Annotated in this window: 52 protein-coding genes and 1 pseudogene (1 of these 53 cut by a window edge); 23 read left to right on the forward strand and 30 right to left on the reverse strand. The window is 72.1% G+C overall.

What is annotated here, in order from left to right:
* Positions 1 to 19: 19 nt before the first annotated feature.
* Positions 20 to 226, reverse strand: coding sequence for a DUF397 domain-containing protein (locus ACFY93_RS21215; RefSeq protein ID WP_391361221.1), 207 nt, complete (start codon positions 224 to 226; stop codon positions 20 to 22).
* Positions 210 to 1,049: a Scr1 family TA system antitoxin-like transcriptional regulator gene (locus tag ACFY93_RS21220; RefSeq protein ID WP_391361223.1), complete on the reverse strand. Its 840-nt coding sequence runs from the start codon at positions 1,047 to 1,049 to the stop codon at positions 210 to 212. The genes ACFY93_RS21215 and ACFY93_RS21220 overlap by 17 nt, the downstream gene beginning before the upstream one ends.
* A gap of 77 nt (positions 1,050 to 1,126) precedes the next feature.
* Between ACFY93_RS21220 and ACFY93_RS21225 the strand changes: the two genes are divergently transcribed.
* Complete coding sequence (locus ACFY93_RS21225) at positions 1,127 to 1,486, forward strand: hypothetical protein (protein WP_391361226.1); 360 nt, start codon at positions 1,127 to 1,129, stop codon at positions 1,484 to 1,486.
* Between the two features lie 12 nt (positions 1,487 to 1,498).
* Here ACFY93_RS21225 and ACFY93_RS21230 read toward each other — a convergent pair whose 3' ends face one another.
* From ACFY93_RS21230 to ACFY93_RS21245, 4 genes are all read right to left on the reverse strand, one after another.
* Entirely contained in the window at positions 1,499 to 2,086 is a 588-nt protein-coding gene (locus tag ACFY93_RS21230; RefSeq protein WP_391361227.1) for a hypothetical protein, read from the reverse strand.
* Positions 2,083 to 3,582, reverse strand: coding sequence for a PTS transporter subunit EIIC (locus tag ACFY93_RS21235; protein WP_391361229.1), 1,500 nt, complete (start codon positions 3,580 to 3,582; stop codon positions 2,083 to 2,085). Before ACFY93_RS21235 ends, ACFY93_RS21230 begins: the two co-directional genes overlap by 4 nt.
* 228 nt (positions 3,583 to 3,810) lie before the next feature.
* Positions 3,811 to 4,827 carry an N-acetylmuramic acid 6-phosphate etherase gene (gene murQ / locus ACFY93_RS21240; protein WP_391361232.1) on the reverse strand — a complete coding sequence of 339 codons (1,017 nt, stop codon included), beginning with the start codon at positions 4,825 to 4,827 and terminating at the stop codon, positions 3,811 to 3,813.
* A 170-nt stretch (positions 4,828 to 4,997) separates the two neighbouring features.
* On the reverse strand, positions 4,998 to 5,924 hold the full coding sequence (locus ACFY93_RS21245; RefSeq protein ID WP_391361234.1) for an SIS domain-containing protein: 927 nt from the start codon (positions 5,922 to 5,924) through the stop codon (positions 4,998 to 5,000).
* A 134-nt stretch (positions 5,925 to 6,058) separates the two neighbouring features.
* Here ACFY93_RS21245 and ACFY93_RS21250 point away from each other — a divergent pair, with 134 nt between their 5' ends.
* Both ACFY93_RS21250 and ACFY93_RS21255 read left to right on the forward strand, forming a co-directional pair.
* Positions 6,059 to 6,469, forward strand: coding sequence for a hypothetical protein (locus tag ACFY93_RS21250; protein ID WP_391361237.1), 411 nt, complete (start codon positions 6,059 to 6,061; stop codon positions 6,467 to 6,469).
* Entirely contained in the window at positions 6,466 to 6,732 is a 267-nt protein-coding gene (locus tag ACFY93_RS21255; protein ID WP_391361239.1) for a DUF4031 domain-containing protein, read from the forward strand. Before ACFY93_RS21250 ends, ACFY93_RS21255 begins: the two co-directional genes overlap by 4 nt.
* 42 nt (positions 6,733 to 6,774) lie before the next feature.
* Here ACFY93_RS21255 and ACFY93_RS21260 read toward each other — a convergent pair whose 3' ends face one another.
* Complete coding sequence (locus tag ACFY93_RS21260; RefSeq protein WP_391361241.1) at positions 6,775 to 7,869, reverse strand: GNAT family N-acetyltransferase; 1,095 nt, start codon at positions 7,867 to 7,869, stop codon at positions 6,775 to 6,777.
* Positions 7,870 to 7,910: 41 nt separating this feature from the next.
* Complete coding sequence (locus ACFY93_RS21265) at positions 7,911 to 8,576, reverse strand: hypothetical protein (protein WP_391361243.1); 666 nt, start codon at positions 8,574 to 8,576, stop codon at positions 7,911 to 7,913.
* A 206-nt stretch (positions 8,577 to 8,782) separates the two neighbouring features.
* Here ACFY93_RS21265 and ACFY93_RS21270 point away from each other — a divergent pair, with 206 nt between their 5' ends.
* Both ACFY93_RS21270 and ACFY93_RS21275 read left to right on the forward strand, forming a co-directional pair.
* Positions 8,783 to 9,457, forward strand: coding sequence for a maleylpyruvate isomerase family mycothiol-dependent enzyme (locus ACFY93_RS21270; RefSeq protein WP_391361245.1), 675 nt, complete (start codon positions 8,783 to 8,785; stop codon positions 9,455 to 9,457).
* 194 nt (positions 9,458 to 9,651) lie between these two features.
* The gene (locus ACFY93_RS21275; protein WP_391361247.1) at positions 9,652 to 10,350 is read left to right on the forward strand and encodes a copper homeostasis protein CutC; all 699 of its coding nucleotides are present in this window, start codon (positions 9,652 to 9,654) and stop codon (positions 10,348 to 10,350) included.
* 82 nt (positions 10,351 to 10,432) lie between these two features.
* Here the strand turns inward: ACFY93_RS21275 and ACFY93_RS21280 are convergent, their stop codons facing one another.
* Positions 10,433 to 12,541 carry a HelD family protein gene (locus ACFY93_RS21280; RefSeq protein ID WP_391361250.1) on the reverse strand — a complete coding sequence of 703 codons (2,109 nt, stop codon included), beginning with the start codon at positions 12,539 to 12,541 and terminating at the stop codon, positions 10,433 to 10,435.
* Between the two features lie 331 nt (positions 12,542 to 12,872).
* Here ACFY93_RS21280 and ACFY93_RS21285 point away from each other — a divergent pair, with 331 nt between their 5' ends.
* On the forward strand, positions 12,873 to 13,067 hold the full coding sequence (locus ACFY93_RS21285) for a hypothetical protein (protein WP_391361253.1): 195 nt from the start codon (positions 12,873 to 12,875) through the stop codon (positions 13,065 to 13,067).
* Between the two features lie 61 nt (positions 13,068 to 13,128).
* Here ACFY93_RS21285 and ACFY93_RS21290 read toward each other — a convergent pair whose 3' ends face one another.
* Both ACFY93_RS21290 and ACFY93_RS21295 read right to left on the reverse strand, forming a co-directional pair.
* On the reverse strand, positions 13,129 to 14,775 hold the full coding sequence (locus tag ACFY93_RS21290; protein ID WP_391361256.1) for a DNA repair helicase XPB: 1,647 nt from the start codon (positions 14,773 to 14,775) through the stop codon (positions 13,129 to 13,131).
* Between the two features lie 187 nt (positions 14,776 to 14,962).
* Positions 14,963 to 17,695 (reverse strand): helicase-associated domain-containing protein, encoded by a 2,733-nt coding sequence (locus tag ACFY93_RS21295; protein WP_391361259.1) that lies wholly within the window; start codon positions 17,693 to 17,695, stop codon positions 14,963 to 14,965.
* A 147-nt stretch (positions 17,696 to 17,842) separates the two neighbouring features.
* Here ACFY93_RS21295 and ACFY93_RS21300 point away from each other — a divergent pair, with 147 nt between their 5' ends.
* Positions 17,843 to 18,904: a hypothetical protein gene (locus ACFY93_RS21300; protein WP_391361261.1), complete on the forward strand. Its 1,062-nt coding sequence runs from the start codon at positions 17,843 to 17,845 to the stop codon at positions 18,902 to 18,904.
* 69 nt (positions 18,905 to 18,973) lie between these two features.
* Positions 18,974 to 19,627, forward strand: a complete 654-nt coding sequence (locus ACFY93_RS21305) for a haloacid dehalogenase-like hydrolase (RefSeq protein WP_391361264.1) — start codon at positions 18,974 to 18,976, stop codon at positions 19,625 to 19,627.
* A 158-nt stretch (positions 19,628 to 19,785) separates the two neighbouring features.
* Here ACFY93_RS21305 and ACFY93_RS21310 read toward each other — a convergent pair whose 3' ends face one another.
* Positions 19,786 to 20,037, reverse strand: coding sequence for a hypothetical protein (locus tag ACFY93_RS21310; RefSeq protein WP_391361266.1), 252 nt, complete (start codon positions 20,035 to 20,037; stop codon positions 19,786 to 19,788).
* Between the two features lie 182 nt (positions 20,038 to 20,219).
* Between ACFY93_RS21310 and ACFY93_RS21315 the strand changes: the two genes are divergently transcribed.
* Positions 20,220 to 20,603 carry a cold shock domain-containing protein gene (locus tag ACFY93_RS21315; RefSeq protein WP_391361269.1) on the forward strand — a complete coding sequence of 128 codons (384 nt, stop codon included), beginning with the start codon at positions 20,220 to 20,222 and terminating at the stop codon, positions 20,601 to 20,603.
* A 74-nt stretch (positions 20,604 to 20,677) separates the two neighbouring features.
* On the opposite strand, the gene ACFY93_RS21320 is transcribed toward ACFY93_RS21315, so the two are convergent.
* From ACFY93_RS21320 to ACFY93_RS21335, 4 genes are all read right to left on the reverse strand, one after another.
* The gene (locus ACFY93_RS21320; protein ID WP_391361272.1) at positions 20,678 to 21,583 is read right to left on the reverse strand and encodes an MqnA/MqnD/SBP family protein; all 906 of its coding nucleotides are present in this window, start codon (positions 21,581 to 21,583) and stop codon (positions 20,678 to 20,680) included.
* Positions 21,573 to 22,445 (reverse strand): futalosine hydrolase, encoded by an 873-nt coding sequence (locus ACFY93_RS21325; protein ID WP_391361275.1) that lies wholly within the window; start codon positions 22,443 to 22,445, stop codon positions 21,573 to 21,575. Before ACFY93_RS21325 ends, ACFY93_RS21320 begins: the two co-directional genes overlap by 11 nt.
* On the reverse strand, positions 22,415 to 22,912 hold the full coding sequence (locus tag ACFY93_RS21330; protein ID WP_391361277.1) for a DUF2771 domain-containing protein: 498 nt from the start codon (positions 22,910 to 22,912) through the stop codon (positions 22,415 to 22,417). Before ACFY93_RS21330 ends, ACFY93_RS21325 begins: the two co-directional genes overlap by 31 nt.
* 175 nt (positions 22,913 to 23,087) lie before the next feature.
* Positions 23,088 to 24,560 (reverse strand): MFS transporter, encoded by a 1,473-nt coding sequence (locus ACFY93_RS21335; RefSeq protein WP_391361280.1) that lies wholly within the window; start codon positions 24,558 to 24,560, stop codon positions 23,088 to 23,090.
* A 407-nt stretch (positions 24,561 to 24,967) separates the two neighbouring features.
* On the opposite strand from ACFY93_RS21335, the gene ACFY93_RS21340 reads away from it, so the two are divergent.
* The 3 genes from ACFY93_RS21340 to ACFY93_RS21350 all read left to right on the forward strand — a co-directional run bounded on the left by ACFY93_RS21340 (position 24,968) and on the right by ACFY93_RS21350 (position 30,597).
* Positions 24,968 to 25,894 (forward strand): DUF3027 domain-containing protein, encoded by a 927-nt coding sequence (locus ACFY93_RS21340; RefSeq protein ID WP_391361282.1) that lies wholly within the window; start codon positions 24,968 to 24,970, stop codon positions 25,892 to 25,894.
* A gap of 261 nt (positions 25,895 to 26,155) precedes the next feature.
* On the forward strand, positions 26,156 to 29,479 hold the full coding sequence (locus ACFY93_RS21345) for a sacsin N-terminal ATP-binding-like domain-containing protein (protein ID WP_391361284.1): 3,324 nt from the start codon (positions 26,156 to 26,158) through the stop codon (positions 29,477 to 29,479).
* Positions 29,480 to 29,664: 185 nt separating this feature from the next.
* Positions 29,665 to 30,597: a hypothetical protein gene (locus ACFY93_RS21350; RefSeq protein WP_391361286.1), complete on the forward strand. Its 933-nt coding sequence runs from the start codon at positions 29,665 to 29,667 to the stop codon at positions 30,595 to 30,597.
* Between the two features lie 11 nt (positions 30,598 to 30,608).
* On the opposite strand, the gene ACFY93_RS21355 is transcribed toward ACFY93_RS21350, so the two are convergent.
* Together ACFY93_RS21355 and ACFY93_RS21360 are read right to left on the reverse strand one after the other, a co-directional pair.
* The gene (locus ACFY93_RS21355; RefSeq protein ID WP_391361289.1) at positions 30,609 to 33,164 is read right to left on the reverse strand and encodes an HAD-IC family P-type ATPase; all 2,556 of its coding nucleotides are present in this window, start codon (positions 33,162 to 33,164) and stop codon (positions 30,609 to 30,611) included.
* Between the two features lie 323 nt (positions 33,165 to 33,487).
* Positions 33,488 to 33,745 (reverse strand): annotated as a pseudogene (locus ACFY93_RS21360) (DUF2530 domain-containing protein); the annotation flags it as partial.
* 363 nt (positions 33,746 to 34,108) lie between these two features.
* Here ACFY93_RS21360 and ACFY93_RS21365 point away from each other — a divergent pair.
* On the forward strand, positions 34,109 to 35,557 hold the full coding sequence (locus ACFY93_RS21365; RefSeq protein ID WP_391361292.1) for a solute carrier family 23 protein: 1,449 nt from the start codon (positions 34,109 to 34,111) through the stop codon (positions 35,555 to 35,557).
* A gap of 206 nt (positions 35,558 to 35,763) precedes the next feature.
* On the opposite strand, the gene ACFY93_RS21370 is transcribed toward ACFY93_RS21365, so the two are convergent.
* Positions 35,764 to 35,958 (reverse strand): ribbon-helix-helix protein, CopG family, encoded by a 195-nt coding sequence (locus tag ACFY93_RS21370; RefSeq protein WP_391361294.1) that lies wholly within the window; start codon positions 35,956 to 35,958, stop codon positions 35,764 to 35,766.
* A gap of 163 nt (positions 35,959 to 36,121) precedes the next feature.
* Between ACFY93_RS21370 and ACFY93_RS21375 the strand changes: the two genes are divergently transcribed.
* From ACFY93_RS21375 to thpR, 3 genes are all read left to right on the forward strand, one after another.
* On the forward strand, positions 36,122 to 36,559 hold the full coding sequence (locus tag ACFY93_RS21375; protein ID WP_391361297.1) for a MarR family transcriptional regulator: 438 nt from the start codon (positions 36,122 to 36,124) through the stop codon (positions 36,557 to 36,559).
* Positions 36,560 to 36,731: 172 nt separating this feature from the next.
* Positions 36,732 to 38,078, forward strand: a complete 1,347-nt coding sequence (locus tag ACFY93_RS21380) for an MFS transporter (protein ID WP_391361298.1) — start codon at positions 36,732 to 36,734, stop codon at positions 38,076 to 38,078.
* Between the two features lie 44 nt (positions 38,079 to 38,122).
* On the forward strand, positions 38,123 to 38,692 hold the full coding sequence (gene thpR, locus ACFY93_RS21385; protein ID WP_391361300.1) for an RNA 2',3'-cyclic phosphodiesterase: 570 nt from the start codon (positions 38,123 to 38,125) through the stop codon (positions 38,690 to 38,692).
* A 177-nt stretch (positions 38,693 to 38,869) separates the two neighbouring features.
* Here the strand turns inward: thpR and ACFY93_RS21390 are convergent, their stop codons facing one another.
* The 4 genes from ACFY93_RS21390 to ACFY93_RS21405 form a co-directional block, all read right to left on the reverse strand.
* On the reverse strand, positions 38,870 to 39,859 hold the full coding sequence (locus tag ACFY93_RS21390) for an aldo/keto reductase (protein WP_391361302.1): 990 nt from the start codon (positions 39,857 to 39,859) through the stop codon (positions 38,870 to 38,872).
* 92 nt (positions 39,860 to 39,951) lie between these two features.
* The gene (locus ACFY93_RS21395; RefSeq protein ID WP_391361305.1) at positions 39,952 to 40,542 is read right to left on the reverse strand and encodes a Uma2 family endonuclease; all 591 of its coding nucleotides are present in this window, start codon (positions 40,540 to 40,542) and stop codon (positions 39,952 to 39,954) included.
* A 147-nt stretch (positions 40,543 to 40,689) separates the two neighbouring features.
* Positions 40,690 to 41,250 (reverse strand): GNAT family N-acetyltransferase, encoded by a 561-nt coding sequence (locus tag ACFY93_RS21400; protein WP_391361307.1) that lies wholly within the window; start codon positions 41,248 to 41,250, stop codon positions 40,690 to 40,692.
* On the reverse strand, positions 41,247 to 42,575 hold the full coding sequence (locus tag ACFY93_RS21405; protein ID WP_391361310.1) for a Tat pathway signal protein: 1,329 nt from the start codon (positions 42,573 to 42,575) through the stop codon (positions 41,247 to 41,249). The genes ACFY93_RS21400 and ACFY93_RS21405 overlap by 4 nt, the downstream gene beginning before the upstream one ends.
* Before the next feature lie 162 nt (positions 42,576 to 42,737).
* Here ACFY93_RS21405 and ACFY93_RS21410 point away from each other — a divergent pair, with 162 nt between their 5' ends.
* From ACFY93_RS21410 to ACFY93_RS21435, 6 genes are all read left to right on the forward strand, one after another.
* A complete protein-coding gene (locus ACFY93_RS21410; RefSeq protein ID WP_391361312.1) occupies positions 42,738 to 43,151 on the forward strand; it encodes an ATP-binding protein in 414 nt (137 codons plus the stop codon).
* A 331-nt stretch (positions 43,152 to 43,482) separates the two neighbouring features.
* Positions 43,483 to 44,508, forward strand: a complete 1,026-nt coding sequence (locus ACFY93_RS21415; protein WP_391361314.1) for a radical SAM protein — start codon at positions 43,483 to 43,485, stop codon at positions 44,506 to 44,508.
* Positions 44,505 to 45,164: a thymidylate kinase gene (locus ACFY93_RS21420; protein WP_391361316.1), complete on the forward strand. Its 660-nt coding sequence runs from the start codon at positions 44,505 to 44,507 to the stop codon at positions 45,162 to 45,164. Before ACFY93_RS21415 ends, ACFY93_RS21420 begins: the two co-directional genes overlap by 4 nt.
* Positions 45,142 to 45,648, forward strand: coding sequence for a hypothetical protein (locus ACFY93_RS21425; protein WP_391361318.1), 507 nt, complete (start codon positions 45,142 to 45,144; stop codon positions 45,646 to 45,648). Before ACFY93_RS21420 ends, ACFY93_RS21425 begins: the two co-directional genes overlap by 23 nt.
* Positions 45,645 to 46,442: an STM4013/SEN3800 family hydrolase gene (locus ACFY93_RS21430; protein WP_391361321.1), complete on the forward strand. Its 798-nt coding sequence runs from the start codon at positions 45,645 to 45,647 to the stop codon at positions 46,440 to 46,442. The genes ACFY93_RS21425 and ACFY93_RS21430 overlap by 4 nt, the downstream gene beginning before the upstream one ends.
* An 18-nt stretch (positions 46,443 to 46,460) precedes the next feature.
* Positions 46,461 to 46,892 (forward strand): NUDIX domain-containing protein, encoded by a 432-nt coding sequence (locus ACFY93_RS21435; protein ID WP_391361324.1) that lies wholly within the window; start codon positions 46,461 to 46,463, stop codon positions 46,890 to 46,892.
* Between the two features lie 81 nt (positions 46,893 to 46,973).
* On the opposite strand, the gene ACFY93_RS21440 is transcribed toward ACFY93_RS21435, so the two are convergent.
* From ACFY93_RS21440 to ACFY93_RS21450, 3 genes are all read right to left on the reverse strand, one after another.
* Complete coding sequence (locus tag ACFY93_RS21440) at positions 46,974 to 47,699, reverse strand: PaeR7I family type II restriction endonuclease (RefSeq protein ID WP_391361327.1); 726 nt, start codon at positions 47,697 to 47,699, stop codon at positions 46,974 to 46,976.
* Between the two features lie 12 nt (positions 47,700 to 47,711).
* Positions 47,712 to 49,388 carry an Eco57I restriction-modification methylase domain-containing protein gene (locus ACFY93_RS21445; protein ID WP_391361330.1) on the reverse strand — a complete coding sequence of 559 codons (1,677 nt, stop codon included), beginning with the start codon at positions 49,386 to 49,388 and terminating at the stop codon, positions 47,712 to 47,714.
* A 270-nt stretch (positions 49,389 to 49,658) separates the two neighbouring features.
* Positions 49,659 to 50,333: a GDSL-type esterase/lipase family protein gene (locus ACFY93_RS21450; protein WP_391361332.1), complete on the reverse strand. Its 675-nt coding sequence runs from the start codon at positions 50,331 to 50,333 to the stop codon at positions 49,659 to 49,661.
* Positions 50,334 to 50,421: 88 nt separating this feature from the next.
* Between ACFY93_RS21450 and ACFY93_RS21455 the strand changes: the two genes are divergently transcribed.
* The gene (locus ACFY93_RS21455) at positions 50,422 to 51,399 is read left to right on the forward strand and encodes a WD40 repeat domain-containing protein (RefSeq protein WP_391361334.1); all 978 of its coding nucleotides are present in this window, start codon (positions 50,422 to 50,424) and stop codon (positions 51,397 to 51,399) included.
* A 404-nt stretch (positions 51,400 to 51,803) separates the two neighbouring features.
* Here the strand turns inward: ACFY93_RS21455 and serC are convergent, their stop codons facing one another.
* From serC to ACFY93_RS21475, 4 genes are all read right to left on the reverse strand, one after another.
* Positions 51,804 to 52,922 carry a phosphoserine transaminase gene (gene serC, locus ACFY93_RS21460; protein ID WP_391361336.1) on the reverse strand — a complete coding sequence of 373 codons (1,119 nt, stop codon included), beginning with the start codon at positions 52,920 to 52,922 and terminating at the stop codon, positions 51,804 to 51,806.
* Between the two features lie 237 nt (positions 52,923 to 53,159).
* Positions 53,160 to 54,494 (reverse strand): cytochrome P450, encoded by a 1,335-nt coding sequence (locus tag ACFY93_RS21465; RefSeq protein WP_391361338.1) that lies wholly within the window; start codon positions 54,492 to 54,494, stop codon positions 53,160 to 53,162.
* Positions 54,495 to 54,561: 67 nt separating this feature from the next.
* Positions 54,562 to 55,770, reverse strand: coding sequence for a cytochrome P450 (locus ACFY93_RS21470; RefSeq protein ID WP_391361341.1), 1,209 nt, complete (start codon positions 55,768 to 55,770; stop codon positions 54,562 to 54,564).
* Positions 55,767 to 55,892 carry the 3' portion of an ATP/GTP-binding protein gene (locus ACFY93_RS21475; RefSeq protein ID WP_391361344.1) on the reverse strand. The gene runs 537 nt beyond the window's last position, so the window shows 126 of its 663 coding nt (coding positions 538–663); its start codon lies off the right edge, out of view; its stop codon occupies positions 55,767 to 55,769. Before ACFY93_RS21475 ends, ACFY93_RS21470 begins: the two co-directional genes overlap by 4 nt.

Below are 55,892 nucleotides of genomic sequence, written 5' to 3' on the forward strand. Positions count from 1 at the left end.
TGCGCCGCCCTCCGTCATGTCAGGCGCGCTTGAGGCTGTCGACGAACGCCGTCCACGCCCCGGCCCGGAACGCGAGCTTCGGGCCGAGGGGGTCCTTGGAATCACGGACGGGGACGTGGGTGGGGTGACCGGGGGCGACTTCGAGGCAGTTGCCGCCCTCGCCGCCGCTGTAGCTGGACTTGTGCCAATGGGTGGCGCTCAGGCCGTACTCAGGGCTGATCTTCATGGGCGTAATCCTCCGCCACTGATTCGATCAGGGCCAGGGACTCTTGCGGCGCAAGTGCGGCGGCCCTGAGCAGATCGTAGGTGAGTTGGTGGCGGGTGACTGTGGCGGGATCGTCCTCGAGCCTCCCCATGCTGGGACCCTCGATGAAGGCGAGGGGTGGGGCGTCCTCGAAGTCCAGCAGCGTCAGGGCACCGGTCATGGACGCGTGGGCTTCGGCGTTGAAGGGCAGCACCTGGACGATGATGCGGTGTTGCCGGGCAAGCGCTGCCACACGCCGCAGAGCCTCGGCCATCACATGTGCCCCGCCCACCTTGCGGCGCACCACCGCCTCGTCCAGAACCGCCCACAACAGTGGGGTTGTTGGATCAGCGAGGAGGTGTGCCCGCTCCAGTCGGGCGGCGACCAGTTCGTCGATCACGGCTTCTGCCGCCGTCGGCTGGTAGGCGCGGAAGACGGCCCTCGCGTACCCCTCCGTCTGCAGCAGTCCGGGGATCAACAGGGCCGCGTACTCCCGGATCGCCGTGGCCACCGCCTCCGCCTCCGCCGCCTCCGCGAAGTGGTCCGGGTACCTGGACTTGGCGAGGGCCTTGCAGTTGCGCTCGAAGAAGCCGTTCGTGCCGAGGATGTCGTCTATCTGGCGGGCGTACTCCAGGTGCATCCGCCGTGTCCCGGCCTCCAGTTGGCCGATGAACGAGCCGCTGACGAAGAGCGGCTGGCCCAACTCCTCCTGACTGAGGCCCACTCGCTCGCGCGCGTGACGCAACTCCGCGCCCATCATGGCGCGCGGCGAGGAGGACGGGTCGAGATCCTTGGGTCCTGGCATGGCAACTCCCTGTAAGCACAAGCGGGGTTGTTGGAACGCCGTCTCTTCCCAGGCTAGACGGGTGAAGGACACGCTGTGTGGGAAAACCGATACTCACAGTGGAGGAGTTGGGGCACGTGGAGATGACGTCGAGTGAGCGGGTGCCGTCGACGGAGGAGGCCGTGGCGCGGCTGCGGGAGGCGCTGGCGGGCGTCGGCGTCGTGCTGCCGTCGCTGCGGGTCGACCCGGTCACGGGCGCGAGCGACGAGCCGTACGCCCTGGTGGCCCTGGGGCGCTGCAACGTGCGCACGGCGGCGCGGCTCGCGGCGGTGCTCCGGGCCACCGATGCCGGCCGGGAGCGGGCGGACGGTCCGCCCGAGCCTCCGGCCGGCGCCTCGTCCGCCGAGGCGCTGCGGGCCCGGGTCCGCGAGGTCAACCGCCAGGGACGGCTGCCGTGAACGCCGGCCGGCTCAGATGTTGCCCATCGGCTCGATGTCGGTCTTCACCGGGGTGCCCCAGATGCGCAGGACCTCGTAGTCGGTGAACTCGTGGACCAGGCGGTAGGCCATGCCGGGGCGGGGCGTCCTGCGCTCGGCGGCCAGGTAGCGCTCGGCCTCGTGGCGGTCGCGGCGCGGGGTGCCGCAGAGCTGCCACTCCTGGCCGTTCCACACCTCGGGCAGCCAGCGCTGCTGGGCCTGCGGCCGGTCCCCGCGCACTCCGTAGCGTGACTTCGTGCGCTCCGGGGCCTCGTCGGGGGCGGCGTGCCGCCCCTGCGGGAAGGCGCCGTTGACCTCCGAGCGGCGGGCCGTGCGGCGCCGGGTCTCGCAGAGCAGGCACCGGTCGACGGCGCCCTCGTCCACCGGACCGTTGGGATGCTCGGCGCACCGCGTCGTCGGTTTCGCGCCGGACACGCTCTCGTCCAGCAGGTCGAGGGCGCGCTTGAGGTCGGCCTTGTACTCGTGGAGCTTCGCGTCGGGCGTGTCCGCCGTCAGCTCCTCGCCGTGCTCGCCGAGCACCCGCAGGGCGCGGCCGAGGGCGGTCAGCTGTGCGTGGTTCACGGGGTGCGGTCTCCTTCCTGGCCAACGGTCTCCCGTACGGGCTCTCCCATTGGAGAGTCGCACACACCACCGACAGTACTGACCGTCTCCGCCGCCGCGCCAAGGCCGAAGAGGTACGTCGCCGCGAAGCCGACCACGTATCCGGTGAGCAGGCCGCCCGCGTAGATCGCGGCGGTGACGGCGAGGTTCTGGTCGCCCTTGAGCAGGGGGAACAGGGCCCAGCCCGAGGGGCCGATCGCCGTGGAGCCGATCTTGTCGCCGAGCATCGAGAAGAAGCCGATGAAGGCCCCGCCCGCCGCGCCGCCCGCGCAGGCGGTGACGAACGGGCGGCCCAGCGGCAGTGAGACGCCGTAGATCAGCGGTTCCCCCACGCCCAGCAGCCCCGCCGGAAGCGCCGACCTGATCGTCGTACGGATGGAGTCGTCGTGGCGCAGCCGCACGTACACCGCGAGCGCCGCGCCGACCTGGCCCGCGCCCGCCATCGCCAGGATCGGCAGCAGGACCGTGTAGCCCTGCTGTTCGATGAGCGTGGTGTGGATGGGGATCAGCGCCTGGTGCAGCCCGAGCATCACCAGCGGCAGGAACAGGCCGCCCAGGACCAGGCCCGCGAAGGCGCCCGTCGTGGACAGCAGCCAGTTCGCCGCCGTGCCGATGGCGGTGGAGACCTCACCGGCCGCGTACATCAGGCCGTAGAGCGTCACCAGGCCGGACAGCAGGACCGTGAGCGTCGGGGTGACCAGGACGTCGAGGGTCTCGGGGACCCAGGTCCTGCACCACTTCTCGACGTACACGGCGAGCAGCGCGGCCCCCAGGGCGCCGAGGACGCCGCCCTGGCCCGGGGCGAGCGTCGTCCCGAAGACCGTCACCTTGGCGACGCCCGCGTAGACGACGATCGCCGCGACCGCTCCGCCGAGGACCGGGGTGCCGCCGAACTCCTTGGCCGTGTTGAAGCCGACGAACACCGCGATCAGGGCCATGAAGCCGGACGCGATCGCCGTCAGGGCCGGGGTGAGGGAGGGCAGCCACCCGAGGTTGATCAGCAGGCCGCCCAGGCCCGCGATGATGCCGCAGCCGATGAGGGCGGGGATGAGCGGGACGAAGATGTTCGCGACGCGGCGCAGGAGCAGCTTGAAGGGGGTCGCGTTGCGTTCCTTGCGGGCGGCGCGGAGCGCGGAGCCGTGGGCGGCGAGCGCGGCGGCGGGGGTGGGCGCGGAGGGGGTGGCGGCTTCCGGGGGCGCGGCGGCCAGCAGGGCCTCGAACTCCGGGGTCACGCGGGCGACCGTGCCCGGGCCGAGGACGATCTGGTACGTGTCGTCCTCGACCACGCCCAGTACGGCGGGCAGGGCGCGGATCGCGTCGTCCCGGACGAGGCTCCGGTCCCTCAGGCCGAGCCGGAGGCGGGTCATGCAGTGGGCGACGGAGGTGACGTTGGCGGCGCCGCCGACCAGGGGGAGGAGGGCGGCGGCGGTGGCGGCGTGGGGGGAGGGGGTGCTCATGGCGCTGATCCTGGGGGGAGGGGGTGTGTGGGGTGGTGCCGTGTGCGGGTGGTGCCGTGGGTGGGCTGCTCGTCCGGCGTTTGCGGTGCCGTGAGGGTGGGGCCGCTCGCCGGCGCCGGGCGGGTGCCGCCGCTGTGCCCACCCTCCCCCAAGCTCTCGGCTTCGCTCGAGCAGGGGGACCCCCATCGCCCTTGGCGGCACGTATGCCCACAGCGGCGGCGCGGCGCGTCAGCCCGCTGCCGTCAGCGCTGCGCGGAGGTGGCCGTCCGAGGTGGTGAGAAGGGCGGTGGCGGTGGCCGCGTCGACCTGGGCGAGGATCGTGAGGATGGCCGGTTTCACCTCGCCGTCGGTGGCGGTGAGCGCGGCCTCGATCTCGTCGTCCGAGGCGCCCGTGGCGAGGGCGACGATGCGCCGGGAGCGGGCCCGCAGCTTCGCGTTCGAGGCGCGGACGTCGACCATCAGGTTCCCGTACGTCTTGCCGAGGCGGATCATCGTGATCGTCGAGAGCATGTTCAGGACCAGCTTCTGCGCCGTACCGGCCTTCAGGCGGGTCGAGCCGGTGAGCAGCTCGGGGCCGACGACGACCTCGATCCCGTGGTCCGCCGCGGCCGCCAGCGCGCTGCCCGCGTTGCAGGACAGACCGACCGTGAGCGCCCCGCAGGTACGGGCGTGCTCGACCGCGCCGACCGCGTACGGGGTGCGGCCGGACGCCGAGACGCCGACCACCGTGTCGTCGGCGGTCAGCTTCAGCGCGTCGAGGTCCTGTGCGGCCAGCTCCTCGGAGTCCTCGGCGCCCTCGACCGAGGTGACCATCGCGCCGGGGCCGCCCGCGATGAGGCCGACGACCTCGGAGGGGTCCGTGTTGAACGTGGGCGGGCACTCGGACGCGTCCAGCACTCCGAGCCGGCCCGCCGTGCCCGCGCCCGCGTAGACCAGCCGGCCGCCGCGGGCCATCCGGTCGGCGATGGCGTCGATGGCGGCGGCGATCCGCGGGAGCTGCCCGGCGACGGCGGCCGGGACGGTCGCGTCCTCGCCGTTCATGATCCGCGCGATCTCCTCCGTGGGCAGCCGGTCGATCTCGGAGAGCTCCGGGCGGAACGCCTCGGTGGTGAGGGTCTCCAACTGGTCGCGCAGATCACGGTGGGCGGGAGCGGGTGCGGAGGTGTACGCGGGAGTGTCGCCTTCGGGGGCGTCGGCGCCGGAGGCGGGCGTGCCGGAGGCGGACGCGTCGGCGGTGGAGGTCATGTCGGGCGGCTCTTTCCGGTGTGCGGATGCGGGGGGTTGGGAGACGTACGGGGTGTGCGGGGTGTGCGGGGCGCTCGCACGGCGCGGGCGCCCCGGGGGTGCGGGCGCACGCGCGCGGGGCGTGGACGGCGCGCGCGCCCCTCCGGCGCCGGTCCGGCACCGGAGGCCGGCTAACGCTGGTGGCCGCCGCGCGGGGTGTGCCGGTGCGCCAGCGCCTCGTACGAGGCGGAGAGCGCGGGCGCCGCCGTCTCGTAGGTCCGCTGGGCGACCCCCACGAACAGGCAGTCCACGACCAGCAGCTGGCTCGTACGGGACGACATCGCCGCCGGGCGCAGCTCGCTCTCGCGGGCCGTCGAGGTGGTGAGGATGTGGTCCGCGTACTGCGTGACGGGGCCGCCGGGCCTGCCGGTGATGGCGACGGTCGTCGCGCCGCGCTCGAAGGCGACCCGCAGCGGTTCGATGACGTCGCCCGTGGAGCCGGAGTGCGTGATGGCGATCGCCACGTCCTTGGCGCGCAGCTGCACCGCGTTCGTGACGGCGAGGTGCGGATCGCTGGGCGCGTGGGCTATCAGCCCGATCCGCAGGAGCTTCTGGGCGAGGTCCTGGGCGACCAGGCCGGAGGCGCCGATCCCGTAGATGTCGATACGGCGGGCCGCCGCGAGCGCGGTGACGGCGGCGCCGAGCTGGACCGTGTCGAGCCCCGCCGCGGTGTCGGCGAGGGTCTGCTGCTCGTCGTAGGCGAGTTTCGCGACGACGTCGGCGATGGGATCGTCGACCGCGATGTCCGCGGTGACGGCGGGCGCCCGGCCCGACTGCTGCTGGGCCGCGAGGCCCGCGAGGGCGAGGCGCAGGTCGCGGTAGCCGGGGTAGCCGAGGAGGCGGGCGGTCCTGACCACGGTCGCCTCGCTGGTGCCGGTGAGTTCGGCGAGGCCGGTGACCGTGAGCGCCGCGCAGCCGGCCGGGTCCCTCGCGACGGCTTCGGCGACCCGCTGCATGGAACGGGTCATCGACGGGGCCAGCGTCCGCACCTTGGCCGCGAGCGCGGCGGGGGCGGGCGGGGTCGCGCCCACGAAAATTTCCTTCAGGTCTTGGGTCACCTCTGAAAGATATTTTCGGAGCGCGGCCATGGTCAAGGGTCCCGCGCCCGGCCCGGGTCCGTCGTCGGCCGCCCGCCCGGGCCGGGTCCGTCGTCTGCCGCACGCCTCCCGCACCCTTCGCGCACAATGGGTGCATGGACCCCATCAGCCCTCTGGAACAGGCCCTGCACGCGGCCCGCGCGCTCGTCATCGCCGATCTGGTCGCGGGAGAGGTCGCCGAGGCGGACGTCGTCTCCCTCGTCGAGGAGTCGGTGGCGCAGCGCCGCTGGTGGGTCGAGCAGTGGCCGGAGGGTGTCGGATTCGTCGCCGGACTCGTCGCCCAGGACGTGCAGGACGCCCTCCTCGACCGGCACGGGCGGTGGCCGCTGTGCCCCGTCTGCGGCTCCGGCGACCCGCACGCCCTCGACGTGGAACCCGAGCTGGGACCGGACCCGCACTGGGCGTGCCACAAGGCCGGGGTGAAGGTCGCCTCCGTCGGATCGCTGGGCACGGCGACCGGCGGCTCAGAGCCCGGCTCCGGTTACGGGAGGACGTCCTCGTCATGACCGTCTACATCGACCCGCCGACCTGGCCGGGACACGGCCGCATGTGGTCCCACCTGGTCAGTGACGTCTCGTACGACGAACTGCACGACTTCGCCCGCCGGTTGGGCGTCCCCGCGCGCGCGTTCGAGCGGGACCACTACGACATACCGTCGCACCGGTACGCCGACGCGGTGGCCGCCGGCGCCGTGGAGGTCACCAGCCGCGAGGTGGTGCTGCTGCTCCAGGGCGCGGGACTGCGCCGGGCCAAGCAGTGGGAGCGGTAGGGAGGTCGCGGTTCCGCGGTTCTCCCGGCCGGCCGGACGGTCTCACCGGGTCGCGCGCAGCTCGTACCCGTACTGCTCCCCGTCCCGGTCCCGGGTCGACTCCTCACAGTCCACCCGCGTGAACCCGGCCCGGGTGACGACGCCCTGGGACGCGGTGTTGGTCCGGTCGACGGCCGCGAACAGCGCCGTCACCTCGTCGCGGGCCAGCGCCCACGCGGAGAGGGCGCTCAGCGCCTCGGTCGCGTAGCCCCGGCCGCGGGCGGCCTCCGCCAGGTCGTAGCCGACCTCGGCGCGGCCCTCCTCGTCGGGGGCGCCGTGGAAGCCCATGCCGCCGACCGCGCGGCCGTCGTCCTCGCGCACGAGGACGAACACGCCCCACTCCGGGCGGTGCGTCCCCTGCTCGTACGCCTTCAGCATCATCCCGGCGGCCGCCCGCGTGCCGTCGTACGGGCCGCCCTCGATCCAGTCGAAGCCGCCCGTGCCGCCCGCCCGCAGGTCGAAGGCGGCGGCCGGGGTGACCCCCTGGAGGGTGAGGCGGCCGGCCGGTATCACCAGGTTGTTGTTCCAGCGCCACCCGGTGAGCGGCGCGCGGTCGGGAAGGTCGCCCCGGCCGGTGGCCCACAGGAGCGTGCGCCAGGGGTCGGCGCCGGGCCGGACGTGCGGAAAGATATGGGTGAGGACGCACTCGCACAGCTCGGCGGAGGGCTCGTAGGCCAGCCCCAGGCCCTCGGCGATGTCATGGGTGTGCGCCAGCACCTCGGTGACGCCCATGGCGGCGAAGCCCTCGCGGTTCGCGCTGCGGAACGGGTACGGGTGGAAGGCGCGCACCTCGCGGGGCGTGGCGCGGACGGTGGTGGCGAGCAGCGCGCCGGTCGTCTCGATGACGTCCAGGACACCGTCGTTGCCGGTGCCCTCGTCCATGACGATGTCGAAGGGCACGTACTCCGTGGTGGCCCGCCCCGCCAACTGCCCGGCGTACGCGATCAGATCACCGGCGACGTGCTCGGCCGTCCTGCGGCAGCTCCACTCCAGGCGGCCCGCCTTGGTGCCTTCCCAGTCCCGTCCCGTCACCGGCCGCAGCAGCGCCACGGCGCCCGCGACGGCCTCTTCGACCTGGTCCCCGCCCATGTTCGTCATGCCGGTGACAATAGGGCGCCCGTCTCGCGGTGCGTACCGAATTACGCGCCGTCCGTGAGCCGTGCCAGCTCCGCCTCCAGGTTGGCGCGGGCGGTGTCCTCCCACTCCCGCCGTCCGTACGGCGTCCTGAACAGCCGGGGCAGCGCCAGCAGTTGCCGCAGCACGTCCGCCCGGCCCACCCGGAAGTCCTCGTCCGGCACGAACGCGTACTCGACGCGCACGGCGTCCGTGTACGCGGCGTACGTCTCCGGCGCCGACGCGAGGACCGCCAGGTCGGCGTCGCACAGCACCTGCCCGTTCCGGTCGTCGTCGGCCGGGTCGTGGCCCACGGTGAGCCGGACCAGCCGGGCCACCTCCGCCACGCCCGCCTCCGCCACCCCGGCCTCGGTCAGCGCCCGTTCGGCCAGCCGCGCCGACCGCTCCTCGTTCTCGGACCGGTCCGGCAGGTACACGGCGTCGTGGAACCAGGCGGCCAGCCGCACCAGATCCGCGTCGTCGGCGTACTCCGCGAGCGTGTCGACGTGGTCGAGGACGGCGACCAGGTGATCCACGGTGTGATACCGCCGCTGCGCCTCGGACCAGCGCTTCAGAAGATTCTCGCCGTAGGGGGAGGGGTCGGGGCCGTCCGTGCCGCGGGCCGCCGACAGGGCCGCGTTCCAGCGGTCCAGCTCACGCGGAGCCCGGGCGGGTGGGGTGTTCGTCGCCATGAACAGCATTGTCGGCCCTAGGACCTGTCTGACCATTCGCGTCGTCGCCCGAAGGGCGGCCGCGCGGCGTCAGGTGCGTGCTCTCGGCGTGCCGGCTCCAGGCCCTCGTACTGGACGTACCCGGGTCTGGGGCCGGTGCGGCGAGAGTGCGTGCATGGCGTCGCGCGGCAGACGGGAATGGCCAGACAGGGCCTAGCGTGGGGGTCATGACTGCTGTGGACGCACAACTCGACGTGAGGGACCCCGAGCTGCCCGGGCGGCTGCTGACTCTGGAGCGCGACGCGCTGATCCCGCTGCTGCGGGAGCGGCCGGAGCAGGACTTCGCGCTGCGGACCGCGTGTCCGGGGTGGACGGTGCGGCACGTGCTGGCGCACTGTTCGGCCGCGCTGACGCGGGTCGTGGAGAACAGGTTCGAACAGGGCGCGTTCAGCCCCGAGGGCAACGAACGCGACATCGCCGAGCGGGGCGACTGGACGCCGGACCGGATCATCGACGAACTGGAGCGGGGGATGACCGAGGCCGGCCCCGCCCTCGCCGCGACGGACGGCGCACGCGACGGGATCGCGCTCGGCGAGTGGGTGCACGCCGGTGACGTACGCGACGCCCTCGGAGCGCCCGGCGCGTACGCGGGCGCGGGACTGCCGTACGCGCTGACGCTGCTCGCCCAGGTCAGCCGTGCCAAGGGCCATGTGCCGCTCCACGCCGACCTCGACGACCTGGACGAACCGCTGAGGCTCGGCGCGGCGGCGGGCGACCGGTCCCCGGCCCGCTATCTCGGCGACGCGGCCACCTTCGTACGGCTCTACGCGGGCCGCCCGCTCACCGGCACCCGGTACGAGCTGGCCGGGGCGACGGAGAAGGAGCTGGTCGTCTTCGGCTGACGGCGGGGCCCGCCGGGCTCTCGCCGGGCTCCCGGCGAGGGCCCGGAAACGGCCATGTCCCGGTGATCTTCTCGCGGTGGCGCGGTATACCGGCGTAGTCTGAGATTGGACTAGACCTGTAGTGGTTCCAAGTCGCCCGTAACCGTCTCAATCGCCTCTGGTCGTCGCCCGGGGAAGACCATGGAAGGGGTCCCATGAGCAAGCGTGCAGTCCTGGAGGTGATCGCCCTCGACATCGAGGACGCGGTCGCCGCCCAGGCCGGAGGCGCGGACCGCCTTGAGCTGATCACCGACATCGCCGCCGACGGGCTCACCCCGCCGATCGGCACGTTCGCCGGGATCCGTGCCGCCGTCGACATCTCGCTGCGCGTGATGCTCCGCCTGACCGACGGGTTCGAGGCGGGCGGAGCGGAGGGGACCACCGCCCTCGTACGGGCGGCACGGGAGCTGCGGGGGGCGGGCGCCGACGAGTTCGTGTTCGGCTTCCTCGACGACGCCGGCGGGGCGGACCTGGCCGTGGTCGAACGGCTGGTGGAGGAGCTGGACGGCTGCCGGTGGACGTTCCACCGGGCGATCGACCGCGCCGCCGACCGGGACGCCCTGCGCAAGCAGCTCGCCGACCAGCCTGGCCTGGACGCCTATCTGACGGCCGGCTCCGCGGCGGGCGTCGACGACGGCCTCGACGAACTCCTCACCGAGGCCGCCCGCAGCGGTGAGCCCGGCTACGAACCCCGGATCATGGTCGGCGGCGGACTCCGCCTCGACCACGTCCCCCGGCTGCGCGCCGCCGGCGTCGACGCCTTCCACATCGGCGGCGCGGCCCGCCCGCAGGGCTGGACCGGCCCGGTCTCGGCCACAGCGGTCCAGCGATGGCGCACAGCCCTGGACGCGTAGCGGGAAGGTCCGGTCAGGGGCGCGGGGAACAGTGCGCCGAGCAGGGACGGACGCGAGGCCGCCGGCACCCGCCGGCGCCTGCCTACCCCAGCTGAACCGGCAGTGCCCCCGTATGGGTCACCGTCAGTCCCGACACCGCCCGGGTGAGGGCCACGTACAGGCGCCGCAGCCCCGTACGCTCGTCGGGCTCGCCGTCCACGACGGCCCGGGGCTCGTCGAGGACCACGTAGTCGTACTCCAGGCCCTTCGCCAGCGACGCCGGCACGAGCGTCAGCCGGGTCTCCGCGGTCGTCTCCTCACCCGGCCCGACGTACCCGATCCCCGCCCCGGCCAGCGCCTCGGCGAGCGCCGGCACCCGCGCGTCCGCCGCGATCAGCCCGATCGAGCCCTCGTTGCGCAGCGCCTCCTCGCAGGCCGCGATCACGTCCGCGTCCGCACCGATCTCCCGTACCTCGAACGAGCCCGGGTTCTCACGGACCGACGCCACCGGTGCCAGCCCCGGCGCGATGTGCGGCAGCAGCCGGGACGCGTACGTGATGACGTCGGTGGGGACGCGGAAGCCCGCCGTCAGCTCCTCGACGACCGCGTCCTCCTTGCCCAGGTGGCCCAGCGCCTCCTCCCAGCTCCGCGTCGCCCACGGCGTGGTGCCCTGCGCCAGATCCCCGAGGACCGTCGCCGACCCGGTGGTGCAGCGGCGCCCCACCGCCCGGTACTGCATCGGGGAGAGGTCCTGCGCCTCGTCGAGCACCACGTGCCCGAGCGAGTGCGTGCGCTGGACCAGGTCCGTCGCCTCGTCGATCAGCACCGTGTCCGCCGCCGACCACTTCGCCGACTTCACCGACCGCGCGGGCTTCGTCCACAGGATCGTCCGCTGCTCGTCCTCGTCCAGGATCCCCTCGGCGTGCGCGGCGAGGAACTCCGCGTCGGACAGCAGCCGCAGGACGAGTTTCGCGGGGTCGACGGGCGGCCAGATCCGCTTCACCGCCGCCTTCACCGCCGCGTCGCGGGCCACGGCGTCCTGCACCCGGTCGTCCGGGGCCTCGCCCGACCGCTCCATCTGGACCAGCACCGCGTGCGCGATCCGCTGCGGCAGGGCCTCCCGGGCCGCCCCGTAGCGGATGTCGCGGTCCAGCAGCTCGCGGACCATGACCTCCAGTTCGTACGCCGGGACCCGCCAGCGCCGGGAGCCGCGCACCACCACCACGGGCTCGGTGGGCGGCGTGACGTGCGAGCGGACGGCCCGGCGCAGCACCCGCGCCATCCGGGCGTCACCCTTGACGACGGCGGCCGCCGCCTCGTCGCTGCCGCGCACCTCGACGTGCGCCACCAGGTCGTCGACCGTCGCCTGCTGGACGGCCAGCTCGCCCAGGGCCGGCAGCACCTGCTCGATGTAGTGGAGGAAGGACCGGTTCGGCCCGATGACGAGGGTGCCGGAGCGGGCCAGCCGGTCCCGGTGGGCGTAGAGGAGGAACGCGACCCGGTGCAGGCCGACGGCGGTCTTCCCGGTGCCGGGTCCTCCCTGCACGCACACCGTGCCGCCGAGCCCGCTGCGGACGATCTCGTCCTGCTCGGGCTGGATGGTCGCCACGATGTCGCGCATCGGGCCCACGCGCGGGCGCTCGATCTCCCGCTGGAGCAGCTTGCTGGTCGCGGCGGCCTCCGCCGGATCGGACAGGTGCTCGTCCTCGTACGCGGTGAGGTCGCCGCCGGTGTACCCGAAGCGGCGGCGCAGCGCCACGTCCATCGGGTCCTTCTTCGACGCCCGGTAGAACGGCTGCGACACCGGGGCACGCCAGTCGATGACCATGGGGTCGCCCCCGGCGTCGTGCACGTGCCGCCGCCCGATGTGCAGGGTCCGATAGGCGTCCTCCGGCCGCAGGCGCTCGCCCCCCGCACGTTCCGCCCGCTCCGCGCCCGGCGCGTGCAGGTAGTCCAGCCGCCCGAAGAACAGCGGGGTGTGGCTGAGGTCCGCGAGGGCCTTGATCCGTTCCTCGATCTGGCGGGCGAGGATCTCGGCGTTCACCCAGTTCGCGGTGACGTCGCGGATGTCGAGGGCCTCCGCGTCCTCGCGCATCGCCCGCAGGGCGGACCGGGAGGCGCTCAGGTGCGCCCGCTCCCGGGAGAGGGGGTCGTCGTCGCGCGGGGGAGTGCGTCCGGGCGGGGTGGGGGCGGCGTCGGCGGTTTCGGACATGCGGGACACGGGTTCTGCCTCCGGAGTGGGCTGCGCGGGCGGCGCGGGTGCGCCGCGGGCTGCGTGGTGGTGGCGGTCTGCCGGCCGGTTTCCGTCCGGACGGCGGCACTCCGTGAAGGGAGGCGGGCAAGAGCGGAGATTGTAGGGGAGGCGGGACGAGGGGGCGAACGAATTCCTGCAGCACCGGTACCTCGGCATCCCCTAGGGGACCGGGTGGGGCACGGGTGGGGCGTGAGTCGGGGGCGGCTCCACCCCGAGACGTACCGTGCGGCCGTTCAGGTTAGGTCGGAAGACCGACGCCGTCCGGGGAAGCGGCTCGCACCATGGATGCATGAGCGCAGCGATCCTCACCCCAGGTCCGGCCCGGCACAGCCCCCCGAGCGGCGCGACCGCCCTCGCCGCCGTCCCCCACCAGCGCCACCGCCTCGGCGACGCCCTCCGCGCCGTCAAGGTCTTCGCCGAGGCGGCGGTCGGCGTGGTCCTGCTCGGCGAGTACGGCGAGGAGGCGGGCGTCCGCCGCCGCTGACCGCGGAGGCGGGCGTCCGCCGCCTGACCGGCAGCGCGGACGCACCACACCCGCGGAGCCCTCAGCCGTCCGTCGACAGCACCTCGTCCGCGTCCATGATCCGGTACGCGTAGCCCTGTTCGGCCAGGAAGCGCTGGCGGTGGGCCGCGAAGTCCTGGTCGAGGGTGTCGCGGGCGACGACCGAGTAGAAGTGGGCCTGGTGGCCGTCCGCCTTCGGGCGCAGGACGCGGCCGAGGCGCTGCGCCTCCTCCTGCCGCGAGCCGAACGTGCCGGACACCTGGATGGCGACCGTCGCCTCCGGCAGGTCGATGGAGAAGTTCGCCACCTTCGACACCACGAGCACACTGATCTCGCCCGCGCGGAACGCGTCGAACAGCTTCTCCCGCTGCGCGTTCGACGTCTCGCCCTTGATGACGGGAGCGCCGAGGTGCTCGCCCAGCTCGTCGAGCTGGTCGATGTACTGGCCGATGACGAGGATCTGCTGTCCGGCGAACTTGCGGACCAGCGCCTCCGTCACCTTCCGCTTCGTCGCCGTCGTCGCGCAGAAGCGGTACTTCTCCTCCGCCTCGGCCGTGGCGTACGCGAGCCGCTCGGAGTCCGTCAGATTGACCCGTACCTCCACGCAGTCGGCGGGCGCGATGTACCCCTGCGCCTCGATCTCCTTCCACGGCGCGTCGAACCGCTTCGGGCCGATGAGGGAGAACACGTCCGACTCGCGGCCGTCCTCCCGGACCAGCGTCGCGGTCAGCCCGAGCCGCCGCCGCGCCTGGAGGTCGGCGGTGAACTTGAAGACGGGCGCGGGCAGCAGGTGCACCTCGTCGTAGACGATCAGCCCCCAGTCGCGGGAGTCGAACAGCTCCAGGTGCGGGTAGACGCCCTTCCGGCGGGTCGTCAGCACCTGGTACGTGGCGATGGTGACCGGCCGGATCTCCTTGCGCGTACCGCTGTACTCGCCGATCTCGTCCTCGGTCAGCGACGTCCGCTTGACCAGCTCGTGCTTCCACTGCCGGGCCGACACGGTGTTCGTGACGAGGATCAGCGTCGTCGCCTTCGCCTGCGCCATCGAGCCCGCGCCGACCAGCGTCTTCCCCGCGCCGCAGGGCAGCACGACGACCCCGCTGCCGCCGTGCCAGAAGTTCTCCACGGCCTGCTTCTGGTACGGGCGCAGCGCCCATCCGTCCTCGGCCAGCTCGATCGGGTGCGCCTCCCCGTCCACGTACCCGGCGAGGTCCTCGGCCGGCCAGCCCAGCTTCAGCAGCGTCTGCTTGATCTGCCCGCGCTCGGACGGGTGCACGGCGACGGAGTCCGGGTCGATACGGGCGCCGACCAGCGGCATGACCCGCTTCGAGCGCAGGATCTCCTCCAGCACCGGCCGGTCGGTGGTCGTGAGGACCAGCCCGTGCGCCGGATGCTTGGACAGGGTCAGCCGGCCGTAGCGGTCCATCGTCTCGGCGATGTCGACGAGCAGCGCGTGCGGCACCGGGTAGCGGCTGTACTGCACGAGCGCGTCCACGACCTGCTCGGCGTCGTGCCCGGCGGCACGCGCGTTCCACAGGCCCAGCGGCGTCAGCCGGTAGGTGTGGATGTGCTCCGGGGCCCGCTCCAGCTCCGCGAACGGGGCGATGGCCCGGCGGCACGCGTCGGCCTGCTCGTGGTCGACTTCCAGCAGGAGTGTCTTGTCGCTCTGGACGATGAGAGGTCCGTTCACGCCCGTCCCTTTCTGCGTGCCGGCGGCCCTGCTCGGCCGACCGGCCAAACGTCCAGTGTGCCGCACGGACGGGTGATCACCGCCCTGGCCGGACCGGGGCGCGGGCGCCGGGCGCACGACTCCGTCACGCGGGGTCGCCCATCGGACCCGCTCCGTCACACGGGGTCGCCCATCGCGTCGCGCTCCGTCACGCCTGGTCGTCGCCCGCCAGCTCCGCGACCCCGGTGACCCGGTGCAGGGGGTAGGTGCGGACCTCCTCCGCCGTGTGGTCGTACGCCGTCACGAAGCCGCCCTCCACGCGGATGGGCGCGATGACGCGCTGGCTCGCCGCGCCCTCCGCGTTGACGTAGCCGATCCACAGGGCCTCGCCGGTGAGGACGGCCGCCTGCATCGTCGCCAGCGTCTCGGCGGCGCCGGTCCGGGGGAGACCGCCGCCGTCGCCCGCGCCGTCCTCCGCCCCGTCCTCCGCGTCGCCGCCGCCCGGCACGGGCGCCGGTCTGCGTGGGGCCGTGGACGCCAGGTCGCCCGCGCGGATCGCCCGGACCGCGGCGTTCAGCAGGGTGGCGTCCGGCACCGGCGGACCGTCCGGGACGGGCTCGGGCGCCGCGCGCGGCGGGGTGCGGTGCGCGTGCGCCCGCGCGATCACCACGTCGCCCTGCGCCGACTCGGCGGCGGGCGCGAACCCCATCGCGCGCAGCCCATCCAGCAGCGCCGCCGGTTCGGCCAGGGCCGCCAGCACGGTCGGCGCGAGCCGCCGCAGCCGCAGTCCCGCCGAACGCTTGTCCGCGAGGATCTCGTTCAGCAGCGTGTCGTCGTCGCAGCGCACGTACGCCGAGGCCGCGCCGATCCGCAGATGGCCGTGCCTGCGGGCCACGTCGTCGATCAGGTACGAGAGCGGCTGCGGGACCGGCGTCCGCGAGTGGGCGGTGAGGAAGGCGTGCAGGTCCGACGCCGACCGGCCCGCGTCGAGCGCCCGCCGCACCGATCCCGGCGTGAACCGGTACACCGTCGCACCGCCCTTCGACTCCACGTCCGCGAGCACCCCGAGCGTCTCGGCCAGCGGCCGCTCCAGCGGACCCGGCGCCACCGCCGTGAGGTCCGCCTGCAGGAGTACGTGGTCCAGCGGCACGGGGAGCAGCGGGGCGAGGATCCGGGCGGCCTCGGCGGCCGCGGCGGCCCGCTCGGCCGGGGTGGGCGGCCCGGCGGAGGCGGGGGCCGGGTCGGGGACGGGAAGGCGAGGGTGGTGGTGGGCGGGGAGCTTGTCGCTGGGGGTGGAGCGGGGGTCGGCGGCGCCTGTGGGGTCCGTGGTGCCGGTGGAGGCGGCGGTGTCCGTGGGGGCGGCGCTACCCGCGGCGTCCCCGCCGGACGGCGTGGGCCGGGGCAGCCGCAGCAGGGCGCGGGCCTGCGACGACAGCGCCCCGCGCCCCGTGATCCCGAGCAGCTCCGCCTCGGACAGCGTCCACAGGGCGAGGCGCGTCCGCAGATCGTCCGGGGCCGACGCGGAGGAGGGCGAGGACGGCGCGCCCGACCGGGCGGGGCCGCGCAGCGGGTGCTCCCAGTCCAGCCGGGCGAGCACCGAGCCGGAGGCGGCCGAGGCGCCCTCGGGCAGTCCGGCGAGCAGGACGAGGACACGGTGGCGGACCTCGGGCGCGGCCGAACGGTCGAGGCCGGGGCCCAGCGCCGACAGCGTGCGGTCCTTGGCGTCCCGGCCGCCGACCAGGCCCGCCGTGCGGGTCGCCCACAGCCAGGCCGAGGCGAGCCGCGTCCAGCGCTCCGGGGCGGGGGACTCCAGCCACTCGTCGTACGCGGGCGTCGCCGCGTACCGCTCGTCGGCCTCGCCGTCCGACGCCAGCAGGCCCGCCGCGTAGGCGAGTTCGACCCAGAAGGCGGCCACCTGCTCCGGCGCGTCCAGCGCCGCCGCCGTCCGCTTCAGATCGCGCACGCTCAGTCCGCCCGCGCGCAGCACGGCCGGCCCGCCCTCGTGCCAGTCCCGCAGCAGCTCCTCGACGGTCGCCAGCGCCGTGTACGCCTGGCCCGCCGCCGCCTCGTCCACAACCTGTGGACGGTGCGTGGCGTCGGCCTCGACCGCCGGCGGCAGCGGCTCCGTCTCCCGGTGCGCGCGGCCCGCCCGCAGATGCAGGGCCACCTCCCGGGGCAGCACGACCGTGCCGGGCGCCGTCGGCAGCAGCAGCCCCCGGTCGAGCAGCCACCGCAGATGCCGTGCCGGGCCCGCCGTCACCTGTCCGTACGGCGGCCCCCACACCAGCCGGGACAGCACCTCCACCGAGTCGGCCGGTGCCTCGTCGAGGAGTGCCGACATCCGCGCCCGGTCCGTGAACAGCCCGGTCAGCGCGGCCACCGCCGACACGGCGTCGTGCGTGCTCGGCAGTCCGGCCGTCGCCACGATCTCCTGCACCCGGCCCGGCGACATCCCCGCCGTCGCCTCCGCGACACTCGGTCCGAGACCGGTCGGGGACGGGTGCCGCGGTGACGGCGCGAGCAGCTCGCGCGCCGTGCGCACCAGCCGGAGCCGGTCGTCGGTGCCCCAGACCAGCGCCTGCTCCCGCAGCGTTCCGAGCGCGCGCGGGAACACCGCCGTGACGGTCGGATCGCCGTCGTCGCCCGCCATCAGCGCCAGCAGCTCGCCGTACGTCGCCGGTTCCGGCCCGACGGCCAGCGCCTGGGCGGTCTGCAGCGCGAAGCGGTCGAGGCGCTCCAGGGCCCGTACGACGGAGGCCCGGGTGCCCGCGCGCGTCGCCAGCTGTGTCAGGTCCGCCGGTACGGGGGTGATGAGATCCGGACGGGCGCGCAGCAGCGCGGACAGGGAGGCGTCGTCCCGTGCGCGGAGGGCTTCCGCCAGGGAGCGGGGGGTGCCGGCCGCGTGCGCGGGCTCCGTGGGGAAGTGCTCCTCGGTGCTCATCCGGTTCACGGTAGCGGGTGGGGTTGGGGGCGGGGGGCATCGCGCTTCGCGGGCGTGGGGCGGGCGGGGAGCGGGTGCGGGCCGGACTCCCGGGTCCGCCCCGGCGGGGAAGGACCTCCGGGGCGGCTTGCAGTACCGTCGTGCCTCGTGGGGATTGAGAGTGATCAACTCGTCTTCGATTATCTGAGCCGGGTCGGCGACCTGGCCCAGCAGCGGCAGTTGCCGTCGGGTACCCGGATGCGTCTGGTGTCTCAGCTGCGGAGCGAGATCGACCGGCGCAGAGCCAGAACGCCGCTGGACAGCCCGGCAGCGGTCCGCCGCATCCTCTCCCGTCTCGGCACCCCCGACGACGTCGTCACCGCGGCGGGCGCGAGCGGCGGCCTCCCCGGTACGGGAGACGCCCCGCACCACGCGACCGCGCCGTCGCCCGCGCCCGCGCCCGCGCCCGCGCCGGAACCGGCATCCGCCCCGGGGCCGGAGGCCGAGTCCGGCGGGAGCCGCAGGTCCATGGCGAAAGGGCTGCGGCGCGTCGTTCCCCGGCCGCGCGCCGCGGAACCGGACACCGCCCGGACCGCCCACGACATCCCGTCGCCGCCGCACCTCGCGAGCGCCCAGGAGCTGGGCGACAGCGCCACCCGGCCCGACTGGTGGCGGGTCGAGGGCGGCCCCTTCGGTCTCGACGACCGCGTCCCCGGATTCGTCGGCGGCGTGGAGATCCCCGAGATACTGAAACCCCCGCCCACCGAGGAGGAGAGGGCCCGCCAGGAGCGGGAGGCCCAGAGGGTTCCCGAGGACGACGCCGTCGTGGCCGAGGGCGTGGTGGAGGACGCCGCGCCCGCGCGGCGCAGGCGGCTTTCCCTGCCACGCCTCGGCGGCTGGAGCAACCCGCTGCTGCTGATCGCCGCGGGCTGTCTCGTGGCGGGCGCCGTCCTCGGCCACCCGCTCGTCCTGGTCCTCGGCTGGATCATCGCCTACGGCTCACGCCGGCTGACCCCCACCGAGACGAAGATCGCGGTCCTGGGTCTGCCCGGCGCGGTCGTCGCCGCCGGTGTCGTCTGGTTGTGGGGTCGCTCCGACGGACGCTGGGGCGACCCGCTCGTCAAGGGCCACATGAACGACGCGGTCGCCGAGACCTGGCCCTGGGTGGTCCGCGGCGCCGCGACCGCCTCGGCCCTGTACCTGGTCTGGCGCTCCCAGCGCCGCCGCTGACCGGCCGGCCCGCCCGTCCCCCGCCCCCGGCGGCCCGGGCCGACCGGAGCGCTGGGCACAATGGCACATATGGCATCCACCGCGTCCACCGCGTCCGCACGTCCGACGGACCCCGGCGTCCTGACCGTCGGCTTCGACCTCGACATGACGCTGATCGACTCCCGGCCCGGCATCCGCACCTGCTTCGAGGCCCTCGTGGCGCGGACGGGTACGTACGTCGACTGCGATCTGGTCGTCAGCCGGCTCGGGCCGCCGCTGGAGGAGGAGCTGGCCCACTGGTTCCCGGCCGAGCGGGTCGCGGCCATGGGCGACCTCTACCGCGAGATGTACCCCGAGCACGCCATCACCGGCTCGCTCGCGATGCCCGGCGCCCGCGAGGCGATAGCCGCCGTGCACGAGGCGGGCGGGCGCGCGCTCGTCGTCACCGCCAAGTACGAGCCGAACGCCAAGCTCCACCTGGAGCACCTGCGGATCGACGCCGACGCGGTCGTGGGCAGCCTGTGGGCCGAGGAGAAGGCACGGGCGCTGCGCGAGTACGGCGCGAGCGTCTACGTCGGCGACCACACCGGCGACGTACGCGGCGCACGTACCGCCGGCGCGTACTCCGTGGCCGTGGCCACCGGCCCCTGCGACGAGGCGGAGCTGCGCGGGGCGGGCGCGGACGTCGTCCTCACCGACCTCACGCGTTTCCCGGCATGGCTCGCGGAGCACTCGCGCCGCTGAGCCCCCGGTGAGGATCGCACCGGCCCCGCGGGCCCGGAACGCGGCACTCCACCGGCACTTTCAGGCCAAGAGCGTGAAGCGTCCGAGGCAGGCGTCCGCCGGAACGCGACGTACCCGCACAACGCGGACGAAGCGGCGGGAACCGGGCGGGGCCGTACTCAGGAACGCGCGGCCCGCGCCGCGCGCCGCTCCGCGGCGACGGACCGCAGCACCCCCGCGCCCGCCACCAGGAAACCGACGCCCATGAGCATGCTCAGTCCGAACATGTACGTCGGGAAAGGCGTCGTATGCAGCAGCAGCGGGGCCACGGTGACCAGGGTGGCCAAGGCTCCGGCGAAGAAGACGAGAGCACCGGCGCGGATCAGCCGATCACCGGGCCCGGGGGAATTCGTTGGGGTTTTGTCGCGCACTCCACCAGGGTAGTTCCCAGCGGCAAGGAACAATCCGGGGACGTCTTGTCACCGGCTCCCGGACCATTAGCCTGGGTGCCGGCGGGTCGGACGACCCGCTGCAGTGCTATCCGGGGCCGTTTCCCAGCGGATTCCCGAACATCCGAGCGGTATTCCGACGAGTACGAGGACGAGGACAGACGGTGCCCACCGGCAAGGTCAAGTGGTTCAACAGCGAGAAGGGCTTCGGCTTTCTCTCCCGCGACGACGGCGGTGACGTCTTCGTGCACTCCTCGGTCCTGCCCGCCGGAGTCGACGCCCTCAAGCCGGGACAGCGCGTGGAGTTCGGTGTGGTCGCCGGGCAGCGCGGTGACCAGGCGCTCTCGGTGACGATCCTCGACCCGACGCCCTCCGTGGCGGCCGCCCAGCGCCGCAAGCCGGACGAACTCGCCTCGATCGTCCAGGACCTGACGACCCTCCTCGAGAACATCACGCCGTCGCTGGAGAAGGGCCGCTACCCCGACAAGGCGTCCGGCCACCAGATCGCGGGCCTGCTGCGGGCCGTCGCCGACCAGCTCGACGTCTGACGCGGGGACGGGCCGCCACTCAGGACCTGCTCAGGACCCGTGCGGGGCCCGTCCACGGCCCGCTCAGAGCCCGATCACGGGAAGGCGAGCGCGTCCGGGCCCAGCGGCGGCACCAGTCCCTCGGAGGCCGCGCGGGTGAGCAGTCCGCGGACGGCGGCGTAGCCGTCCTCGCCGAGGTCGGCGGTGAACTCGTTGACGTACAGGCCGATGTGCTGGTCGGCGACGCCCGGGTCCATCTCCTGGGAGTGCTCCAGGACGTACGGACGGGAGACCTCAGGGTCGTCCCAGGCCATGCGGACCGAGGCGCGGGCCGCCGCCGCGAGCGCCGTGAGCGTCCGCTCGCCCAGCGACCGCCTGGCGATGATCGCGCCCAGCGGGATCGGCAGGCCGGTCGTCGCCTCCCAGTGCTCGCCCATGTCGGCGAGGCGGTGCAGCCCGTAGTCCTGGTACGTGAACCGGGCCTCGTGGATGACGAGTCCGGCGTCCACCTTGCCGTCCCGCACGGCCGGCATGATCTCGTGGAACGGCATGACCACGATCTCGCCTACCCCGCCGGGCAGGGTCTCCGCCGCCCACAGCCGGAACAGCAGGTACGCCGTCGACCGCTCGCTCGGCACGGCGACCGTCCGCCCGGTGAGGTCGGCGCCCGCCTCCCGCGTCAGCACCAGCGGGCCGCAGCCCCGGCCGAGCGCACCGCCGCAGGGCAGCAGCGCGTACTCGTCCAGCACGTACGGCAGGACGGCGTACGACACCTTCAGTACGTCGTACTCGCCGCGTTCGGCCATTCCGTTGGTGATGTCGATGTCCGCGAACGTGACGTCCAGCGCGGGCGCGCCGGGGACGCGGCCGTGCGCCCACGCGTCGAAGACGAAGGTGTCGTTCGGGCAGGGCGAGTAGGCGATCCGCAGCGCCTCGGGGAACGCGCCGGAGGACGCGGGCGGTACGGGGGACGTGGCAGGGCCGGGGGTCTCAGTGCTCATGCGGGTTCCAACTCTCCAGTACGGGCGCGAGCTTCCCGAAACCCTCGGTGAGGGCGGCGAGAGCGTCGCCGATGCGCCAGGCGGCGCGGTCGCGCGGGCCGACGGGGTTGGAGACCGCGCGCATCTCGAACACGGGCACACCGTGCGCGGCGGCGGCCTCGGCCACCCCGAAGCCCTCCATCGCCTCGGCGAGGGCACGGGGGTGGCGTCCGCGCAGCTCGGCGGCGCGGGCGGCGGTCCCAGTCACCGTCGAGACGGTCAGCACGGTCCCGGTGCGGGCCCCGGTGGCCGCCGCGGCCTCGCGGACGAGCGCGGCGGGCGGACGGTGGCCGACGGTCCCGAAGCCGAGTGCCGTGACCGGCAGGAAGCCGTCCGCGGTCTCGGCGCCCAGGTCGGCCACGGTGATCTCGTCGGCGATCACGAGGGAGCCGAGCAGCGGTCCGGGAGCGGGGGCGGGGCCGTCGGCGCGCGGCTCGGGCGGGAAACCGCCGGCGATCCCGGCGGAGACGACCAGGCCGTACGGCTCGCCGCGCAGCGCGGCGGCCGTGAGCGCGGTGGCGGTGGACGCGGCGGCGAGCGCGGGGCCCACGCCGGCGGCCAGCAGGTCCAGGGTGACACCGGCTCCGGGCCCGGACGCGGCGGCCACCGGCGACAGCCGGCGCACGGTCGCGCCCGGCAGCGGGATCTCACGGGCCGGGGCCGCCGGGAACGCCCCGGCCACCGCGTCCCGCTCGACGGGTACCGCGGTGGCCACGAGGACACGTACCGGCGCCGCCGGCCGGGCCGGGACCATCGGCTCGGGCGTGCGGGCGGACGGGGAGGCGGACGTGGTCAGTCGTCCTTCTTGAACTTGAACGACCACAGGCCGGTGACCTTCTTGTCGCCGGACTTGATGGAGACCAGCGTCGAGTTGCCGCTCGCGCCGTACTGCTGGTTGAAGAACACGCTGCCCGGGATCGTCCGGTAGGTCTTCTTGCTGGAATCGGTCAGCGGCTGACCGTTCATCAGGATCGTCCACTCGTCGTCGGCGACGTCCGGGTCCACACCGAAGCGGACGGTGGCGTCGGGGTCGATCTTGATGGACTTGATGTCCTTGGACTTGAGGCACTTGGCCAGGTCGGCGGCCTTCACCTCGTCGCCGTCGTGGTAGCACTCGGTCTCGGAGCTCACCGAGTCATCGCCGACCGTGACGGTCGCCATGGGCGTCGGCTTGTCGCAGGCGGACAGGACGAGGAGTCCGGCGGAGACGACGCCGATGGCGGCGATGGCGCGGCGCTGGCGCGCGCCGCCGTGTCCAGTGGCGGCTCCGCCGCGGGGCAGGGAGGTCATGGCCGAAGGTTATCGGGCACGCACAGCCGTCCTGCCATGTGGGGTGTGGCGGCGTGCCGCCGGGTCACCCGGAGCACGCGCCGGCCACGCATCCGCCCGGCGCGCGTACGGCCGGGGTGCCGGTGCGGCGGGGCCTACGGGCCGGGGCCGCCGGTCGTGGGGCGGGGAGCGGTGGTCAGGCGGTGTGGGGGTGCGGGGTGCCGGTGCGGCGGGCCGTTCTGAGCAGGCCGCGCACCGTGGGCAGCCAGCCCGCGGCGACGATCGCGGCGGCCACGCCGAGGCCCAGGGAGCCGTTGAGCGGGAGGGCGATGCCGATCGCGCCGCCCAGCACCCACGCCACCTGCAGCAGCGTCTCGGACCGCGCGAACGCGGACGTACGGACCTCCTCGGGCACGTCCCGCTGGATCAGCGCGTCCAGCGACAGCTTGGCCAGTGCCTGCGCGAAACCGGCCGCCGCGGTGAGGCAGGCCACCAGCACCGCACCGAAGAACACGGCCGCCGTGATCGCCACCCCCAGCACGAACGCGCCGGCCGTCACGATGATGATCTCGGGCGCGCGGGACCTCAGCCCCGCCCCGACCGCCGTGCCCAGCGCGTTGCCCGCGCCCGCCGAGACGCCCACTATCCCCAGCGACACGGCCGCGCTGGCCCCGGTGAGCGGGTGCTCACGCAGCAGGAACGCCAGGAAGAAGATCAGGAAGCCGGACAGGCAGCGCAGCGCCGCGTTGGCCGCGAGCGCGTGGGTGACGGCCGTGCCGACGGTACGCAGCCCCGGACGCGGCGTCTTCTCCGGCGGCTCGTGCGGCCCGGGCCGCTGCGACAGATAGCGCCCCCGGTGGGACAGCGGCCCGTGCCGGTGCGGTTCCTCCGAGGTGAGGAGCGCCCTGCCCTCGCCCTTCGCCGAGTCGACCTTGCCGGGCAGCGAGAACGACAGGGCCGTGCCCGCCACGAAGATCAGGAAGGCGCCGTAGAGCGGCCAGCGCGAACCGAGCGACTGCAGTCCCGCGCCGATCGGCGCGGCCACACCGGTGGCGAGCAGCCCGCCGAGGGTGACCCGCGAGTTCGCCTTCACCAGGGAGAAGCCCGCGGGCAGCAGACGGGGCACCACGGCGCTGCGCACGACGCCGTACGCCTTGGAGGAGACGAGCACCCCGAGCGCGGCGGGATACAGCTCGATCCCCCCGGTGACGACCGCGCCGGACAGGACGAGGGCCAGCAGCGCGCGGGCGAGCATGGCGCAGGCCATCGCGGCGCGGCGGCCGTGCGGGATGCGGTCGAGGAAGGGGCCGATCACGGGGGCGAGCAGGGTGAAGGGGGCCATGGTGATGGCGAGGTAGAGCGCGACGCGGCCGCGGGCCTCGTCGGTGGGCACGGAGAAGAACACCGTGGAGGCGAGGGCGATGGTGATCATGACGTCGCCGGCGCCGTTCACGGCGTGCAGCTCGATGAGTTTGCCGAGGCCGGACTCGCCCGCGCCGTGCGCGTGGGTGGCCTTGCGGATGCCGCGTGCGGTGCCCGTCACGGGGAACTGCAGGGCACGGCCGACCGCGCGGACGGGACCGCTGACTCGGCCCGGTCCGCCGCTTCGGCTGTTCCCCTTGTCCACGCCGACTCCGGTGGTTCCCTGGGGCGACCTGGTGGCTGCCACCCCGTCATAGTGCCCCGAGAACCGGAAACGTAGTGCGGCAACCGCCCGTATGCCCCCACCGGTCCCCTTTCCAGCGGACCGGGACGGTCGGGAGGGTGGGAAACCCGGCGCGAAACCCGGTGCGGAGCGCCGGAGAAAAGGGCCGTGGAGCGGCGCGAACCCTGCCGCGGAGCGGCGGGGTGGCACGCCGGTGTGGGCCCAGAGGCCAGGAGAAGGTAGCGTGCGTAACGCGCCCGCGGCGGTTGTTCTCGGCCGCGCGCCTCTCGGTCATCCCGCAGAATGGATGACGTAGGTGCGCCCGAGCGCGATCGGGCGCGGACGTCGACGCGGCCCTCTGGTCCGCTCCGTCCGCGTTCTCGCCGAGGGATGGCGCACCCGTGAGACGGCGTAGGAGAGAAGCGATACCTGTGAGCGCAGCGACAACGCGAAGCCGCACCCCCGACCGTCTGTGCGCCGAGGCCATCGACCTCGCACGCGCCGCCGCCGAGGAGGCCGCCGCCCCGGGAGTGGTGGGCGAGCACGCCGGACTGATCTCCGAAGGAGATCGCGTTGTCACGCACTTCTTCGAGTGCAAGGAGTTCGGGTACCGCGGCTGGCGCTGGGCGGTGACCGTGGCCCGGGCCTCCCGTGCGAAGCACGTCACCCTCAACGAGACGGTGCTGCTGCCCGGCGCCGACGCCCTCCAGGCCCCGGAGTGGGTGCCGTGGAGCGAGCGGCTGCGCCCCGGTGACATGGGCCCCGGGGACCTGCTGCCCACGGACGCGGAGGACCTGCGGCTCGAACCGGGCTACACCGGCGAGGACGAGCCCGCCCCGAACTCGGTCGTCTCCCGGGAGATGGAACAGCTCGCGGAGGCGGAGGACGCGGAGGTCACCGAGGGCACACCGGCGACGCTCCCGGTCGTGCCGAGGCGTGGTTCGATCGCGGCGGTCGCCGAGGAGCTGGGCCTGCGCAGGGCCCGGGTGCTGTCCCGGTACGGGCTGCACGCGGCGGCGGACCGCTGGGAGGAGGGCTTCGGCCCGAAGACGGCGATGGCCCAGGCGGCGCCCGCCTCGTGCGTCAGCTGCGGTTTCCTGAATCCCATCGGCGGCTCGCTGGGCCAGGCCTTCGGCGTCTGCGCGAACGAGTTCTCCCCGGCGGACGGCCGGGTGGTCGCCCTGTCGTACGGATGCGGCGGCCACTCCGAGGCGGCGGTCATGCCGAAGACGCCCCGCCCCCCGGCCCCGGTCATCGACGAGACCCGCGTGGACCCCTTCCCCCTCCGCCCGGCCCCGGACTCCGGTTCGGTCCCCTCCACCCCGGACGAGTCCACAGCGGAACTCGGTCACTCGTAGGCACCGCGCGACCGCGCCGCCCCGCCCGCGGGGCGCGCGGCCCGGTGCGCGGTGCGGGCCGGCGTGGAGGCGAACCCGGCGCCCGCGGGGTGCCTCCCCGAAGCTCTTCGAGCAGGGGGTCCCCCGTCGCCCCTGGGGGCACCTCCCAGGCCCTTGAGGCTCTGGGGGAGGCACGACTGCCCGCAGCCCCACCCCAGGCCGACAGAACGCCGGGCGCAGCCCCCCGCTAGCGACCCCGCCCCCCAAGAGGGAGAGTGAACCGTGAGCAAGTTCGTGCGGCCGGCACCCGAAGGCGCGGACCCCTTCGGCACGGCGCGTCTGCGACGCGGCGTGCTGGACGCGTGGGCCACCAGCCCCGCCCGGTTCCGTGAGGACGCGAACGCCGAGGAGGATCTCGCCCTCGGCGGCTACCGCGACCGCCTCGTCGTGGAGCTCGCGCAGAACGCCGCCGACGCGGCCGCCCGCTCCGGCGTCCCCGGCCGTCTCCGGCTCACCCTGCGCGACGGCGTGCTCGCCGCGGCCAACACCGGCGCCCCGCTGGACGCGGCCGGTGTCGAGTCCCTCTCCACGCTCCGCGCCTCCGCGAAGCGGGACGCCCCGGACAGCGCCGTGGGCCGTTTCGGCGTCGGTTTCGCCGCCGTCCTCGCGGTGAGCGACGAGCCCGCCGTCGTCGGCCGGCACGGCGGCGTCCGCTGGTCGCTGGCCGAGGCCCGCGAACTCGCCGCGGACACCGCCCGGCACAGTCCCGGCCTCGGTGACGAGATCCGCCGCCGCGACGGCCATGTGCCCCTGCTCAGGCTGCCGTTCGCCGCCGAGGGCTCCGCCCCGGACCCGTACGACACGGTGGTCATCCTGCCGCTGCGGGACCCGGCCGCCGAGGGCCTGGCCGAGCGGCTGCTGAACGCCGTGGACGACGCCCTGCTCCTCGCCCTGCCCGGTCTGGAGGAGGTCGTCGTCGACACCGGCGACAGCGAGGCGGGCGTCCGTACGCTGCGCCGCCGTGCCGACGAGTACGGGGTCACCGTCGAGGACTCCCGCGACGGCACCACCCGCTGGCGGGTCGTCTCCCGGCACGGTCCCCTCGAACCGGCCCTGCTCGCCGACCGTCCCGTCGAGGAGCGGCTGCGCCCCCACTGGTCGCTCACCTGGGCCGTCCCGGTCGGCGCGGACGGTTCGCCCGCCGCCCCGCGTACCAGCCCCGTCGTGCACGCGCCCACACCCAGTGACGAACCGCTGGGCGTACCGGCGCTGCTCATCGCCTCCCTGCCGCTGGACACCGCCCGCCGGCACGCGGCCCCGGGTCCGCTCACCGACTTCCTCGTCCAGCGCGCGGCCGACGCGTACGCCGAACTGCTCGCCGCCTGGCGACCGGTGGGCCCGGGCATCATCGACCTCGTGCCGGGTCCGCTCGGCCGGGGCGAGCTGGACGGCACGCTGCGGCAGGCGATCCTCGACCGGCTGCCCCGTACGGCCTTCCTGCCGCCCGCCCTCGCCCCCGGTGACTCCGCCCCCGGCGACTCCGCTCCCGGAGCCTTCGCCGTCGGCCGGGCACCCGACCCGGCACCGGACCTGGCACCCGACCTCTCCCCGGACACCGACTGGTCCCGGCCGACCGCCGCTCTGCGCCCCCGGGACGCCGAGGTCGTCGAGGGCGCCGGTGCCGGCACCGTCCGTGTCCTCGCCGAGGTGCTGCCCAGCCTGCTGCCCGCGGGACTCGAACGCCGGACGGAGCTGCGGACGCTGGGCGTCGCCCGGATCCCGCTCACGGAGGCCGTGGACCGGCTGGCCGGCCTGGAGAAGTCCCCGGACTGGTGGTGGCGCCTGTACGACAGCCTCGCGGGAGTCGACCCGGACCGGCTGTCGGGCCTGCCCGTCCCGCTGGCCGGAAGCGCCTCCCCGGGCTTCGGCCCCGGCTTCGGTCCCGATGCCGAGGCCGCTACCGATGCCGATACGGATGCCGATGCGGGCCCCGCCGGTCACGGTTCCGGCGGCACGCGGACGGCCATCGGCCCCCGTCAGGTCCTGCTGCCGCCGGCCGGAGGTCTGCCGGTCGCCCCGGACACCCTGGTCCGGCTCGGCCTGAAGGTCGTCCACCCGGACGCCGCCCACCCCCTCCTGGAGAAGCTGGGCGCGCTTCCCGCGACGCCCCGCGCCGTCCTCACCACCCCGCAGGTGCGCGCCGCCGTCGCCGCCTCCCTCGACGACGAGGGCGGCTGGGACCAGCAGGGGCCGGACGCCGAGGAGCTGGCCGACACGGTCCTCGCCCTCGTACGGGATGCCGCGCTGGAGCCGGGCGACGAGCCCTGGCTCGGGGCGCTCGCCCTGCCCGACGAGGACGGCGAGCTGTCCCCCGCGGGCGAACTCGTGCTGCCGGGAAGCCCGTTCGCCCAGGTCATGCGGGAGGACGAACTCGCCTCCGTCGACGCCGAACTGGCCGGGCGCTGGGGCGAGCAGCCCCTGGCCGCCTGTGGCGTCCTGGCCGGCTTCACCCTCGTGCGCGCCACCGACGTCGTCCTCGACCCGGACGAACTGGAGCCCCGCGAGGGCGACTTCGCCGAACCGGACGACGCGGGTCTGCTCGACGCCGTCGACGTGTGGTGCGAGGACGTCCTGGACCGGCTGCCCGACACTCCCGTACCGCCGGTCGCCACGGAGATCACCGCCGTCCGCGATCTGGACCTCGTCGACGACGACGAGTGGCCCAGGGCCCTCGCCCTGCTGTCCCGGCCGCCGCTGCGGGACGCGATCGTGCAGCCGGTGCGGATCCTGCTGCCCGACGGCACGCACGAGATCGTCCGCCCGTACACGGCGTGGTGGCTGCGCGGCCATCCGGTGCTCGACGGCCGCCGCCCGGCCGGACTGCGTGCCGCCGGCGGCGATCCGCTGCTGCACGGGCTGTACGACGAGGCCGACGCGACCGGCTTCGACGACGAGCAGGTGCTGCGCGCCCTCGGGGTGCGCACCTCGGTCGCCGCGCTGCTCGCCGAGCCGGGCGGCGCCGCCGAACTCCTCGACCGGCTCGCCGACCCCGGCCGGCCCGTCTCGTCCGCCCAACTGCACGCCCTGTACGGGGCCCTGGCGGACCTCGACCCCGAGCAGGTGACCCTGCCGGACGAGGTGCGGGCCGTCGTCGACGGCGAGGTCGTCGTCGTGGACGCCGCCGACGCGGTGGTCGCAGACTCGCCCGACCTGCTGCCCTTCACGTCCGGCGTCCCGCTGCTTCCGGTACGCCCCGCGCGGGCCGCCGATCTCGCCGAGCTGTTCCAGGTGCGGCGGCTGAGCGAGACCGTGACCGGCGAGGTGACCTCCGAGGGCACGGAGCACGGCGTGCCGGAGTCCGTACGGGTGCTGCTCGGCCCGTCCACGCCCGCCTCGTACGTCGAACACGAGGAACTGATCGTCGGCGGCACCGAACTGGACTGGCGCCGCACCCCCGACGGGGTCCTGCACGCCGCCACCCTGGAGGGCGTCGCCGCCGGTCTGGCCTGGGCGGCCGGTCAGTGGCCGCGCCGCTTCGAGGTGGCCGCGCTCCTGGAGGACCCGTCCCGCACCGAGGAGCTGGCCCGCGACCGCTGGTTCGACTGACCGCCCTCCCGCCGTCCGTCCGGCACCCTCCCCGCGTCCGTCGTCAACGTGTCCACAGAAACTTCATCCCACGCACAACCATTCTTCTCACGCGTGCATCTGATCAACCGAGTCAACAGACTCCACGATCATGTGGGCCCGCGTGACGCCAGCCGTAGGGCCCCTTTCTCCACCTGGGGAATCGCATGCGCATACGTGCCACCGTGGCCGCCGTCTCCGGCGCCCTGGCCCTCTCCGCCCTCGTCGTGCCCGCCGCGCACGCCGACGGATCCACGCCCGACCGCGACGCCGCCGCGAAGGCCGTGCAGGCCGCACGGCAGGCCGACTCCGGCCGGTCCGCGTTCAGCACCTCGGCCGACGACGAGGGCGTCCCGTACGCCCTGGACGCCACGTTCTCGAACGTGGCCGTCAACAAGGGCAAGGCGATCGTCGCCGGCATCAGCAAGAAGGTGAGCGTTCCGGTCAGCTTCACGATCACCCACGCCGCGGACGTCGACGTCGCCGCCGGCGACTTCTACGCCGGGGTCGACCTGTACCGCGGCGGCTCGTACGAGAACGCCGAGTACATCCTCTCCAGCGAGGACCCGGCGACCTGCACGGTGTCCTCCGCGACCGTCGCCCGGTGCACCGAGACGATCGTGATCAACCCCGCCCAGGACCTGATCAACGGGGACGCGGGTGCCTGGAAGGCGGACGCCTACGCGGTCGCGTTCAACGGGCAGGACCCCACCAGCCCCTCGCTGGACCTGAGCAAGGTCGGCGTGGCCGAGAAGGACGGCTACGCGGCGCCCAGCCTCCAGCGCTACTCCAAGCTCACCGTCAACGCCTCCCCGGAGCCGGTGAAGAAGAACAGGACGATCACGGTCACCGGCACCCTCAGCCGCGCCAACTGGGACACCGGCACGTACGCGGGCTACACCGTCCAGTCCGTGAAGCTGCAGTTCAAGAAGAAGGGTGCCGACAGCTACAGCACCCTGAAGACGATCACGTCCGGCAGCAGGGGCGCCCTGCGGACCACGGTCAAGGCCTCCGCCGACGGCACCTTCCGCTACAGCTTCGCCGGCACCTCGACGACCCCGGCGGTCAGCTCCTCGGGCGACGCCGTCGACGTGAGGTAGCGGCAGCCCCCTCACACGGGAACGCGGCGGCCGACCACCCTCCAGACCAGCTCCAGGCCGGCCGCCGCCACCGCCGAGATGCCCACCGCGATCCACGGCATCGTCACCCCGACCAGCTTCAGCGCGAAGAAGTGCTGCAGCGACGGGACGACGAGGACCAGCACGAACGCGCCGCCCATCGCGGCGACCAGCCCCACCCGCCACCAGGTGTAGGGGCGGGCGATGATCGCCAGGACCCACATGGAGATCAGGAACAGCGTCAGCGTCGCCGCGCTCGTCTCCGCGTCCAGCGACCCCGGGCCCGAGTAGTGGTGCCGGGCCAGCAGATACGTGGCGAAGGTGGCCAGACCCGCGAGGACACCGCCCGGGACCGCGTACCGCATCACCCGCCGTACGAAGTGGGGGCGGGCCCGTTCCCGGTTCGGGGCGAGCGCCAGGAAGAACGCGGGGATCCCGATCGTCAGCGTCGACAGCAGGGTCAGGTGCCGCGGCAGGAACGGGTACTCCACCTGCGAGCACACCACCAGCACCGCCAGCAGCACCGAGTAGACCGTCTTCACCAGGAACAGCGTCGCCACGCGCGTGATGTTGCCGATGACCCGGCGGCCCTCCGCGACCACCGAGGGCAGCGTCGCGAAGCTGTTGTCGAGCAGCACGATCTGCGCCACGGCCCGCGTCGCCTCCGACCCGGAGCCCATGCTCACCCCGATGTCGGCGTCCTTGAGCGCCAGGACGTCGTTCACCCCGTCGCCGGTCATCGCCACCGTGTGCCCGCGTGACTGGAGCGCGCCCACCATGTCGCGCTTCTGCTGCGGCGTGACCCGTCCGAACACCGTCCCCGCGTCGAGGGCCAGCGCCATCTCGTCCCGGTCGCCGGGAAGCCTCCGCGCGTCGACGACGGCCGAGTCCGCGGAGCCCGCCGCCCCCGCCGCCGTGCCGGCCGCACTCGCCGCGCCGCCCGTCGCACCCGTCTTGTCCGTCGCGCCCGGCACGGCCGTGCGCGCCACGGCCGAGCCGGCCTCGACCGCCGCCCCGTCGCCGGCGCGCCCCGCCGCGCCCCCGCCCCCCACCAGCCCCAGCTTGTGGGCGACCGCGCCCACCGACACCGCGTTGTCGCCCGACAGCACCTTCGCGCTGACGTCCTGCTCGGCGAAGTACCGCAGGGTGTCGGCGGCGTCCGGGCGCAGCCGCTGCTCCAGCACGACCAGGGCGGTGGGCCGCGCGCCGACGCTCACCCCGGGATCGTCGAGGTCCTTCACGGCCCGGGACAGCAGCAGCACCCGCAGGCCCTGCTCGTTCAGCCGGTCCGTGGCGGCGAGGGCCGGATCCTCGTCGTCGAGGAGGACGTCGGGGGCGCCCAGCAGCCACGTACTCGACTCGCCGTCCCCCTCGCTGAACGACGCTCCGCTGTACTTGCGGGCCGAGGAGAACGGCAGCGACCCGAGGCGGCGCCACTCCGCGCTGTCGGGGCAGGCGTCGATGACGGCCTGGAGGGAGGCGTTCGGGCGCGGGTCGGACGCTCCGAGCGCGCCGAGGACCCTGCGTATGTACGTCTCGTCCGCGCCGTCCAGGGACCGCACCTCGGTGACGTCCATGCCGCCCTCGGTGAGCGTGCCCGTCTTGTCCAGGCAGACCGTGTCGACGCGGGCGAGGCCCTCGATCGCCGGGAGCTCCTGGACGAGGCACTGCTTGCGGCCCAGCCGGATCACCCCGATCGCGAAGGCGATGCTCGTCAGCAGCACGAGTCCCTCGGGCACCATCGGCGTGATCCCGCCGACGGTCCGCGCGACGGAGTCCTTGAAGTCGTTCTCCTTGACCACGAGCTGGCTGATGACCAGGCCGATCGCGGTCGGCACCATCATCCACGTCACGTACTTGAGGATCGTCGAGATGCCGGTGCGCAGTTCGGAGTGGACGAGGGTGAACCGGGACGCCTCCTCGGCGAGCTGCGCCGCGTACGCCTCCCGCCCGACCTTCGTCACCTTGAACGCCCCCGTCCCCGCGACGACGAAACTGCCGGACATGACCGGCTCGCCCGGGTGCCTGGCCACCGGGTCGGCCTCGCCGGTGAGCAGCGACTCGTCGATCTCCAGCCCCTCGGCCTCGACGCAGTCGCCGTCCACCACGATCCGGTCGCCCGGCCCGACCTCGATCAGATCGCCGAGCACGATCGCGGAGGTGCTGATCTCGGCGGAGGTCCCGTCCCGGCGGACGGTCGGTTTCGCCTCACCGATCACGGCGAGCGAGTCCAGGGTCTTCTTGGCGCGCCATTCCTGGACGATGCCGATGCCGGTGTTGGCGATGATCACGTAGCCGAACAGGCTGTCCTGGAACGGCGCGACGAACAGCATGACCAGCCACAGCACACCGATGATCGCGTTGAACCGGGTGAACACGTTGGCGCGCACGATCTCCGTCAGCGAGCGGCTGCTGCGCACGGGGACGTCGTTCACCTCGCCGCGCGCGACCCGTTCGGCCACCTCGGCGGTGCTGAGCCCCGGCGACCGGCCGGGGAGGGGGAGGGGATGCACAGGATCGAGTTCGGCGCCCGCGTCGATGTGCGTCATGCGTTCGACGGTACGTGCGGATATGGGCCCGCACCCGCCGAGTGCCCGAAAGATCCGACCAGGGGAGGAGGGGGTGTCGTGCTGTGGTGGGAGGCGGTGGCCGTCCGCCCTGGTGGGACGGGGCGGACCGGCCGGCCCCGGAAGGGTCAGGCGGTGGCGGCCGGTCCGGCGGACGCCGAACCCGCGGAACCCATGGAATCCGTGGAAGCCGAGGACCCCGTGGAAGCCGAGGACCCCGTGGACGTCGACTCCGCGGCCGAGCCGCTCTGCCCGTCCGGGGTGCCGTGCGCGTCGGGGCCGCTCCGCGCGTCGGGGCCGTCCGATCCGCCCTGTCCGTCCGCCGCGTTCCGCTTGATCGCGGCGTCGCGCCCCCGCACGTACCAGATGCCGATCAGTCCGAGTCCCGCACCGGCCAGGCACGTCCACACCCACCAGGTGTGCCCGTGGTCGTCGAACCAGCCGTAGAACGGGAGCTGCACCAGGAAGAGGACGAACCAGAGGATCGTGCCGCCCGTGATGGTGGCGACGACGGGCCCCTCCAGGGGCTCCGGTGCCTCGTGCTTGGGGGTCCACTTCTCCATGCGCACAGCTTACGGGCCCGGGTTCCGCCGTCGGCCCGGACCTCGTACGCCCTCCGTCCGGTTCTCCCGCACCCCCACTCGGTCCTCTCCTCCGCCCGGATTTCCCCGTCGGACTTCCGGCAGAGCCCTTGTCGCACAAGCGTCTACGCGCGGAGATAGCGATTCCCGCCTTATATGTTCATACTGAAACGGCCTGTGCTTGGCTGCTTATGTTCGTAGGAAGCACCAAAGAGGACACCGAACGGATCGTGGGGGAACCCGGCCGGAGTGACCTCGAGCAGCAGGACTCGTTCCCCACAGACCTGCCGCAGCCCCGTTCAGCTCCGCTCCGTCCGTTCCCGCCCGCACCGTTTGAGGACCAGCATGTCCACTTCGGCCACCAAGGCCCCCGCGCCGGACCAGCCGCGGCCCCGGCCCGCGTCCGGCGCACTCGACCGCTACTTCAAGATCTCCGAGCGTGGCTCGACGCTGGGCCGGGAGATCCGCGGCGGATTCGCCACCTTCTTCGCGATGGCCTACATCATCGTGCTGAACCCGATCATCCTCAGCAGCGCCAAGGACATGTACGGGCACCAGCTGGACTACGGCCAGCTGGTCACGGCCACCGTGATCACCGCCGCGTTCACCACGCTGCTCATGGGCGTCATCGGCAACGTCCCGATCGCCCTGGCCGCCGGTCTCGGCGTGAACACGGTCGTCGCCCTCCAGCTCGCTCCCCGCATGTCGTGGCCCGACGCCATGGGCATGGTCGTGCTGGCCGGCTTCGTGGTGATGCTGCTGGTGGCCACGGGGCTGCGGGAGCGCGTGATGAACGCGGTGCCGCTGGGGCTGCGCAAGGGCATCGCGATCGGCATCGGCCTGTTCATCATGCTGATCGGCCTCGTCGACTCCGGCTTCGTCTCCCGCATCCCGGACGCCGCCCACACCACCGTGCCGCTCCAGCTCGGCGCCGACGGCCACCTGAACGGCTGGCCGGTCCTGGTCTTCGTCCTCGGCACGCTGCTCACGCTCGCGCTCGTCGTCCGCAAGGTGCCCGGCGCGATCCTCATCTCGATCGTGGCGATGACCGTCGCCGCCGTGATCGTCAACGCGGTCGCCACGATCCCCTCCTGGGGCCTGACCACCCCGAAGTGGCCCGGCAACCCCGTCGCCACGCCCGACTTCGGCCTGCTCGGCAAGGTCAGCCTCTTCGGCGGCTTCGAGAAGGTCGGTGTGCTGACCGGTGTCCTGTTCGTCTTCACCGTGCTGCTGTCGTGCTTCTTCGACGCGATGGGCACGATCATGGGCATCAGCGACGAGGCCAAGCTGACCGACGCGCAGGGTCAGATGCCCGGCATGAACAAGGTCCTGTTCATCGACGGTGTCGCCGTCGCCGCGGGCGGCGCCAGCTCCTCCTCGGCCACCACCTGCTTCGTGGAGTCCACGGCGGGTGTCGGCGAGGGCGCGCGCACCGGCTTCGCGAACGTCGTCACCGGCGCGCTGTTCGCCGTGGCCCTCTTCCTCACCCCGATCGCCACGATGGTCCCGTCGCAGGCGGCCACCCCGGCCCTGCTCGCGGTGGGCTTCCTGATCCTCTCCGGCTCGATCAGGGAGATCGACTGGGCGGACCACACGATCGCCATCCCGGCCTTCGTGACGATGCTGATGATGCCGTTCACCTATTCGATCACCAACGGCATCGGCATGGGCTTCATCACCTTCGTGGTCCTGCGCCTGGCCGCCGGCCGGGGCCGCGAGGTCCCGGTGCCCATGTACGCGGTCTCGGCGGTCTTCGCCTTCTACTACCTGATGCCGGCCCTGGGCCTGACGTAACACCGAGGACCGAGGACCCCGTACCCCGGTGCGGGCCAGGAACCCCTCAGCCACAGGAACTCAGCCACAGGCCCGCGGACGGGAGTCAGCGGGCCTGTCGCGTACCGGCGCCGAAGCCGGCGGCCGGGCGGCCCGTCGGGTGTCAGGTGTCGGGCGGACCGTCAGGCGCCGGGCGCACGGCGTCCCGTCAGGCGTCGGGTGTCAGGTCAGGCGTCGCGGCACGTGACCCCGTAGAACCTCTCCGTCTCCTCGACCGCGCTGCTGAAGCGCTCGTCGAAGTCACTGCGCATGAGCGTCCGGACGACATAGTCCTGGACGCTCATTCCTCTTCTGGCGGCGTGGTGCCGGAGCCGGTCGAGCAGCTCCCCGTCCACGCGCAGGCTGAGCACGCTGGTCCCCATGGTCCGAGGGTCGCCCCACCAGGGTGTGCCCGGGGTCACTTTTGCCCGCCTCGTCACTCGTTCGGGTGATCCGCGATCCACGTAAGGATGAGTGGTGTGGATCACGGGCATTCGCCGGTGTTCCATTGGTCTTTAGTGAGAGTAATGAGTTAGGCTAAAGGACATGCCTGACCTCACCCATGGCGACAACGCCGCCGCCGTGAACTCCCTGCGCTCCGCAGTGATGCGGTTGTCACGCCGGCTCAAGCACCAGCGGGTCGACGAATCGCTGAGCCCGACCGAGATGTCGGTGCTCGGCACCCTCGCCCGCTGCGGCACGGCCACCCCGGGCGAGCTCGCCCGCAAGGAGCACGTGCAGCCGCCGTCGATGACCCGCATCGTCGCGTTGCTGGAGGCGAAGGGGCTGGTCAGGCTGGATCCGCACCCCGAGGACCGGCGGCAGAAGGTCGTCACCCAGACCGAGCGGGCCGAGGCGATGCTCGAGGAGAGCCGCCGCAAGCGCAACGTGTGGCTGGCCGGACTGGTCGACGCCCTCGACGAGGACGAGTGGGAGAAGCTTCGCGCCGCCGCCCCCGTACTGGAGAAGCTCGCCCATCTGTGAGCGCCCTGTGAGGGTGCCCGCCCGCGGGCCCCGGCCGGTGACCGCCGGCCCGCCCGCGCCCTGACCGCACACGTAGGACCACCGGCCACGACCGCCGGCCCGTGACGCCCCGCCGGGCCCCCGCCCGGCGACTGCCGCAAGCCGTCCGTGACCGCCAAGGAGGCGAACGCTGTTGAGTTCGGGACCCGGAGCAGACTCCGCCCCCGCACCAGCCACCCACGACACCCCGCCCGTCCCCGAGCGCTCCTCGATGTTCCGCTCGCTGCGCGTGCGGAACTACCGCCTGTTCTTCCTCGGACAGGTCGTCTCGAACACCGGCACCTGGATGCAGCGCATCGCCCAGGACTGGCTGGTGCTGAGCCTCACCGGCTCCTCCGCCGCCGTCGGCATCACCACGGCGCTGCAGTTCCTGCCGATGCTCCTGTTCGGGCTGTACGGCGGCGTCCTCGTGGACCGCCTGCCCAAGCGCCCCGTCCTGCTCGCCACCCAGTCCGCGATGGGCCTCACCGGCCTCGCGCTGGCCTTCCTCACCCTCTCCGGACACGTCCAGGTCTGGCACGTCTACGTCGCCGCCGTCGCCATGGGCCTCGCCACGGTCGTCGACAACCCGGCCCGGCAGTCCTTCGTCTCCGAGATGGTCGGCTCCGGCCAGCTGCAGAACGCGGTCAGTCTCAACTCCGCCAACTTCCAGTCCGCCCGGCTCGTCGGCCCCGCCGTCGCGGGCCTGCTGATCACCGGCGTCGGCACCGGCTGGGCCTTCCTGCTGAACGGACTGTCGTTCGTCGCGCCCCTCGCGGCGCTGCTGATGATGCGCTCGCGCGAGCTGTTCCAGAACCAGCGCGCCCCGCGCGGCAAGGGCCAGCTCCGCGAGGGCCTGCGCTATGTGGCGGGCCGGCCCGACCTGATCTGGCCGATCGTCCTGGTCGGCTTCATCGGCACCTTCGGCTTCAACTTCCCCGTCTGGCTGACCGCGTACGCGGACGACGTCTTCCACTCCGGCGCCGGTGCCTACAGCCTCTTCAACACGCTGATGGCCCTCGGCTCCCTCGCCGGCGCCCTGCTGGCCGCCCGGCGCGGCACGGCCCGGCTGCGCGTCCTGATCGCCGCCGCCGTCGCCTTCGGCGTGCTGGAGATGGTCGCCGCGCTGGCCCCGTCGTTCTGGCTGTTCGCGCTGCTCATGGTGCCGATCGGGATGTTCGGCATGACCGTCAACGTCACGGCGAACACCTCGGTGCAGATGGCCACCGACCCGGCGATGCGCGGCCGCGTCATGGCCCTGTTCATGATGGTCTTCGTGGGCGGTACGCCCCTGGGCGCGCCCCTGGTCGGCTGGGTCACCGACGCCTACGGGCCCCGCATCGGCTTCGCCGTCGGCGGGCTGGTCTCGGTCGCCGCCGCGCTCACGGTCGGCCTGGTCCTGGCCCGCCTCGGCAACCTCCGTCTCGCGGTCGGCTGGCGCGACGGCCACCCCCAGGTCCGCTTCGTGCCCCGGGAGAGGCGGCTGGCGACGGTGGCGTGAGCCGCCGTTCCCGCGGGGCGGCCGGGAGGTGGCAGGGTGACCGCATGAGACTCTTCGCGGCGGTGCTGCCACCGGAGGAAGCGGTAAGGGAACTGGCCCCCGTGGTCGACGGACTGAGGCGGCTGCGCGGGGCCGACGCCCTGCGCTGGACCGGCCGCCCCGGCTGGCACTTCACCCTCGCCTTCTACGGCGAGGTGGACGAGGAGACCGTCCCCGACCTCTCCCGCCGGCTGGCGCGCGCCGCCGCCCACACCCCGCTCTTCCCGCTCGCCCTGAGCGGCGGCGGCCACTTCGGCGACCGGGCGCTGTGGGCGGGCGCGGCGGGCGACCTGCGCACGATGCGGCTGCTGGCCGACCGGGCGGAGACCGCGGGCCGCAAGGCGGGCGTCGATTCGGGCGGGCACCGCCGCTACCGGCCGCACCTCACCCTCGCCCGCAGCCGCCTCGCGACCGACCTCCGCCCGTTCGCCGCCGCCCTCGCGCCCTTCGCGGGGCGCGAGTGGACGGCGGGCGCGCTGTGCCTCGTACGCAGCGAGCTGCCGAGATCGGGCGTGCCCGGTGAGCTGCCTCACTACGACACGGTCGAGCGCTGGGAACTCGGGGCGGGCGAGTGAAGGCGTCCGGACGGGTCCGGTTAACCTCGAAGGCGTGGACCCGAAAACCCGTAACCGGATCATGGCCGTCGTGCTCGTGCTGATGTTCGTCGTCGTGGCGGTGGCGGCGGCCGTCGGCCAGTAGAGCGCCGGACGGCCGCCTGAGCACGGCCACCAGGACGGGACCCGGGCGCACGCCTACCAGGCGAACGCCTCCGGGGACGGCCCCGGGCCGGGGAAGATCTCGTCCAGACCGGCCAGCACCTCGTCCGTCAGCTCCAGCTCCACGGCCCGCAGCGCCGACTCCAGCTGCCCGGCGGTGCGCGGCCCCACGATGGGCCCGGTCACCCCGGGACGGGTCAGCAGCCAGGCCAGCGCGGCCTGCCCGGGCTCGAGACCGTGCTTCTCCAGCAGATCCTCGTACGCCTGGATCTGCGCCCGTACGGCCGTGTCCTTGAGGGCGTCGGCGGCCCGCCCGCTCGCCCGCCGGCCGCCCTCGGCCTCCTTCTTGATGACGCCGCCGAGCAGTCCGCCGTGCAGCGGCGACCAGGGGATGACCCCGAGCCCGTAGTCCCGCGCGGCCGGGATGACCTCCATCTCGGCGCGGCGCTCGGCCAGGTTGTAGAGGCACTGCTCACTGACCAGCCCGTACGAGCCGCGCCGGGCGGCCGTCTCGTTGGCCTGGGCGATCTTGTAGCCGGGGAAGTTGGAGGAACCGGCGTAGAGGATCTTGCCCTGCCGCACCAGCGTGTCGATCGCCTGCCAGATCTCCTCGAAGGGGGTGGCGCGGTCGATGTGGTGGAACTGGTAGATGTCGATGTAGTCGGTCCGGAGCCGCTGGAGGCTGGCGTCGACGGCCCGCCGGATGTTCACGGCGGAGAGCTTGTCGTGGTTGGGCCAGGCCTCGCCGTCGGCGCCCATGTTCCCGTACACCTTGGTGGCGAGCACGACCTTGTCGCGCCGCTCGCCGCCCTGGGCGAACCAGCTGCCGATGATCGATTCGGTACGGCCCTTGTTCTCGCCCCAGCCGTACACGTTGGCCGTGTCGAAGTAGTTGATCCCCGCGTCCAGCGCCGCGTCCATGATGGCGTGGCTGTCGGGTTCGTCGGTCTGCGGCCCGAAGTTCATGGTCCCGAGGACCAGCCGGCTGACCTTGAGTCCCGTGCGTCCGAGCTGTGTGTACTCCATGGTCCAAGCCAACGGCCTGGAGTGCGCTCCAGGCAAGGGGAGACGCGGCGAGGGGGGACGGGGAGGGAGAGGCGAGGCGCGGGTGGCGGTGGTCAGTCGCGGGGGAACTCACCGGTCCTGAGGACGAGCCCGAGGGGAGTGGTGCTCATGTCGACGTCCGCGCCGAAGGCGACGGTGGTCTCGACGACGTACTCGCCGTCCTTGGGCTGGGTGTGGAGGTGGCACCTGCCCTGGTACGGGTCGACGATGAGATAGACGGACACGTCGGCGAGCGCGTAGGCGGTCTTCTTGGGGCCGTAGTCGTTCGGACCTGTGCCTGCGGAAATGACCTCGGCGACGAATGCGACGTCGCGATAGCGCCAACGACCCGATTCGTCCGGTTCCGTGGAGTCCTTGAGCAGGGCGATGTCCGGGCAGAACGCGTTCTCGTCGCCCGGGAAGTCGATCCGCACGTCAGAGAGCACCATGGCGTCCCGGCCGAACTCGTCCTCGAGTCGATGCAGAATCCGGCGAATGATCTGCCAGTGGATATTTCGCTGCGGCGTCATGTAGACAGTGCCCCCGACGATCTCGACCCTGAATCCTTCGGGGACAGGCATCTTCTCGAGTCGCTCGAACATCTCATCGAGGTGGCTCGTGTTGTCGCTCTCGGCCATCGTGATCCTGTCGTCGAGGACGGTCATCGTGGCGCTCCTCCCCGGCCGCTCACGGACGAGTGCGGCCGCGCGGTACAACGATACGCACGGCACCGGGGCACGGAGAGCACGCATATGCCGAGCAGCGGTCGGTGCTCTGCCATCCGCCGCGCTTTCGGACGCCTTCGTGGTCGCTCAGGCGGCCCGCAAGTGACGCACCATCGTGGCGTAGACCGGGGCATCCGGGAATGGCTGCTGGTTACCGACGTTGCTGTATCCCCAGCTCTCGTAGAGGGCCTTCACCTTGGGGTGTGTGACTTCGACCAGGAGGGTCACGCGTTCCTCCGGTCGACCGGACAGCAGCCGTTCATGGACGCGGCGGGCGAGGCCGGTGCCGCGCCACGGCTCGCGCACCATCAGCTCGAACAGCGCCGTAGTCCGTTTGCCGTCCTCGGCGGTGTCATCCTCGGGCAGGGGCGCGAGCATGTGCGACCACCAGCCGGTCTTCTGCGGCAGCGTCGCGGCGAACGCGTACCCGGAGGCCTCTCCTCCGTCGTACGCGACGACCGCTTCCCAGCCGGGCCGCGAGGCGTAGTTCGCCAGACGCTGTTCGAACCGTTCCACCGAGAAGAACGGGTCGGAAAGCTGGTCGGCGTAGACGTCGGCATACAGGGACACCAGCGTCGGGCAGATCTCCGTGAACCGGTCTCGGGCGTAGTGGACGAACTGGATGGTGTCGCCGCCGGGCGCGGTCACGACGTCTCCCTCACTGACGGTGGTCGGCGGGTGCCGCCATGATGGTCGGTGGCGCGCTCCTGCCACTCCCGGGCGATGGTCGACCCGGGCGCTTTCATCTGCAACGCGGACGTGAACGTACCGAGCAGGCGTGGCACGCGAGCCGTCGTGGCAGTGCCCGGAGGGGGCATGACGGCGGCGGCGGTATCGCACGCCTGCTCCACGTCACCTTGTGAGAGTTGGGCGAGGGCGGCCTGAGCCGTGTAGTAGGCGCGGTTGCGGTGCTGGTCGGGGCGCAGGGCGGCCAGGCACTGGTAGGCGTGGTACTCGGCTTCGCCGGCCCGGCCGAGCCGGTAGTGGGCGATGCCCATCAGGCCGTGCAGTTCGCCCTCGGTGTAGAAGCTGACGGAGGGGGAGCGCGGAATGTCGAGGTCGGCCCGACCGAAGGCCGTCGCGGCGCGTTCCAGAGCGCGCAGGGCGCGAGGGCTGTCTCCTCCCGAGGATGCGGCCAGGGCGATCCGAGCGTGACTCAGCGATGCGTAAAGGGAATCGGCGCGATGCGCCCTGGTGGCCATGGCGGCTTCGGCTGCGGCCAGGGCATCGGCGTGACGGCCGCGCTGGCTGGCGAGGACGGCCGCGTTCCGCCATGTCTGGTGCTGCACTTCGCCGTCCCCTGACAGGCCGGCGAGCGTGACGGACTGTTCCAGGTACCGCTGGGCGTCGCCCAGACGGCCGCAGTCGACGACCGCCCACATCGCGGTGGCGCTGAAAGCAGCGGCCAGCGTGTACAGACGGCTGCGGATGCGCCCTGTGGCGTTGCCGTTCTGCTGGAGTCTCAGGATGTGCCGTACCTCCGCACTGGCCAGTTCTTCGAGGCCGAGGGTGCCGCCGTCCTTGTCGTCCCGTTCCCACAGTTCGGTGAGCCGGTGTCTCAAGCGCTGTACATCGACGAGGCCCACAGTGGGGCGAGCGCCGGTGGTGGGAGACGCGGCAATGGTGTTGGGGGTGGTGGCGGCCAGCACGTTGCCGGTGGCGGCCGTCAGGAAAGTACGGCGAAGCAGGGGGTCCTCCCGAGGTGCTGGGGCGGGAGCCGTCGCGCGCCCCCGGGGTACGAAGCCGAGGCGGGTGGCGGGCAGCCCGGTGACGTTCTCCAGGGCCAGACGCTGACGGTCCTGAGGCCAACGGTTCTCCGTCGATAACCAACGGAACACGGTGCGCTCGGAAACGTTCCCGCGTCCCCCAGTGAGCTGCTCCATGGACTCGCTGACCAGTTCCGCCAGTTCGGCGGCCGTGACCTGGTGGTGTTCCATCCAGCCGGCGAGAGCCCGGTTCTTCCTGCGCCCCATGACATCACGGTACGGGTGACGCACTCACTACCGTGAGTAAAGGACTGGTCAACTCGTCATGGTCGACGCGAGTAGGGGGGTGGAGCTTCGTCATGCCCACATGCACTTCCGAGCCGGTTAGTTGGTCGTACGGCAGGCGAGCACCTCTGAGGGAAGCAACCGATGACCATGACTGCTGCATCCGTAGGGCCTCAGCGCTACCAGGGGCGCTATCCGGCGACCTGTAGGGCCGCCGCACAGGCACGGCGGGACGTGACGCTGGCGCTGCAAGCGTGGGGCCTGCTACAGCTGGCGGACGTAGCCAGGCAGATCGTCACCGAGTTGGTGGCCAACGCGGTGGAGCACACGGACTCGGCCACGGTAGGCGCATCGATTACCCGGACGGGAGCGGAGTCCGCGCGGATCGTCGTGACCGACACCTCATCCACCCGGCCGATCCGAAGCACACCGGCCGCCGACGAGGAGAACGGGCGTGGCGTGTTCCTGGTCGATGCCCTTGCCCACGCTTGGGGAAGCGAGCCGGTACGCGGCGGGAAACGCGTGTGGGCCGAGTTGCGAGCGGGCGGCAAGCGGTGACAGGTCGCGCTCCTGGTGAGCTTCCGCGTATCGAGCAGCTCAGCCCTCGGCAGCAGACGGCCATCGACTGCGCGAACTGCGGGCGCAGACTCGGGGCGGCCGGCCTTGTGTGGGGTGAAGTGCGCTACCAGGGGCGCCTGTTCCGGTTGTGGGTCTGTGCGCCCCGGTGCACGTCACCTTCCACCGGCGACACCGCCTGAGCCGCCGCCCGGCGCTGGGGAACGCACCCGATCACATCCCAAACGGCGAATTCGCCGCCCGGCGTCAGACCCACCCCTTCTGCCATTCGAGGGGCAGAGGGCACCGACCTCACCTTGCCTTGGAGGCAAACATGCAAGAGCTGTCCGAATCTTTGGTAGCCGAAGCAGTCGATTACACGGCACTTCAGAACTTCGCCGCGTTACGCGGACAACTGCGCGTCTCCTTCACGCCGCAGTGCAACATCGCGTGCTTCTTCTGCCACAACGAGGGAGATGTACCCCCGCCTCTCATGCGCATCGACCGCACACAAAAGCCCCGCACCCGAGCCCTCGACCCTGACGGATATCTCAGAATCATTCGCTCCCTGATGGACGCAGGGCTCAAGCGGGTGTACTTCACTGGAGGTGAACCGCTGGTTTCACCGCTGGCACGCCCGATTCTGGAGCAGCTCCCCGTACACGGTCCGGACAGCAGCTACACCCTGATCACCAACGGCACACGCGTCCGCACTTATAAGCCGTGGCTGTCCCATACACGGCTGGACAAGATCAAGGTCAGCTTGCACTACTTTTCCGATGACAGCCTGCGGGCCATCGCAGACACTCGGTATGGCATCGACATCGTCCTGGACGGGATCGAGGCCGCTCAGGAGAGTTGCGACCGCGTGGAGCTGAACACGCTGCTCCTGAAGGAGAACGTGCACGAGGTCCCGGCGATCATTGACTACGCGCTGGAGCGTCGGATGCCCGTGCAGCTCATCGAGTTGGTTGGCACCACCTTCAACGAGGGACGCGCCTCATCCGCCGCTTCGGCCGACTCGGTCGTCACCCACCTGCGCACCCTGACCAACGAGGAACACACGGAAGTTGTCGGTGTCGGACAAGGCCGTCGCGTGTTCCGGGTCGATGGTGTCGAGATCGATGTGATCCACCGCGACCTGGGCCGTCACCACGTGGGTCAATGCGGTACCTGTCCGCGTCGTCCCGACTGCGTCGAAGGGTTCTGGGCCCTGCGCCTGGATCACAACGGTGGCCTCCAGCCTTGCCTCCTGCGGGATGACCTTCGCTTGGACCTCTCCTCGGTCCTGTCAGACCCGTATCAGGTCGTCGACAACGTCGCCGGCCACGTCACCGCCTTCACGGAGGGGACCCTGTGACTGTGTCCCGCCTACCGCCCCCATACCAGCCCCTTGGCTACGAGCGAGACGAAAGCCCGCTGATCGTGCTTGAAGGCGTCTCCGGCGTTGGCAAGTCCACGTTGCGTGCAGCCCTTGTCGAGCGGCTGGGGGCCACGGGCATCCACACACTGCACGCCCCACATGCCGACTGGTCCGGCACCGTCAACGCCCGGCTCCGGCCGCTGCCGCAGTTCGCCTTCTACCTCTCTGGGCTGCTGCACGTCTCCGACTCCATCCGGCAGGCACGTGTCACAAGGCCCGTTGTCGCCGACCGGTACGTGTCGTCTGTCGTCGCCTGCCACTCAGCTGTTCACCGTGTGCCAGTGGCGACCGTCGCGGGACTTCTGGAGCCGTACCGGCCCTACCTGAGTGAGCCGACGCGCACCTTCTACCTGCGGTGCTCAGAGGGAGCGCTACGCGATCGGCTGGCCGGCAAGAGCGACCTCTCCGAAGACGACGTCGATCTGCTGACAGTCAAGGGACGGCTGTCCCGACTGCTCGCGAACTTCGCTTCTGTGGCGAAGCAGGACCAAACTGCCGTCGTATTGGAGACGGACGATACGGCGGCCGAAGACCTCGCCGACCTGATCGTCAGCCTCTTGGAGAAGGACCGTGCTGAATCCGATCGACACTGACCGAGTGATCCGGGACGGTGGCGCGGTAGGCGCGTTCCCGGGGCAGATTCACGAAGCCGTGGCTTGGTGGCTGGGTACCTGCCTGGTTGTCACTCAGGGAGCCGGCCAGATCGCGGTTGCTCACAACGGTCACCCCGTCATCGCCGAATTCGCCGATCGCTTCTGCCGCGGCGCGGTCAACGCCCAGCACTACGCCTGCACCGTCCAGTCGCTGGGCCTCCGGACCCGCGATCGTCTCCTCGCCGCGATCGAAGATCTGGGCGGGGTCCCCGGGGCCTGGCTCCTCGCAGAGAGCAACGAGGGAGGAACGACCGTACGCATCAAGCTGTTCCACCGCCACGGCGTGGAGTTCGACGAAAGCAACGGCCTGGTCGAGATCCGCAGGATGATCGCGCAGGACCGCGTTCCCATCCCGGTCAACGACCGTGCCAAGGGGCGCATCGCGCCCTGGCCCAACGACCTTACGGAGGTAGGCCACCTGTGATCAACGTAGCTGAGATCGTTCAGTCGGGAACTGGCATCCTGTTCGTCACGCTCGACTCCCTGCGTTACGACGTCGCTGACAGCGCCCTTCATGCCGGTCGTACGCCTTGCCTGGCCCGGGTATTGCCCGGGGGAGTGTGGGAGCGACGGCAGACGCCGGGCACCTTCACCCTGCCTGCGCACATGGCATTCTTCTCCGGCTTCCTGCCCAAGCTGCCGCAGCCCCACCAGCCACCACGGCTGTGGGAGTGCCGCCCACCAGCCTTCAAGAGGGTGCCACCGGAGACGTTCCAGTTCGATGCCGCCAGTCTCCTCGACGGCCTGTCTCGCAACGGCTACCGCAATGTGTGCGTGGGTGGGGTGACTTATTTTTCTCGTGAGACACCTCTCGGCTGCGTACTGCCTGACCTCTTCGACGAGGACCACTGGCGTCCCGAGTTCTGCTCTTTTGAGATCGACTCCACGCGCTATCAGACCGATCAGGCACTGGGGGTGGCCGATCACTATGTTGGTCGACGCCCGCTGTTCCTGTTCGTCAACATCAGCGCGACGCACGTTCCGCACGGTCACTACTTGAACTCCAGCGAGGACACGGCTGCCTCACAGGCCGCTGCCCTCGCCTACGCCGACGAGCACCTGGGACGCCTGCTCGACGGTCTCTCTCAGCTCGGTCGGTGGCTGGTCGTCATGTGTGCCGACCACGGAGACGCCTATGGAGACGACGGTTATCACGGGCGAGGCATCGCCCACCCTGCCGTCTTCGACGTTCCGTTCGCCACCTGGGTGCAGCACTGACCGCTACGCTCACGAGGCATGAGCAGTGACTCGATGCCTGACGCATCCGTGGTCGTCGCCCGCGATTCACGGGGCAGCATCGCCCTGCTCAGTGCCGAGTTCCCCGACCACGGAGGCGAGCACCTCTTCCTTCCGGGCGGTCGCTTCGAGCCCGGAGAGTCCCCGCTCGCGTGCGCGCGCCGTGAGTTGCGGGAGGAGGCCGGTGTCCGGGCGGAGTGGTGGCGGGGGCTCGGTTCGTACGCCATCACTCTCTGCTCCGCCGCCCGGGTTCATCTGTTCGAGGCCCGGCACCTGACGCTCGGACCTCAGGAGCTCACCGAGAGTGAGCAGGGTTTCGCGCTCTCGTGGTGGCCGATGAGCGACGCTCTGCGAGCGGTCCACGACGGACGGTTCCTCCTCCCTGCCGGGCCGCTGGCGCTCTTGCTGGCGCACGACCGTCCCGCGGAGTGACTTGTCACCAGCCCTCTCGCCCGCAGGCCTTCCTCGCCGCTTCGGCAGCGCTCGCGGCCGCCCCGGGCGATACCCCTGCGCCTATCCGGGGACGCCGAGGTCCTTCAGATACGTGAGGCGGGCGTTTATTGCTGCGGAGAAGTGGCGCCAGTCGAGGCTCTCGACCAACTCGATTGGCTTCGGGTTCTCAGCCGAAGATGTGACATAACACGCGGCGTCATAGAGCTGCTCAGCCATGAGTCTTTGGCAGAAGATTCCGAACCGGTCCTGGTAGGACGTATCGTGCCAAATTTCATCGGCAGGAAGGGCGCCCTTGGCCGTCTTGACCGGCCTTCGGGATCCTTCACCGTCCTGCATGATGAAGAAGTAACCGAGCCAGGGCTTCTCCTTCGGGTACAGCTCGGCGAGGGCCGCTCGGCGCAGATCTACGGCGCTGCCCAGCGCCTCTTCGACCCTGTTGTTGTAGTTGTTGCCGTACGAGGGTCCGCCGAGTGCCTTCAGCTCGAACGCCGCCACGAGGACGTTTTGGTGGACGACCACGAGGTCCCACTGCTTCTGCGGCCGGTAGTAGCCGGGCAGTTCAAGGCCCTGTGACTTGGTGACGCGGATGCTCGCAGGTGGGTAGCCAGCGTCCAGGAAGAACTTCGCCAGGAGAGTCGCGATGACATCGAAGTGCTTGCCGCCTCGTACGGAGCCAGCGGTACCGACCCCTACCGCGTCCCGGATCGCGGACTGCTCGTTCTGTAGTTGCTTGGCGCCCCAGTACGCCGCGATGGCGTCCTCGAAGTCTTGGCGGGTGGCCGTCAAGATCTGTTCCTCCTAGTCAGGCAACTCGGCGAGCCCGTAGACGCGCAAAGCGGCCTCGGTGGCTGCCTCTCTGTCCCGCGCGTCGAAGGCTTGGGCGAGAGCCGCTTGGTCACCTTCGCTAATCGTCGCCGGATCCGGGACGCGGATCTTTCGGAGGTACTGGGCCTGGAAGCGAAGGGTCCCCCCGCGCATCTTGACCGCGTATGCCTCCACGAATGCCTCCGCGACCTTGGACAGCAACAGGCCACCCAGTACGCGCATGTCCCAGACGTCCGAGACGATGAAGTACAAGTTGTGGTGAGGGTACAGGCCGCCTTCGTCGAGGACCGGATGGATCCTCAACTTCATGTCCGGAAACAGTAGTTTCTGACGACGCGTAAGTTTGTCGTCGACCTTGTCGATGGTCTTGTACCAGCGCTGAGGCTGCTTGACCGCAACGTAGCGCTTACGCAGGTCCTCGCCGTGCTTCTCGAAGTAGGAGGCGAGACGCGGAAACGCGTCGAGGTCGACCAGGTCGCCGCTGGCCGTCCAGGGATTGACCAGGTGCGTGCCGTCCCAGTCGATGGTGCCGCTAGTGGTGTCGCGGACCATGGCCAGGGGGAGCAATCGGTCCGCCTCGGCCAGATCCTTGTCCTTGGTGAGGAAAATCTTGTCTGCACCGGTGGCGACACCGATACCGACCTTGGTTCCCGTCTCGGTGTCTTCAAGGAGTTGAAACCGCTCGGTGAGATCTTCGAGGACCGCGAGCCTGGCCGGTGAAGCAGCCGGCCACGAGTCCTCCTCCGGGAACCAGTGAGGCATGCGAGCAGCTTGGTAGGAGGTCGTGGTGACCGTCAGCGGTTCGCCCTTCAGGTACCAGCTGGTGAAGTCCCGTGCCTGTTCCGCTCCGAAAGACCGGGTCGTGTCCGCTGCCACCGCTGTGCCCTGGCACTTGTTCGAGATGAGGGTGATCGCGGGATAGGCCGAAACCTGATCGTCGAAGGCATCGACGTCGTGCATCACGAGGGCAAGGTCCATGCTGAAGTGTTTGGTCACCAGTTCCCTCAGTCGCCGACCGTACTGATTGCGCATCCAGCGGTCGGCGCAGATGAATCCCAGCTGACCCCCTCGGTTGAGGCTGCGCAAGGCCACCTCGTAGAAGCCGACGTAGACGTCGGCTCGGCCGCCCATAGTGGAGCAGGAGTGGCGATAGGCTGCCATCCGGTCGTCGGGAACGTCCTCGAGCCGGATGTACGGAGGGTTACCCACCACGTAGTCGGCGAGATGGTCAGGGTCCGACTGCAGGAGATAGTCGCCCTGCTTCACCCACGCTGCAGCGACCTTCCCTGAGTCATTCAGACCCCAGCCCAGTTCTCGTAGCGTTTCCGTGACCAACGTCCGGCTCCGCTCGACATTGGGGCTAAGCAGGTCGAAGGCACGAACGGCGTCGATCGCATCGGTGATGGGGCGCTGATGCGCATGGCATGACGCACTCATTCGGGAAGCGATGACGGTCAAGAACGCGCCGCCGCCACAAGCCGGCTCTACGAGCCGCAGATCGCAGAGGTCCTTGTCCGCCGTATAGCCAAGAAGGTCGAGAATGAGCTCGACCACCCAGGCGCGAGTGAACACCTCACCGTGCTCCACGGCCTCCTGTAGAGACTCGGGAAGGGAGAGGTCGTCGGTGCTGAACAGTGCGAGAGTTGCCACGCTAGGACAGTACCGCCGAACCTTCCTGGAGCCGGACCATCATCCACAGAACGTAATCGGTCAATAACAGAACTGAGGTCGCGGGTCTCGGATAACCCGCGAACTGCGGCCTCGCTGCACGGCGTCACCGGTTTGAGGAGCGTTCCTACAGTTCGCGCAGGGCCAGGCGAGCAATGGCCCGGTGGGTGGCGCTGGTACGGAGTCGACGATCAGAGGGGCAGATGTCACGTGGCAGAACGCGGACTGGCGGCCGGGCATCGCCGCAGCCGCTCAGCCCCCGTACTTCCCGCCCCACCCCCACGCCTGGTGCATCGCCCCCGCGAAGGCCGCTGCCAGCTTGTGCTCGCCGGAGGTGTTGGGGTGGGTGCCGTCGTACGTGTCGAGGGCTATGTCGTACGACTCGGGGACGGAGGCCAGCAGGAGGGGGGAGGCCGGCTCGTCCAGGTCGGCGACCGTCTTGGCCAGCAGCTCGTTGAAGAGGGTCACCTGCGCGGCGAAGGGGGCGTCGGTGGCGGCACGGACGTTGGGGATCACGGGCAGGAGCACCATCCGGACACGCGGCGAGGCCTCCCGGGCGGCCGCCACGAAGCGCCGTACGTTCCGCGCCGTCTGCTCGGCGTTGGTGTAGAAGCCCAGGTCGATCAGGCCGAGCGAGACGAGCAGCACGTCGGCCCCGGTGTCGCGGACCGCGTCGCCGATCAGCAGGGCCAGGTGCTGCCAGCCCTCGCCCCAGCCGGCCAGATGGGCGCGGGGGAAGTCCGGGTCGGCGTACTCGTGCGAGACGGGGGCGTCCAGCGCCTTGTCGTACAGGGTCTCGCGCGGGCCGACCAGGGCGAACGGGCCGCCGTAGGTGTCGCGCAGGTGCTGCCACAGGCGGTAGCGCCAGGTGTGTTCGCCCGCGCTGCCGATGGTCATGGAGTCGCCGACGGGCATGAACCTGAGCATCCGCTCATGATGGACGATCGGCGGGACGGGTGGGGTGTGAGCCCGGCCACGCCAGCGAACACCCGTGCGGGATGGCAGTCTTGGGACCATGCGCCGACTGTTCGCCCTGCTCGCCGGGGTCCTGCTCGTGGCCGCCCTCGCAGCGCCCGCCTCCGCCGCCGACGAGGACGACGGGAGGGACGGCTTCACGATCAGCGATCCGCGCATCACCGAGTCCAGCGGTCTGGCCGCCTCGCGTCTGCACAAGGGCGTCTACTGGACGCACAACGACAGTGACGACGGCCCCTACCTCTACGCCGTGGACGGGGGGAGCGGGAAGACGCTCGCCCGGATCACCCTGAGCGGTATCGGCTCCCCGCGCGACGTCGAGGCGGTCTCCATCGGCCCGGACAACCAGATCTACGTCGGTGACATCGGCGACAACCTCGGCGGCAGCTGGCCGTACGTGTGGATCTACCGGCTGCCCGAGCCCAAGGAGCTGAAGGACCGGACGGTCCGCGCCACCCAGTACGTGGTCACCTACGCCGACGGCGCCCGCAACGCCGAGTCGCTGGCCGTGCACCCGAGGACCGGCCGCGTCTACATCGTCGACAAGAACGAGGACGGCGCTCACCTGTACGAGGGGCCGGCGCACCTGTCCACGTCCGGGAAGAACGTCTTCGAGCCGGTGGCCACGATCGACCTGTGGGCCACCGACGCCGCCTTCTCGCCGGACGGCGAACAGCTCGCCGTGCGCGGCTACTTCGGCGGTATCGCCTACGACTGGAACGACGGCAAGCCCAAGCGGCGGGCCCGGCTGAACGTGCCGTTGCAGCGGCAGGGCGAGTCCGTCACGTACACCGCCGACGGGTCCCGGCTGCTGTACGGCAGTGAGGGCGCGGAGAGTTCGGTGGAGGCGGGCGACGTGCCGGGGCGCAAGGGCTCCGGGGCGGGGTCCTCCGGCGGCGGGTCGGCCGGGGGAGGCGGCGGCGACGGCACCGGTTCCGGGGTGAAGGTGGGTGCCGTGGCGCTCGTGCTCGCGGTGGCCGCCGGGTTCGGGATCCGGCGGCGCTCCCGGCGGGGGTGAGGGTCCGCCTCCGGCGGCACGGGAGGGGGAGCCGGCGGGGCTCCGGGCCCGTACGGGCGGTCGGCCGCCCACGCACTCGCGCGCCGGCGCCCGCCCGATGCTCGTGCCGCGTAGCGGCACAGCACCGAGCGAGCAGACCAGAATCCTCGGGCATCATCCCGAGGAGCAAGTCAACTCGCGAGTGGGAAGGCGCCGCGCCGCCGGGTCTCCCAGCGGACGGCGGAGGCGGTGACGGCGGCGGGAGCACGGTCGCGTACACCGTCGTGGGCGTTTCGGCAACGCCGCGAGCGTGCGTGCGGGGTGCCGCGACCGCGGGTATGTGTCAGACACCCCTTAGACATGTAGCGCGCCCGGCACCGTGACGGACACGGTGCCGGGCGCCTCTCATGGTCGCGGCGGGACGACTACAGCTTCTCGATCACGTGGTCGACGCACTTCGTCAGCGCCTCGACGTCCGCCGGGTCGATCGCCGGGAACATCGCGATGCGGAGCTGGTTGCGGCCGAGCTTGCGGTAGGGCTCGGTGTCCACGATGCCGTTGGCGCGCAGCACCTTGGCGACGGCGGCCGCGTCGATCTCGTCGGCGAAGTCGATCGTGCCGATGACCTGCGAGCGCTTGGCCGCGTCGGCGACGAAGGGGGAGGCGTACTTGGACTCCTCCGCCCAGGTGTACAGGCGGGTCGAGGAGTCCTTGGTGCGGGCCGTGGCCCAGTCGAGGCCGCCCTGGTCGTTGATCCACTCCAGCTGCTCGTTCAGCAGGAAGAGCGTCGCCAGCGCCGGGGTGTTGTACGTCTGGTTCTTGCGGGAGTTGTCGATCGCGGTGGGCAGCGAGAAGAACTCCGGGACGTGGCGCCCGCTCGCGTGGATCCGCTCGGCGCGCTCGATCGCGGCCGGGGAGAACACGCCGATCCACAGGCCGCCGTCGGAGGCGAAGGACTTCTGCGGGGCGAAGTAGTAGACGTCGGTCTCGGCGACGTCGACCGGGAGGCCGCCCGCGCCGGAGGTGGCGTCGACCAGGACCAGCGCACCCTCGTCCGCGCCCGCGACCCGCTTGATGGGGGCGGCGACGCCGGTGGAGGTCTCGTTGTGGGTGAAGGCGTAGACGTCGACGCCCGCCTCGGCCTTCGGCTCCGGGTGTGTGCCGGGGTCGGAGGAGATGACGGTGGGCTCGGCCAGCCAGGGGGCGAGCTTGGACGCCTTGGCGAACTTGGAGCTGAACTCGCCGAAGCTCAGGTGCTGCGACTTGTTCTCGATCAGGCCGTGGGTCGCGACGTCCCAGAACGCGGTGGAGCCGCCGTTGCCGAGGATCACCTCGTAGCCGTCGGGGAGCCGGAAGAGGTCGCGTACGCCCTCGCGGACCGAGCCGACCAGGTTCTTGACCGGCGCCTGGCGGTGGGACGTGCCGAGGAGAGAGCTGCCGGTCGCGGCGAGGGCGTCCAACGCCTCCGTGCGCACCTTGGAGGGGCCAGCGCCGAAACGACCGTCGGCGGGCTTGATGTCAGCGGGGATCTCGATATCAGCCACGGTCCGGAGCGTAGCCGCTCCGCGGGGGCCGGGTGCAACGCCGTCCGTCGGGTGAGACGGCGGGGTCCGTCCCCCTCGGGGCTCCGCCCCGGACCCCGCTCCTCAAACGCCGGAGGGGCTGGACCTTCCCGCCCCGGGCCCCGCTCCTCAAACGCCGGAGGGGCTGGACCTTCCCGCCCCGGGCCCCGCTCCTCGCACGCCGGAGGGGCTGGACCTTCCCGCCCCGGACCTCGCTCCTCAAACGCCGGAGGGGCTCTGTTTCGTCAGGCGGACCGGCAGGTCGAAGAGGTCGTTCTGGGTGACCACCGGCTTGTTGCGCAGTTCCGACGCCGGGACGGCGAGGTCCAGGTCCGGGAAGCGGGCGTACAGCGCCGGGAGGGCCACCCCCGCCTCCAGGCGGGAGAGCGCGGCCCCGGGACAGACGTGCGGCCCGTGCCCGAAGGAGATGTGCCGGTTCTCCGTCGTACGGGTGATGTCGAACTCGCCCGCCGTCGGCCCGTGCGCCTTCTCGTCCCGTCCCAGCGCCCCGTACGACACGATCAGCGCGTCCCCGGCCGGGATCACCCTGTCCCCGACGGGCACGTCCTCGGTCGCGAACCGGATCAGCACGTGCGACGTGGGCGTCGAGTACCGCAGCGTCTCCTCGACGACCGCGGCCCACTCCGCCTCGCCGGACAGGACGAGGGCACGCTGCTCCGGGTGGCGGGACAGGTTGACCACCGCGTTGACGATGAGGGAGATCGTCGTCTCGTGGCCCGCCGCGACCATCAGCTGGAGGGTGGAGACGATCTCCGCGTCGGTGAGCCGGTCACCGTTCTCCGAGGCGAGGATCAGCGCGCTGGTGAGGTCGTCACCGGGGGCGGCACGCTTCGCGGCGACCGTCTCGGCCATCATCCCGGCGAGCTCGGTCAGCGTGGCGAGGACCTCCTCGGACGGGGTCTGCGTCGAGAAGAACTTCTCGAAGAGCACCTTCAGCCGGGGCAGTTTCGCCTCTTCGAGGCCCATGAGGTCGGCGATGACGTACATGGGGAGCGGGTAGGCGAAGTCGGCCTTCAGGTCGACGACGTCACCGTCCGCCGCGCCCCGGGAGCGGGCCTCGGCGAGCCGGTCCAGCAGACCGTCCGTCAGCTCCGTGATCCGCTCCCGCATCCGCTCGACCCGGCGCGGGGTCAGCGCCTGCGCGACCAGCGTGCGCAGCCGGCGGTGGTCCGCGCCGTCCACGGTGAGCATGGAGCGGCCGGGGTTGGCGAGGCCGATCAGCGGCCAGTCGGGGGCGATCTCACCGCGCTGCCAGGCACCCCAGACATCGATGTCCTTCACCAGCCGGGGGTCGGTGAGCAGCGCGCGGGCCTCGGCGTGGTGGGTGACGGCCCACACGGGTACGCCGCCGGGCAGCTCGACGGCGACGAGAGGACCGGCCTCCCGCAGCCGCGCGCTCTCGCCGTCGAGGTCGGTGACGAACGGGTCGAGGGCGATGCGGCCGGTGGCCTCGGCCGCGGTGATCACCTCGGTGGCGGGTGTGCCGGGCGTCGCGGTGCCCGTGCTGTCGGGGCTGTCGGTGGCGGTGGTCATGCGGGGTCCCTCCCGGTGCCGGGGTCGGTGTGCTGCAACTGCGGTCGAGGACGGGCGCGGCGGGGTGTCACAGCGCCGGGACGGGGGTGAACCTCACGGGGAGTTCGGTCAGGCCCCGCAGCCACGGGGAGGGGCGGCGCGTGAGGGAGCCGGCGGGCACGGCCAGGTCGATGTCCGGCAGCCGGTCCAGTACGACCTCGATGCCCGTACGGGCGATGACCTCCGCGACCTCCTGCGCCGGGAACGGGCAGCGGTGCTCGCCGTGGCCGAAGGAGAAGTGGGCGTTGTTGCCGCCGGTGAGGGAGGCGCCGTCGACGCGGACCTGCGGGTCGCTGTTGGCGCCCTGGAGACCGAGGAGCAGCATGTCCCCGGCGCGGACGACCCGGCCGCCGAGCCGGGTGTCGCGGGAGACCCAGCGGCCGGCGACGTTCTGGGTGGGGGTGTCCTCCCAGAGCACCTCGTTCATGGCCTCGGCGACGCTGTTGCGGCCGCCGAAGAGGGAGGCGGCGAAGCGGGTGTCGGTGAGCATCAGGCGCAGCGAGTTGCCGATCCAGTCGGCGGTCGGCTGGTGGCCTGCCGCCATCATGACCATGAGGTCCTGGATGATCTCCTCGTCCGTGAACCCGCTCGGGTCGGCGAGCATCCGGGAGACGACGTCGTCCGCCGGTTCCGCCTTCCGGTCGGCGATGAGCTGTGCCATGGACGAGCCGAGGTGCTGCTGCCCGGCGAGGGCCCGCTCCCGGCCGTCGATCATGTCGTTGAGGGCGGTGACGAGACCGGGGCCCTGTTCCTCGGAGAAGCCGTAGAGGGTCGCGAGGACGCGGACGGGGAGCAGCATCGCGTAGTCCGCGACGAGGTCGGCCTCGCCCTTGGCGCAGACGGCGTCGATGAGTTCGTCGGCGAACCGCTCGGCGTGGGAGCGCAGGACGGAGGCGTCGACGGCCTCGAGGGCGCCGCTGATCATGGCGGCGCGTTCGCGGTGGCGTTCGCCGACGGTGTAGAGGATCGACGGTTGCTTGCGGCCGATCATCGGCAGCAGCGGCCAGTCGTCGGGGATGTTCGGCCACTGGCTCCACAGGTCGGAGTCCCGGCTGAACAGGACCGGGTCGCCGGTGACCTGGTGCAGTTCGCGGTAGCCGAGGACGAGCCACGCCGGGATGCCGCCGTCCAGGACGACGGGGGTGACGGCTCCGTGGTCGCGCCGCATCTCCCGGTAGAGGGCGGCGGGGTCGGTCTGGAACCTGGGCCCGCTCAGGGGCACGGGGTCGGTGGTCACAGGGCCGGCTCCGGGGATCGGGGGGCGTCCTGGGGGGCCGCCGCCGGGGAGTGCTGTGCGGCTCGGGCGCCCTCGGCCGCGTACAGGGTCTGGATGTACTCGACGAGCGTGATCAGCACCCG

The sequence above is a fragment of the Streptomyces sp. NPDC008313 genome (assembly GCF_042956125.1).
Lineage (GTDB): Bacteria > Actinomycetota > Actinomycetes > Streptomycetales > Streptomycetaceae > Streptomyces.

Excerpts from the sequence above, each read along its gene's own strand:
- thpR (WP_391361300.1), top strand. The coding sequence starts at position 38,123 with ATGAGACTCTTCGCGGCGGTGCTGCCACCGGAGGAAGCGGTAAGGGAA.
- ACFY93_RS21365 (WP_391361292.1), top strand. The coding sequence starts at position 34,109 with ATGTCCACTTCGGCCACCAAGGCCCCCGCGCCGGACCAGCCGCGGCCC.
- ACFY93_RS21260 (WP_391361241.1), bottom strand. The coding sequence starts at position 7,869 with ATGACGAACATGGGCGGGGACCAGGTCGAAGAGGCCGTCGCGGGCGCC.
- ACFY93_RS21305 (WP_391361264.1), top strand. The coding sequence starts at position 18,974 with ATGGCATCCACCGCGTCCACCGCGTCCGCACGTCCGACGGACCCCGGC.
- ACFY93_RS21285 (WP_391361253.1), top strand. The coding sequence starts at position 12,873 with ATGAGCGCAGCGATCCTCACCCCAGGTCCGGCCCGGCACAGCCCCCCG.
- ACFY93_RS21435 (WP_391361324.1), top strand. The coding sequence starts at position 46,461 with ATGAGCAGTGACTCGATGCCTGACGCATCCGTGGTCGTCGCCCGCGAT.
- ACFY93_RS21415 (WP_391361314.1), top strand. The coding sequence starts at position 43,483 with ATGCAAGAGCTGTCCGAATCTTTGGTAGCCGAAGCAGTCGATTACACG.
- ACFY93_RS21320 (WP_391361272.1), bottom strand. The coding sequence starts at position 21,583 with ATGAGCACTGAGACCCCCGGCCCTGCCACGTCCCCCGTACCGCCCGCG.
- ACFY93_RS21255 (WP_391361239.1), top strand. The coding sequence starts at position 6,466 with ATGACCGTCTACATCGACCCGCCGACCTGGCCGGGACACGGCCGCATG.
- ACFY93_RS21410 (WP_391361312.1), top strand. The coding sequence starts at position 42,738 with ATGACCATGACTGCTGCATCCGTAGGGCCTCAGCGCTACCAGGGGCGC.
- ACFY93_RS21450 (WP_391361332.1), bottom strand. The coding sequence starts at position 50,333 with ATGCTCAGGTTCATGCCCGTCGGCGACTCCATGACCATCGGCAGCGCG.
- ACFY93_RS21235 (WP_391361229.1), bottom strand. The coding sequence starts at position 3,582 with ATGAGCACCCCCTCCCCCCACGCCGCCACCGCCGCCGCCCTCCTCCCC.
- ACFY93_RS21250 (WP_391361237.1), top strand. The coding sequence starts at position 6,059 with ATGGACCCCATCAGCCCTCTGGAACAGGCCCTGCACGCGGCCCGCGCG.
- ACFY93_RS21455 (WP_391361334.1), top strand. The coding sequence starts at position 50,422 with ATGCGCCGACTGTTCGCCCTGCTCGCCGGGGTCCTGCTCGTGGCCGCC.
- ACFY93_RS21295 (WP_391361259.1), bottom strand. The coding sequence starts at position 17,695 with ATGAGCACCGAGGAGCACTTCCCCACGGAGCCCGCGCACGCGGCCGGC.
- ACFY93_RS21275 (WP_391361247.1), top strand. The coding sequence starts at position 9,652 with ATGAGCAAGCGTGCAGTCCTGGAGGTGATCGCCCTCGACATCGAGGAC.
- ACFY93_RS21465 (WP_391361338.1), bottom strand. The coding sequence starts at position 54,494 with ATGACCACCGCCACCGACAGCCCCGACAGCACGGGCACCGCGACGCCC.
- ACFY93_RS21280 (WP_391361250.1), bottom strand. The coding sequence starts at position 12,541 with ATGTCCGAAACCGCCGACGCCGCCCCCACCCCGCCCGGACGCACTCCC.
- ACFY93_RS21330 (WP_391361277.1), bottom strand. The coding sequence starts at position 22,912 with ATGACCTCCCTGCCCCGCGGCGGAGCCGCCACTGGACACGGCGGCGCG.
- ACFY93_RS21390 (WP_391361302.1), bottom strand. The coding sequence starts at position 39,859 with ATGGAGTACACACAGCTCGGACGCACGGGACTCAAGGTCAGCCGGCTG.
- ACFY93_RS21405 (WP_391361310.1), bottom strand. The coding sequence starts at position 42,575 with ATGGGGCGCAGGAAGAACCGGGCTCTCGCCGGCTGGATGGAACACCAC.
- ACFY93_RS21370 (WP_391361294.1), bottom strand. The coding sequence starts at position 35,958 with ATGGGGACCAGCGTGCTCAGCCTGCGCGTGGACGGGGAGCTGCTCGAC.
- ACFY93_RS21220 (WP_391361223.1), bottom strand. The coding sequence starts at position 1,049 with ATGCCAGGACCCAAGGATCTCGACCCGTCCTCCTCGCCGCGCGCCATG.
- ACFY93_RS21265 (WP_391361243.1), bottom strand. The coding sequence starts at position 8,576 with ATGGCGACGAACACCCCACCCGCCCGGGCTCCGCGTGAGCTGGACCGC.
- murQ (WP_391361232.1), bottom strand. The coding sequence starts at position 4,827 with ATGACCTCCACCGCCGACGCGTCCGCCTCCGGCACGCCCGCCTCCGGC.
- ACFY93_RS21270 (WP_391361245.1), top strand. The coding sequence starts at position 8,783 with ATGACTGCTGTGGACGCACAACTCGACGTGAGGGACCCCGAGCTGCCC.
- ACFY93_RS21355 (WP_391361289.1), bottom strand. The coding sequence starts at position 33,164 with ATGACGCACATCGACGCGGGCGCCGAACTCGATCCTGTGCATCCCCTC.
- ACFY93_RS21215 (WP_391361221.1), bottom strand. The coding sequence starts at position 226 with ATGAAGATCAGCCCTGAGTACGGCCTGAGCGCCACCCATTGGCACAAG.
- ACFY93_RS21395 (WP_391361305.1), bottom strand. The coding sequence starts at position 40,542 with ATGACCGTCCTCGACGACAGGATCACGATGGCCGAGAGCGACAACACG.
- ACFY93_RS21375 (WP_391361297.1), top strand. The coding sequence starts at position 36,122 with ATGCCTGACCTCACCCATGGCGACAACGCCGCCGCCGTGAACTCCCTG.
- ACFY93_RS21350 (WP_391361286.1), top strand. The coding sequence starts at position 29,665 with ATGCGCATACGTGCCACCGTGGCCGCCGTCTCCGGCGCCCTGGCCCTC.